Consider the following 57,671-nt stretch of genomic DNA (forward strand, 5'->3'; position numbering starts at 1 on the left):
GTTCGCGCCAGAAGCCGTCCGGGTTGACGACCGACTGCTGGTACATGGCCTTGTAGGTCGCCTCGTCAGTCAGGGTATTGGCCAGAGCCTCGGGACGAACGGGATACAGAGAAGCCGCACTCATCTTGCTTTACCTCGGTGGAATAGTTGTCTCAACGGCAAGGCTCGCGCCTACAGGTACGACGTAATCCTGTAGGGGCAGGGCCTTGCTCGCGATCGCCGTTACTCGGTCTCGTAGCGGATCAGAAGAAGCCCAGCGGGTTGATGTCGTAGCTCACCAGCAGGTTTTTGGTCTGTTGGTAGTGATCGAGCATCATCTTGTGGGTTTCACGGCCGACACCGGACTTCTTGTAGCCACCGAACGCGGCGTGTGCCGGGTACAGGTGGTAGCAGTTGGTCCACACGCGACCGGCCTTGATCGCCCGGCCCATGCGGTAGGCGCGGTTGATGTCGCGGGTCCAGAGACCGGCGCCGAGGCCGAACTCGGTGTCGTTGGCAATGGCCAGGGCTTCGGCTTCGTCCTTGAAGGTGGTGATGCTCACCACTGGGCCGAAGATTTCTTCCTGGAACACGCGCATTTTGTTGGTGCCCTTGAGCAGGGTCGGCTGGATGTAGTAGCCGGTCGCCAGGTTGCCCTCGAGTTTTTCCACCTTGCCACCGGTCAGCAGCTCGGCGCCTTCGCCCTTGGCGATTTCCAGGTAGGAGAGAATCTTGTCGAATTGCTGCTCGGAAGCCTGGGCGCCGACCATGGTGTCGGTGTCGAGCGGGTCGCCGCGCTTGATTTGCAGGACCTTCTTCATCACGACTTTCATGAAATCGTCGTAGATCGACTCTTGCACCAGGGCGCGCGATGGGCAGGTGCAGACTTCGCCCTGGTTGAAGAACGCCAGCACCAGGCCTTCTGCGGCTTTTTCGATGAACGATTCTTCGGCTTGCATGATGTCGGCGAAGAAGATGTTCGGCGACTTGCCGCCCAGTTCCACGGTCGACGGAATGATGTTTTCGGCGGCGCATTTCATGATGTGCGAGCCGACCGGGGTCGAGCCGGTGAATGCGATCTTGGCGATGCGCTTGCTGGTGGCCAGGGCTTCGCCGGCTTCTTTGCCGAACCCTTGCACCACGTTCAACACGCCCGGTGGCAGCAGGTCGCCGATCAGTTCCAGCAGCACGCTGATGCCCAGCGGCGTTTGTTCGGCCGGCTTGAGCACCACGCAGTTACCGGCAGCCAGGGCCGGCGCGAGTTTCCAGGCGGCCATCAGGATCGGGAAGTTCCACGGGATGATCTGGCCGACCACGCCCAGCGGTTCGTGGAAGTGATAGGCGGCGGTGTGTTCGTTGATTTCCGCAGAGCTGCCTTCCTGCGCGCGGATGCAGCCGGCGTAGTAGCGGAAGTGATCAGCCGCCAGCGGGATGTCGGCGTTCAGGGTTTCGCGCACGGCCTTGCCGTTGTCCCAGGATTCGGTGATTGCCAGGACTTCGAGGTTTTGCTCGATGCGATCGGCGATTTTCAACAGCACCAGAGAGCGGTCCTGGACCGAGGTCTTGCCCCAGGCATCGGCCGCGGCGTGGGCAGCGTCCAGGGCTTTTTCGATGTCTTCGGCCGTGGAGCGGGGGAATTCGGCAATCGGTTGGCCGTTGACCGGCGAGGTGTTGGTGAAGTACTGGCCTTTGACAGGCGCGACGAACTCGCCGCCGATGTAGTTACCGTAGCGGGACTTGAAGGAAACGATGGCATCGGGAGTGCCGGGGTGGGCGTATTTCATGGTGGCGTTCTCTTGTTGTTATGGGGTGTGGCCGTCTAGTGGACGGCCACTGTCAATTGCACAAGCCCAACAGGCTCAGGAGCCCTGCGGGGTTTCTCCACGTGCCAGGCGGGCATTGATGTTTTCGATGACCTCTGGCAAATCAACGATGGTGTCGATCAGATAGTGCGGGCGAGAGCCTTCGAACATCTTGATGATGCGCGCGCGTTCCTCGGCCAGCTCCTCGAGGGATAAATCCTTGAACTCTTCATAGGACAGGCCCAATGCGTTGCCGGAGCAGGTCAATGCCACCGTCCACATTCCAGCGCTACGGCCTTCGAGAATCCCCGGCCAGGTGTCGTCGACCTTGACGCAGGCCGCTACATCACTGATGCCCAGCGCAATCACGTTAGCCAACGCTTGTGCGGGGTGTGGACGACCGTTGGGCACTTCGTCGGTCGCCACCACATGGTCGGTGACGTAGCCGTTCTTGCGAGCCAGCTCCACGACTTTTTCCATGACCACGGCCGGGTAGCCTGAGCAAGAACCGATTTTCAGTCCCTTGTCGCGCAAGCCATTGATGGTATTGAGCGCACCGGGAATCAGCGCCGAATGCAGGGCGATCTTTTCGATCTGCAAAGGCATGAAGCGCTCGTAGAGGGCGGTGACATCATCGTCGGTGGGCAATCGGCCGAAGGCGAGACGGTAGCGTTCGGCGATCTGCGGCTCGTTGCACAGCGTGCGGATGTGATCCCACTTGCCCATGCCCATCGGCCCGCGAGCTTCTGCCAGGGAGACTGCAACGCCGAACTCGGCAAAGGCTTCGACGAAGATCTGAGTCGGTGCGAAAGAACCGAAATCAACGACAGTGCCGGCCCAGTCCAGTACCACGCCCTGCAGTTGGGAAGGTTGTTGGTAATGCATGGTGATTGCTCCAATGAATGGTGAGTGATTAATTCGAATTCAGGGGGTGGTGCCAACGATGACCGTTTGCATTGGAGCCGAGGCCAGCGCCGTGTTTTCCACGGTTTTCGGGCGGCTGTTCCAGAATGGAATCAACATCAGGCTGGCCAGTAGCGCCGCGACGGTGAACACCAGGAAGATGGTGGTGGTGTCGAAGTAACCGGGTAACAGGCCGCCGAGGACCGCGCCTATCGAACCGCAACCGTTGACGAAGCCTGCGGCGGAGGCCGCTCCGTCCTTACTGCCGAAATCAATGGCCGCCGAGCCGCTCATCATCGAGTCCGGCCCGTAAAGCGTCAGCCCCATCATGAACAGCAGGCCAACCACCATGTAAAGACTGCCGCTCTGCATGGCAGGGACGAACAGCGCGAGGCAAATGGTAAGCAGAACCAGGCTAAGGACACAGGCCGGCATCCGCCGAGCGCCAAAGTACTTGTCTGAAGCGATACCAATCAGGATCGGACCTGCCAGGCCTGCCAGTTCAAAAGCCGTCGGCACGATGGCGGATGCCACTTTGCCAATCTCTGGCATCCGCTCGTAGATAATCACCGGCCCCCAGAGCAGGATCGCGTAGCGCGCTGGCTTGAGCATGAAATAGGCCAGGCCGAGCACCAGTACGGTTCGATTTTTCATCACCGTGCGCAAACCAGCCCACATGCTTTCGCGCGGCACTGCGACCTTGCTGACGGGTTCGATCTCGATCTCTACAGGCGGTAACCCGACATCTTCTGGCTGGTTGCGTTGCAGGAAAAAGAACAGTACCGCTACCACCAGCACCACCACGGCGCTGCTGATGAACGCGATGCGCCAGTCATGGTAGGCGTTGTAGGCCCACCAACCGGCAAACGGTGTGGCAACCAGGCCGCCAAAGGCGTAGCAGGTGCTCCAGTAACCCAGTACGCGGCCACGTTCGCCAGTGCTGAAGAAGCTCCCAACGTTCTTGCACAGCCCCGACCAACCCGTGGACTGAGCCAGGCCCTGGATCAGCATGCAGGAGGCGAAGATCGGTAGCGTGGCGTAGGTGCCCATCAGTAGCGCCGCCAGCGCCGAGATCACCAGACCGCTGAGGACCACGACCCTGGGACCGAAGCGGTCAGAGAAGTTGCCCCACAGAAACTGGCCGACTGCATACGCGATCAGGTAGAGGGCATCGAGGTTGGCCATCATGCTCTTTTCGAGCATGAAGTCCGGATCTTCGCCAATCCCCAGTTTGGCCACGGAAAAAGCCTTGCGGGTAAAGTAGAAGGCCGCGTAGGCCACCCAGGTGATAAGGAAAATTTGCACGCGCCAGCGCTGGAGCGATTTCCAGCCGGTTGCGAGAGGGTTTGTAGCGTTCTTGTTCATGGTGTTCTGATCCCGTATGTGGTGCCAGACAGCGCAAAGTAATGGGTTTTGTTTTTATTTTCGGTACAGAAAATCTCTCCACGCACACGGCATCGATCAGATGGCAGTGAGGTGGCATCAGGCTTTCGGTATTAAATTGACGCGGTCGCTGACTCCTGCTCGGCTGTGCCTAGCGGTAAGTCACCGAATCCATGGTTAAAAAAGACCCCTGCCCACAGGTGCTGCCCATTGCACCCGTGCGTGAATCGACAAGGACCTTTGAAGGGCCGTCAGGCCGCCGGCTGTTGCATGTCGACGTTCATCGCCACGAGACTGTCGGCGATGGCGCGCAGCAACTGATGGACGATGTATTCGTCGATCTGGCCGATACAGCCGATACGGAAACTCTCGGCTACGGTCAGCTTGCCGGGATAGATGATGAACTGACGGGCTTTGAGCTCATCGTAGAACCGCTTGAACTCAAAGTTGGGATGTTGCGGGCTGAAGAACGTGGTGATGATTGGCGACAGCCAACGGTCTTCAAGCAATGTCCTGAAGCCCAGTTCGCGCATGCCTTTGACCAGCACATCGCGATTGCGCGTGTAGCGCGCCAGACGGCCATGCACACCGCCTTCGGCAGTGTGTTGCTCCAAGGCTTTATGGAACGCTACGACGCTGTGGGTCGGCGGCGTGAAGCGCCATTGGCCCGTGCGCTCCATGTAGACCCACTGCTCATACAGGTCGAGGCTCAGGGAGTTGGCGCGGCCTTTGGCGGCCTCCAGCACGGAGCGGCGGATGATGACGAAACCGAAACCGGGAATACCCTCGATGCATTTGTTGGCAGAGGACACCACCACGTCGAAAGGAATGTCATTGATGGTCAATGGCACGGCTCCGAAGGAGCTCATCGCATCGATGATCAGGCTCTTGCCATGCGCCTTCACCACATCGGCGATTTCGCGCAGCGGATTGAGAATGCCGGAGCTGGTTTCGCAATGGACCAGGAAGACGTTGGTGATGTCGGGATTGTCCCTGAGCAGGGCGTCCACCTCCTCAGGCTGCGGTGGCAGATAATCGCCTTTGTCCAAGCTAATGAACGCGCGGCCGAGGTACTCCAAGGTCTTGGTGGCGCGCTGGCCGTAGGCGCCATTCATCAGCACCAGTGCTTTACCGTCACGCGGGATGGCCGTGGCCAAAGCTGCCTCCACCGAGTAGCTACCGCTGCCTTGCAACGGCACACAGGCGAAGCTGTCGTCCTGGACACCGGCCATGCTGAGCAAGTTCTGGCGAACTTCGGCAGTGACTTGGTTGAAGGTAACATCCCATGAACCCCAGTCGCGCAGCATGGCTTCCTTGGTCGCTTTGGACGTGGTCAAGGGGCCTGGGGTCAGCAGGTAGGGTTCACCCAAGGCTGGGGTAGCCAGCGCCTGTGTGGTCGGAAATTCAGCTTTGGTCATGATCTTCTCCGGCGGTTTTGTTTTTGTGGGGGAGTGATGCATGGCGTGATCAAAACATCTGCGGAAAAATAACTGAAATCGATTTATCACATGTCACAAACAAGCTGAGCTTATAAGTCGAAATCATTCGTCTACCCTCCAGATCAGACCCTGGGTTGCTGTTCAAGTGAGCGGTCGCTGTGTGAGCGCGGCGTTAGCCCTTGTCTGACTTGCCGGCGGCGGCGGCGAATTTCGCCAGGCGCACATCCAGTCGACGAGGGTGCAGGTTGTGGTCCTCGGCGTGCTCCTTGCGCCGAATGGCATTGCGCACCATTAGCGAACCCAGGTAGCGAATCGGCTCCGGTGGGAAATGGCCGAGCGGACCTTGCACCAGCGGCGAGCGTGTCCAGGGGTTGTCCTGCCCCAACACCAGCGATGAGAGGATCTGTCCACCCATGTGACAAGGGCCGACGCCGCTGCCGGAATAGCCGAAGCCATAAAAGATGTTGCCGCCTGCGCCCATCCGGCCGAAGAACGGTAGCCCGGTGACGGAGCGATCGGACGGGCCATTCCAGGTGGCGGCGATGCCGACATCGGCAAAGTCGGGGAAGAACTCGGCAAGGGTGTTGCGCAACAATCCTTTGTAGGGCGATGGCTGGTCGAATACCGGCAACATGCGCCCGCCGTAGGCGAAGGTATTGCCGCCTTTGCCGAGCATGATCCGACCGTCCGGGGTGTTGTGGTAGTAGTGCACGAAGATGCGTGAGTCGAGCACGGTGACCCCGCTGGTCAGGCCGATCCGCTTGAGCAGGTCGGGTCGAGGCTCGGTAATGATCATGTCGCTGGAGACGATGGCAACCGAACGCGAGAACTGAGCAAAGGCACGCGCCATCCAGGCGTTCATCGCCAACACGACCCGGTCGCAGGTGACGTTGCCGTTCGGGGTGTTGACGGTGGCAGGCAGTCCCTCTTGCAAATGGGTCATCGGTGAGCCTTCGTAGATACGCACACCCAATTGCAGTGCGACTCGACGCAGACCGCGCACCAGCTTGCCCGGCTGCACACTGGCTGCCGCAGGCGAGAACCAGCCTTCAATGTGTCGGGTCGATCCCGCCATGCGCTGCACGTCAGCTAGTGCGTACTTGGAGAAAGAGTTAATGCCATTGCGCTCCAGCGCGGCGATCACGCTGTCGGTCGAGCCGACCTGGGCACGGTTGGTTGCCGTGTAAAGCGTGCCATCGAGACGGTAATCGGCATCAACCGCGTACTTCTCGCAAAAGCTGCCGATGGCGTAGATGCTTTGCTCCGATTCCTTGACCAGGCGTATTGCCTCGTTGACGCCAAACAACCGCTCCAGGGTGAAGTACTTGGCCGACCAGGACAGCGCGCAGCCGCCGTTGCGCCCACTGGCGCCGGCACCACAGATGTCGGCTTCGACGATGACCACGTCCAGCTCGGGGTTCTGTTCCTTGAGCATGATCGCAGTCCACAAACCGGTGTAACCGCCACCGACGATGCAGACATCGGCGCGGGTGTTCTGCCGCAGCGGCGGGCAGGGCGAGTCGGGTTGAGTTTTCAGGGCCTGATCGAGCCAGTAGGGGCGCATGACGTCATCTCCGTTGCAGCGGTTTTGGGGGCAGGGCTTGAGCAGGCAATCAGGCGCACGCAGCGACCACGATCATTTCCACGCGCCAACCGGGGTCGATCAGATCTGCCAGGGTGCAGGCTCGCGTTGGGGCATGGCCTTCGGGAAAGAACTGGTCCCAGACCTTGTTGAGCCCTGCGTAGTCGTCGCGATGGGCGAGCAGGATACGTACCGAAAGCACCTGCTTGCGGCTGCTGCCGGCACTGAGCAACAGCTGCTCGATACCGGCGAGCACCTCGTGGGTCTGGGCCTCGATGTCGCCGCTGAGGTCGCTGGCAACCTGGCCACCGATATAGAGGTGGTTGTCATAGCGGACCATGTCCGAGCGGCGTTTTGTCGCGGCGAAACGTTCGATTTGCATAAAGTGCTTCCGGGCTGAGACGAGGGCGGCAGTGTTCGAACACTGGTCCGGGGCTTGCGAAAACCATGCTTGCAGTTCATCGTCTATAAATAAAATCGATTTAGCGTATGCATGAATAAGTTGAACCTATGCCAAGGCTGCCGCGATGACCATTTCCCATACCCAACTCAAGGCGTTCCACGCGGTTGCCGTCAACGGCAGTTTCACCCGCGCGGCCGAGCAGCTCTGCCTGTCTCAACCGGCGGTGTCCGATCAGGTGCGCAAGCTCGAGGACTATTACGGGGTGATGGTGTTCTACCGCGACAAGCGTCAGGTGCGCCTGACTGAAGTGGGCGAGCGGTTGTTCGGCCTGACCAGGCGCTTGTTTGATATCAGTGTCGATGCCCACGACATGCTGATGGACTACCGCACCCTGTCCACGGGATCCCTGAACCTCGCCGTGGATGCGCCGGTGCATGTGCTGCCCTATGTCGCACGCTTTTGCAGGCGTTACCCCGGTATCGATGTGAAGATTGAAACCGCCAACACCGATGAGGTGCTGCAACGCTTATTCGCTCATCAGGCCGACATCGCCCTGCTGGGTCGCACTATCGAGGACGACCGACTGCTGTCGCTGCCCTTGCGCAGCGATCCGATGCTGGCGTTCGTCGCGCTTGATCATCCCTGGGCGCAACGCGAATCCATCAGCCTTGGCGACCTGCACGACACGCCGCTAGTGCTGCGCGAAAAAGGCTCGATGACGCGTCTGTGCCTGGAGGAAGAAATGGCCACCGCGGGCTTGCGCATCCGCAAGGCGATCGAAGTGGATGGGCGCGAAGCCGCACGTGAAGCGGTGGCGATTGGCATGGGTGTCGGTGTTGTCTCGGCGACCGAGCTGGGCTCTGATTCACGGCTTCGCGGGTTGCCCATCGTCGATTGTCAGCGGCGCTTCACCGAGACGTTGGTGTGCCTGCGCGCGCAGAGTTCGCGGCGGATCCTGACGACGTTTTTTAACGTGGTTCGAGAGGGGCTGGCTGAATGAGGTGGGGGATCATGGCCTGGCGTGTGGACGCAGTAATACGTAGAGCGCGATGGGTGCACCCACCAGGCCGATCACGGCATTGAGGTGCAGCACGTGTCGGCTCCACGGCAGATGAGTGACCAGATCGGCAGCCAGCCCAAGCGAGGAACCCAGGAGCACGGCCGCAGGCATCAGCAGTCGGTGATCTGCGCTGGGTATGACCCCTCGGGCGACTTGCGCTGCGACCAGGCCAAGAAAAGCCACCGGTCCGCAATAGGCGGTGACCAGCCCGCAGAGCCATGCCGCGATGAACAGGGCGATCCGGCGAATGCGTTTTACCGGCATGCCCATTGACGCTGCATAACGGTCGCCAAGGAGCAGCGCGTTAAGTGGCTTGGACAGTGCCCATAGGGCGGCAAAGCCAAGCAGGACTCCGGGTATCAGCAAGCGCAGCTGCGCGGCAGTCGCCCCAGCGAAACTTGCGTCATCCCACGCCTTGAAAGCCCGCGCCTGGTTCTCATCGACAAAGTGCATCAACACACTGATTAAACCCACGGCCATGTAACCGAGCATCAGCCCGCTGATCAGCAGGGTGATGGTGTTGACCCGCCCGGAAATAAACGCCAGCAGGCTCAACAGCAAGGTCGATCCTGCAACGGAGGCAAGCGCCAGTCCGACGTCGCCTGCCAAGCCGAACTGGCTCAACCAGGCGTTACCTGCCACCCCGGAGAATGTCACCAGTACGGCGGCGCCCAACCGCGCGCTGTGGACGATGCCGAGGACATACGGGTCTGCCAGGGGGTTGCGAAACAGCGTCTGCAGCAACAATCCTGCTGCCCCCAGCGCTCCTCCGCTGACCAGCGCATTCAAGGCGCGAGGCAGACGAAACTGAAAAAGGATGTTGTGCCAGACAGTCTCGATCGAACCGCCCGCCAGTGCGCCAAGAATCGCGGTGACCGGGATGTCTACAGCGCCGATGGTCAATTCAGCGATCAGCAAGGTCAGGGTCAAGAGCGCCAACAACACGTAGCGGCACCCAACGGGCAGGTAAGTGAATGAAGGGGCGTGTTTGATGATCATGGTCATGGCAACTTGCGAACAAATACGTTGGAGGGGAGGGCGCAGGGCGACAGTTGTGGGTGCAGCACTTGAACCAGTTCGGCCAACAGCACGTGCGGCCGGGTCATGCTCTGGTCCTGATAGGGCGATGCCCAGGCACCTGTGTAGCCTTGGTCGAAGGCATATACCCGGCCCTCACGCGCGGCACGAAACCAGCGACTGTGCGGGCTGGTTGCGAGCATCTGCGGTAGCGAGGCGTACCCAGGCTTGGCACCCAGCCAGAAGGGGGCCGCGGCGCCTTTCTCGTAGAGGTGTTCGAAACTTACCTGCACCAGGCTGCCACGCTCCCGGGACTCCTCAAGCACGTATTGCCCACCCGCATCGGCAATCAACCGGGCCCGCTGATTGAGGCCACCAAACACCTCGAAACTGCCCCGACCAGAGGGGAAGCCCGCCATGACCAGAGGACGCTGCTGCACATCGCTGGTCAATGCGGCCCAACGCAGATAGTCGTGTTCAATCGCAGCGAACTGGCGATTGGCTTGAGCTTCGCGGTTCACCAGTAACGCCAGGAACTTCAACCATTCAGCCCGGCCAAGAGGGTGGCTTTCAAGATGATCGGCCTGAGGCAGGGCCAGCACGCCGACTTGCTGCAACTGCGGATGAATATTGAATTGCGGGTAGGCGGAGAAGAAACTCAGATAGACATCCGGCTGGGCCGCCATGATCGGTTCGATATTTGAGTGGGCATTGCCCCACAGCTCGTGGATGTGGCCGCTTGCAACTCGTTTGCGCACTGATTCCACGGTAGGCGCGCGGACATTCTCGATGCCCACCAGCCGGTCAACGATACCTAGCTCATCCGCCGCCCCCAACATTGCCGAGTTGCCGGTTGCCAGGCGCTGAATCGGTACCTGGACCACCAGTGTTGCAGGCGAATGCGCAGGTGTCGGCGTACCACACTGGACTAAAACAATCTCCAGGGGCTCTCCCGCATTGACGCTGGAGCGAAATCGCAAACGTTTGAAATTCAGTCCGTATTCAACGGACAACTGATCTGACCAGCTAAAAATGGCGCGCTGCGGAAAGTAGTCGACACCGGCATGATAGTCAGCAACGCATGCCTCCAGTTGGTTGTGTTCGGGCTGCATACCGACGTTATGCGCAGGCTGAACGCGAGCCAGCGAAGCTTGGCGCGCATCGCATCCTGGCACACAAATCAACAGTAAAAGCACCGCCCACAGATGCCAACTCATGGCAATGCCTCCAGCGCCACAACCAGTTGCCCGAGACTGCTGAAGCGCTGAGTTCGCTCACCGTCACGCAGACGAAAATCCATCGGCTCTGCGCTGATATGCAGGGCGGCGTGCTCGGCCTCCTGATAGCCGATCCGGTGCAAGGCGCGTTGCGTCCACACGCGTGTGATCCCAGATGCATGCAAGCGCACGGGACGCCCCGGCCTGGCTGCAAGGCCCCACTCGCCACGCTCCAGGTCAAAGTGCAAACCACTGCTGGAGAAGGTTTGCCCAAGTCGTCCATCAAGCACCAGATCCTCCGGGGCGCCACACTGCAATTGGCGCGACTGATCGATCAGCCACAGCAGATCGGCGCAGCGCAGGGCAAGTTCAAGGTCATGGCACGACAAAAGAATGGCCAGATCCCGCTCTCGGGCCAGCTGCTGCAGCAGCCGCAAGGTTTCAATGCGCCGCGGCAGGTCCAGGAAGGCGGTGATCTCATCCAGGATCAGCACCTTGGGCTGTTGTGCCAAGGCGCGTGCCAACAGGACTTTCTGCCGCTCGCCGTCGGACATGTTTGCCACCGCCTTGGCTGCCAGACCCGCAGCACCTGCGTGTTCGAGCGCCTGGGTGACGATGTGCCGATCGTGTTCGTTGAGTCTTCCAGCCCAGCCGACATGCGGGTAGCGTCCGAGCGCGGCCAGTTCAAAGCCGCTAAGTGCGCCCGGATCGACCCGATCGGTCAACACCACGGCCATGCGTTTGGCACGTTCTGCCGGGGCGAGGGAATCAAGCGGCTGCCCATCCAATTCGATGCGCCCTGAGACAGCCCGCTGCATGGCGCTCAATGTGCGGATCAGCGTCGACTTGCCGGCGCCATTCGCGCCCAGCAGACACACCAGGCGCCCTTTGGGTAAATGCAGGTCGAGGGGACCGAGTACGGCTTGTCGGCGGTATCCGACTTCTAGTGCGTAGCTGCGCAGCATGCTTAAAACGCCGCGCCAAGGGTAACCATCGCAGTACGCGGAGCCCCCGGATACATCGGCACGAAACTGCCGCCCGAATCGTAGTAGCGCTTGTCAAACAGGTTCTGCACATTCAGCTGTACGCGGTAGCGCAGTGCCTGGCCGAAGCGATACGTAACGTTGCTATCCCAGCGGGTATAGGAGGGCAGGGTAAAGGTATTGCTGTTGTTCGCCTGCCGTTCACCCACGTAATTGGCACCCATGCCGATGCTCAACCCCGAAACACCAGGCAAATCGTAGGTGCTCCATAGACTGGCGTTGCGTTGCGGTGCGTTGGCCAGGCGATTGCCTTGCAGGCCACCGTCGCTGTCTTTGCTGATGGTGGTATCAAGCTGGGTATAACTGGCAAGCAGGCGCCAGTGCTCGGTGACCACGAACGGCAGGTCAAGCTCCCAGCCTTTGCTGCGTTGCTCGCCCACTTGAATGCTGTAGGTGAACGTAGGGTCGTTCGGGTCGGCGACCAGGCCATCGCGACGGCGAATATCGAAAACCGCCAAGGTCGGCGTGAAGCGCCCATTGAGCAGGCTGAGCTTGGTACCCACTTCGAACTGCTCGCCTTTCACCGGTTTGGCGAGTTGACCGCCTTCAAGGATCCCGTTGTTCAATTCTGTGCGCATTGAACGCGACCAGCTGGCATACAGTGATAAGGCTTCGACCGGCGTCCAGGTGAGACCCACGCGGGGGGAAAAGGCGTTGAAGGTTGCGGTTGATGGCTCGCTTAGCGCGTAGTAGTCGTCGATGGCCGAGGCGTCGATTTGATCGAAGCGGCCCCCCAGCAACAGGCGCCATTGCTCCCTGCTGCCAAAGCTCAGTTCGTCCTGGGTGTAGAGCGCCCATGAGTCGTTGATGAAGCGCCCTTCGCCTGTCGGGCTCAGGGGGGAGGGAGGAGTACCATACACCGGATTATTGAAATCGATCGTGCTGCTGGTACCGGCCGCGGAATCGTAATCCCACCAGTCCCGGCTGTACTCGGCACCGAACAGCAGTCGGTGATTGATCGGGCCAGTGCGAAAGCTGCGACTGATTTCTGCCAGTGCTGTCGCGTCTATCTGGCGATCATGATTGAGCTGCGGCCGCCGGCTGACGGTGGGATTGTCCTCGCTGCCGCCGATTCCGCCATTGACAAAGCCGTAGGCGTACCACGAGGTTTGCAAACGCGAATCCGAGGCTTGAATGGCCGCATGCAGATCCCAGTCATCCGCCAAAACGTGGTCCAGGGTTACCGAGGCTAGCTTGCTGATGGCGCTGTTGCGGGTGTCAGGCTCTGCGAAGTTGCGCTTGATTGGCGCATCCAGATAACGAGGGTTGTTACCGAATCCGCGGTCCATGTCGGCGACCTTGCGCGCGTACTCGAACTCGAAGGTCAGTGAGGTCTGCGGGGCCAGCTGCCACGTCAACACGGGCGAGAAGAATTTGCTCTCATTGTTGACGAAGTCACGGAAGCTGCCGTTGTCCTGCCAGGCAGCGGTCAAGCGATAGTCAAGTGTTTCGCCCAGGGGGCCGGTGCTGTCGAGTGTGGTGCGGTAGAAGTCGTAGCGGCCGGCGCTCACATCGACCTGAGTGCGCTGCTCGTGTTGGGGTTTCTTGGTCACCAGATTGACCACGCCACCAGGCTCAAAACGTCCGTACAGGGCAGACGCCGGGCCCTTCAATACTTCTATCTGTTCGATGTTAACCAGTTCGTCGACGCTGGCGAAGCTGCTACGGCGAATGCCGTTCTTCAGATTGCTTTCCGTGGCAAAACCACGCAGTCGGAATCGATCATTCAGAGCGCCAAAACCCACTTGGTTGGTAACTCCCGGCACGGTCCGAATCGCCTCACCCAAGGTCGTGACTCCCCGATCTTCAATCAGTTCGCGGGTAACCGTCTGAATGGAGAAAGGCGTTTCCTTGGTTGGGGTAGGGCTCTTGTTTGCCGTCGGCGCTATGGTCGAGCGGTACCCTTGTTCACGGGTACCGAAAACTTCCGTCGCGCCCAGCTCGAGAGTCGAATCATCTGCGCTCCCTGGCGGGGAAAACATGCACGCGATCCCAGCCAGAAAGAGGTGTTTAGAGGAGGATTTTTTTGTCATTGAGAGACCGGAGGTGCGTGGGTAGGCTGAAAGTTTACGCGTCGACACATTGTTATAACATAACAATAGATGGGTTTTTCAGCAATCAAGGAATACCCTGGGTGGCGACAGCGCTGTCGGCCCACTGCGCGGATCGGCTGCCACGGACCGGGCCACCGACATCGATCAGTCGCGAATGCTTGAGCTGTATTTGGCGGGTGCTCTGGTGGTCCGCTCAGACACCGTTCGTGAAAATGTGTATGCCTTGGAAAGTGGACAAACTGTAGTCGGTCTCCATGTTGGGCTGGGTAAGTAGAGCTCAATTAATACGCTGTTAGAGGAAACGCTCGTTCGGTTTAACGCATCTACGGTTGATTTAAGAATCGTCTCATGGAATATCTTATTTTCTTAGAGGTATTAAGTGGCGCTGGCTTGATGTTATTTAATAAATAACGACTGCGCAGAATTTTAAGAATCGTCTCAAAGGAAAGTTCCGGGTGATACGTTTTAATGGCTTATCGGTTCGTTGCAACATGTGTTGTCAGGGCACGCAGTGTGTCCGTTCAGACCGGTAGCAGTCGATAAAACTAAAACTTTTGGAGCGTTAACTATGAAACGTAAAGCCCTCGCCCTCGCAGCACTGGTTTCCGCTACTGGCGCTCAATTTGCCAATGCCAGCGACGGTACCATCAACTTCAATGGCCAGTTGACCGACCAGACCTGTACGGTCTCCGTGAATGGCGTGGTCACGCCGACTGTTGCCACCGTCACCCTGCCAACGGTTTCCACCGGCACATTGACCGTCGCAGGGGAAACCGCCGGCAGCACGGCCTTTAACATTCGCCTGAGTAACTGTGTCGGCGCCGCGAATGCCGTGGCGGCCTTCTTTGAATCGGGCAGCGGTGTTGATCCATTTAGTGGCCACCTGAATAACATTGCGGGCGTCGGCTCGGCCACCAACGTTCAGTTGCAACTGGTTGACGCAGCTTCTAACAACATTATCTCGGCGGGTAACAGCAACCAGCTTTTCAGCAACACCTTTGCTGCCCTGGTCAATGGCGAAGCTGACATGCCTTACGCCGTACGCTACTACGCCACTGGCGCAACTACTGCAGGTACTGTAGTGGGCTCCGTGACCTACTCGATCAACTACCAGTAAGTCTGTCTCCCCTTGCACGCTCGGCCCGCCGGGCCGGCGTGCACTACTGGCGAGGTGAATCATGTTTTGTATCAAAACAGTTCGACGCACCGTGGTGCTGACGCTTGCCGCGTTGGTGTGTTCCCAGGCAATGGCCGGAGTGGTGATCACCGGGACTCGACTGGTTTATCCAGCGAATCAGAAAGAAATCACCGTCAAATTGGACAACAACGGCACGCGTCCGGCCCTGGTGCAATCCTGGGTCGATACAGGTGATGTGAAATCGAGCCCCACCAGTTCGAAAGCACCTTTTGTGCTCTCGCCGCCGGTGGCCCGTATCGACCCCAGCAAAGGCCAGAGCCTGCGCCTGATGTTTACCGGTGCACAGTTGCCGGCAGACAAAGAGTCGGTGTTCTGGCTCAACGTTCTGGAGATCCCGCCCAAGGCAGAAGGGCCGGTGGATCTCAACGTCTTGCAGATGGCTTTCCGTTCGCGGATCAAGATTTTCTACCGTCCCGTCGACTTGCCGGGCACACCCTCCGATGCGCCTTCGCAAGTGAAGTGGAAGGTAGTCAAGGAAGGTCAAGGTTATGCCTTGCAGGCATCCAACCCGAGTGCATTTCATGTGTCTCAGGTTGAGCTGGCCCTGGTGGTGGGTAACCAACGTTACGAAAGTGAAAACGGCATGGTAATGCCGGGCGAGACCAGGCTATTTGCCCTGCCCACGCTCAAGTCGATGCCAGGTAACGGTGCCCAGGTCGAGTTCAACGCCATTAACGATTACGGTGCATTGGTGCCGACCAAGTATCCGCTGACTCCCTGACTATTTCGCGAACGCTTTAACGGCCGAGTAACTTCTCATGTCGACTTACTTACACCGCAGGGTTCACTCTGCGGTACGCCCTCGCTTTGCCCTGAATGTGGCATTGGGGATTTGCCAAGTCGCTGTAATTGCCCCGTTACTGTCTGTGGCCCAGCCAACGTTTGCTGAAGATATTCAATTCAACGACGCTTTTTTGCCTGAAGATTCGCGCACCCTCGACCTGAGTCAGTATCAGCAGGGTAACCCGGTGTTGCCGGGTCAATACCGCGCTGACGTTGCGGTAAATGGCAGGTTGGTCAATCGCCAGGACATCCGTATTGATGCCGCTGCCGATGGCAGTCATCCAACCGTCTGTTTCAGCCGCGGCATGCTGGAACTGATCGGGGTCGACATGCACAAGTTGACGCCTGAAGCGACCCTGACTGTCGAGAGCAACCCGCCATGCCTGGATATCGCGAAGCTGATCGAGGCTTCCAGTGCGACGTTTTTACCTTCCAGTCAGCAACTGGACATCAGCATTCCGCAGATCGCCCTGCGGCGTGACGCCCGTGGCACTGTCAGCCCTGAGTTGTGGGACCGCGGCGTGAGCGCCGGGATCCTCAGCTACTCGTTCAACAGCAACCACAACAGAACCGACAGCGGTAACGACGATACGGCGTACCTGGGGTTGAACGCAGGGTTGAACGTGGGTGACTGGCGTTTGCGGCATAACGGTTCGGCGTCCTGGCAGAAAGAAACCGGGCAGCAATACCAGGTGCTGAACACTTACGCTCAGCGGGACGTGACGTCGCTCAAAAGCCAACTGACCGTGGGCGAGGCCAATACCTCTGGCGAGATCTTCGACACATTGGCCTATAAAGGCGTGCAACTGGGTACCGATGACCGCATGTTGCCCCAGTCACAGCGCGGTTATGCCCCGGTGATCCGTGGCATCGCGCGTACCAGTGCGCGGGTGTCGGTGAGTCAGGCGGGGAATTTGTTGTACGAGACGACCGTAGCGCCGGGCGCCTTTGTGATCGACGACCTGTACTCCACCGGTTACGGCGGCGACTTGAGCGTTACCGTTCACGAAGCCGATGGTAGCGAGCAGAGTTTTGTCGTGCCGTACTCATCCACGGCTGAGTTGCTGCGTCCCGGTACGTCTCGTTTCAGCGTGACGTTGGGTGAAACCCGGGACAACTTCGTCGATCAACAATCCAAGCTGCTGCAAGGCACTTATCAGCGTGGCTTGAGTAACCTGTTCACCGGTTACGCCGGTACCCAGGCCAGTGACGATTACTTCTCTGCCCTGGCTGGGATGGCATTCAGTACGCCCGTCGGTGCGGTGGGCGTGGATATCACGCAAGCCCAGACCAACCTGAAAAGCGCTACCGCCAGCGGTCAGAGTGCGCGGATTACCTACAGTAAAAACATTGTCAGCACTGGCAGTAACTTCTCCGTCGCCGCCATGCGCTTTTCCACGGAAAACTACCTGAGCTTCAGCGACGCCATGCAGATTCTCGACGCCGAGCGCAGCGGGCTGGACACCAGTGAGTACGCCCGTGCCCGTAGTCGTCTGACCTTGACTGCCGACCAGAGCCTGGGCGAATGGGGGCAAGTGGCGTTCAGCGGTTACTTGCAAAACTATTGGAATCAGTCGGGCAGTGACCTGCAGTACCAGCTCAGCTACAACAAGCAGGTGCGTTCGGTGACCTATGGTGTGAGTGCCAACCGCAGTCGCATTGGCCAAGGTGATATGGACAGCAGTTTGCTCTTCACCCTCAGCATGCCGATAGAGTTTGGCTCCCCGGTCAACCGTCCCCAACTGTCCGCACGGGTCATACGTGACACCAATAACCAATACAGCGAGCAGGCGACGTTGAGCGGTACTGCCGGTGAAGACCGCCAATACAGCTATGGCGTAACCGCCGGGCACGATGGCGGCAGTCGTTCCAACAGCACTTCGGTCACGGGTCAGTACACCAGTCCCAAGGCTTTGGTTGGCGGGTCTGTGAGTCGTGGCGAGGATTACGACAGTCTGTCGCTCAACGCCAGTGGCAGCGTAGTCGCCCATTCCAATGGCGTGACCCTGACCCCCTATCGTGGAGAAACGATGGCGGTGGTGACTGCTGAAGGCGCCGAAGGCGCGAAAGTGGTGGGTTTTCCCGGGTTGAAATTGGATGGCTCCGGCAACGCGGTGGTGCCGTACCTGCGTCCTTATGAATTGAACGAAGTTGCCATTGATCCCATCGGCACTTCGATGGACATCGAGTTGACCGAGACCAGCCAACAGGTTGCCCCGCGCGCGGGTGCCGTCGTTGCGCTGAAGTACGGCACCAATAATGGCCAGGCGTTGTTGCTCAACGTCTCGCTCGCCGATGGCCAGCCGTTGCCGTTCGGAGCCAGTGTGGTCGATGACCGAGGCGTGTCGGTGGGCATGGTCGGGCAGGGCGGGCAGCTCTACGCCCGGGTCAAGGAAGGCGCACGCCGGTTGTTGATCAGTTGGGGCAACAAGGCCGAGCAGCAATGCGCCTTATCGTTGCCGGTGGGTAAGAGCGACAAGCAACAACTGTTGCAGGTGGATGTGGTGTGTTCGCAGGCCCAATCAGCCAATAGCGTGGCTGCTGTAAGCAGTGCCGAGAGGATTCAGTGATGACGATGATGCGAATATTCAGGTTGGGTGCGGCGCTGATCGGGCTTGCGCTGGTGACTGGCGTGGCGATGGCTGACTGTAACTTCATCAACGGCTATGGGCCGGCGGTGGCAACGATGCCATTGCAGGCAGGCAACATTACCGTAGGGCGTGATGTGCCATTGGGTGCGGAAATCTATCGTCAGACTTTTAGCAACGCCAAAGCCGCCTATAGCGTCACCTGTGGGACTAATACGGGGGCGGTGAACGCCCAGTATGAGTTGGTCAGCAAACCCCTGCCGCTCTCTGCCTGGATGGGGGCGCCGTGGGGCGGCAATGTCTACCAGACGGGGGTCGCCGGCATTGGCGTGGTGGTCTTGACCTCAGGCGTAGGCACCTACCCGATGCCGTACACGGCTCAAGTGTTGAATTGCCCATTGGGTAACAACTGCACATGGAGCCCGGCGGCTTCCGGGGCCTTCATCCTCTCGTTCATCAAGATTGGGCCTGTCTCGGCAGGCACCATACAGGGCTCCCAATTGCCCACCATGAGCATGAACTGGAACTCTTCCAACGCCTTGTTTGTGCAGCGAGTCAACTTCAGCGGTAGCATCAACATTGTCTCGCGCACCTGCACGACCCCAAACGTGGTAGTGGAAATGGGCTCCCACAAAGTCGGTGAGTTCTCTGTCCCCGGCAGCGTAACGGGGTGGAAAGATTTTTCGATCAATTTGTACAACTGTCCGGCATTCCATGGCTTCTACAAAGCCAGCGGTCCCGGTTGGGGCACTGACGGTGTCGTCACCAACCTTAACAAGCGCCAGGCGAACGTCCTGCAGGTGCGTATCGACCCGACGCTGGGTGCATACAATCCGGCCCAGGGCATCCTCAGTCTCAATCCCAGTGCCCCGGGCGACAGTCCGGCGGCGACGGGAGTCGGTCTGCAAATCGGCACCGGCTCGGGTACGCCGTTCCCGCTGTCGGTCTTGCGTCCCAGCGGCATAACCCCTTCCGGGATTGAAGGAGGGTTCTATAGCATCCCGTTGAAGGCGCGGTACTTCCAGTTCGGGGGCAGTGTGACACCGGGGCCGGCCAATGCGACCGCCACGTTCACGCTGGATTATCAATAAGCAGTGGGGGGAGGCGCCGGTGCAGTGGTTGCACCGCGACTGAACCATCCCGGTATACCAACCCCAACAAGCCCCTTTAGCTTATTGATCATTGTGCTCAAATGAATTGGCGAGATAGTCAATTAGCGAGCGTACGGAAGGCAGTAGGCCTCGGCGCGAGGGGAATACGGCGGTGATCACCCCTTCATCGGGCTTCCATTGTGGAATGAGCGTCAACAAACGACCGTCGGCGATTTCTTCCCGGACCACGGTCAACGGCATGCTGGCAATGCCGACCCCCTGAAGCACTGCACTTTTCAGTACTGCCATATCGTCGCTGACCAAGCGCGGAATATGGCTGATGAGTGCGGTGGCCCCGTTGGGGCCGTTCAAGTGCCAGTTGTAATTCGGCAGCGGTGCTCCCCAGTGGATACTTGGAAGATCCACCAGGTCCGTCGGTAGTTCCAACCGTGGATAGCGCTGCATGAAAACCGGGCTGGCAACCAGTACCTGTGGACTCCTGGCCAGGACTTTCATGACCAAGTCACTACTTTCCAGCGGTGGAAAACATAAGCTCAAGGCGATGTCATATCCCTCGCTGATGACATCAACCCGGCGGTTGAAACTCTTTACATAGAGTTCCACCGAAGGGCATTGCGCCATGAACTTGCCCAGTAGTGGGGCTACCCAGAAATTCAGCAGTGGCGTGGTGCAACTCAGGCGAATCACCCCTCGGGGCTCTGACCGGCTCTGTTCGATGACATCTTCCGCCGACTCAGCTTCCGCCATCATGGCCACGCAATGGCGGTAATAGGCCTGACCGATATCGGTAACCTGGAATTGCCTGGTCGAGCGTTGAATAAGGCGTACGCCCAGCCGCATCTCCAACTGACTGACCCGTCGACTCAAGGTGGATTTTGGCATGTTGAGGGCGCGACCTGCGGGAGCGAAGCCGGCATGTTCCACCACTTTTGCGTACAGAAAGAGTTCATTGAGATCAATCACTAGAGGCCTCGATCGTTCCATTTTTGAGACTGTGAAGTCTAATCCAGCCACTACCGGCATCCAACCTCCACGACTAAGGTTCGTTCCCTCAGGTCTTTTGGCAACCGTCCTGCTCTGCACAGGGCGAATCGATGAGCCCCTGGTTGGCCATGGTCCTTTTGTCATGATTAGCGAAGTAGAAATAGTCCAGGCCATCGCCGACTTCAACAACGGCTATGTTGAACAGACCCCCTTGATCATTTTGCAGTGTCATTGCTTGGCATTGCGAAACCTGTCGGCCGCGAGGCCGTCTTTTCTCAAAGGAGCACGTTATGAGTACCCCGGCGAACTTCAATAACCAAAGACCCGTCATTGATCCTTCCAATGCCGTCATGCTGTTGATCGACCACCAGAGTGGTCTGTTCCAGACCGTGGGCGATATGCCGATGCCCGAGCTACGCCTGCGTGCTGCGGCGTTGGCTAAAATGGCGTCCCTGGCCAAGATCCCGGTCATTACCACGGCCTCTGTGCCGCAAGGCCCGAATGGTCCATTGATCCCTGAGATTCATGAAAATGCTCCTCACGCCCAATATGTGGCGCGCAAGGGTGAGATCAATGCTTGGGACAACCCCGAATTTGTGGCTGCAGTGAAAGCCACGGGCAAGAAGCAACTCATCATCGCCGGCACCATCACTAGCGTGTGCATGGCGTTCCCGGCAATCAGCGCCGTGTATGACGGTTATCAGGTCTTCGCTGTGGTGGATGCGTCCGGCACCTACAGCAAAATGGCCCAGGAAATTACGCTCGCCCGAGTGGTCCAGGCCGGTGTGGTGCCGATGGATACCGGTGCTGTTGCATCTGAGATACAAAAATCCTGGAACCGCGACGATGCACAACAATGGGCTGAGGTGTACACCAAGATTTTCCCGGCCTATCAGTTACTGATCGAAAGCTACATGAGGGCTCAAGACGTAGCAAAAAACAATGAAGTGCTGGATTCCCAGCGCAAGTAATCGGGTACGTCACGGGGGGAGTTCCCCTCATCAGATGAAGCCCTCGGGGCTTGCGTTGTTCACCAGGAGAATGAAAATGTCCACTGCCTATAAACGTCTGGATAAAGATCAAGCGGCTGTGTTGTTGGTCGACCATCAGACCGGTCTGTTGTCGCTGGTCCGCGACATCGACCCGGACAAGTTCAAGAACAATGTGTTGGCGCTGGCCGATCTGGCCAAGTACTTCAAACTGCCGACCATTCTCACCACCAGCTTTGAAACGGGGCCGAACGGCCCGTTGGTGCCGGAGTTGAAAGCGTTGTTCCCCGACGCCCCTTACATTGCTCGTCCAGGCCAGATTAATGCTTGGGACAACGAGGATTTCGTCAAGGCCATCAAAGCCACTGGTAAAAAGCAACTGATCATCGCCGGGGTGGTGACCGAAGTCTGCGTAGCATTTCCGGCACTGTCGGCGATTGAGGCCGGTTTTGAAGTATTTGTGGTGACCGACGCCTCCGGCACCTTCAATGCCCTGACCCGCGATTCAGCCTTGAACCGCATGTCGTCTGCCGGCGCACAACTGATGACCTGGTTCGGCTTGGCCTGTGAGCTGCACCGCGACTGGCGCAACGATATCGAAGGGCTGGGAACGTTGTTCTCCAACCACATTCCGGACTATCGCAACTTGATCACCAGCTACACCAAGCTGACTTCTGACAAGTAAGTGCGGAGCAGGGCGGCATCAGCGCCGCTGGCTTTTTGTAAGTGTCGAAACAGGCCCTGCTCTATCGGGGCCTGTTCCTGTCGGGAGTTGAGTTCAAAGCCTGGCCACAGGAGAGATAAAAATGAGCAATCAAGAACCCGAATGCCAACTGTCGAACTCATCGGATTGCCCGATGCAAGCCGGTGGCCGGACGATCCAGCGCATTAGCGCACGCTCTGCGCAAGTCGGTGGGGGGATCACCGTCAATCGCCTGATGCCCTCGCGCCAGCGGCGGATGATCGGTGCCTGGTGTTTTCTCGATCATGCGGGTCCGGCAGTGTTCCAGAGCCATGCCGGCCTGCGCGTCGGCCCCCATCCCCATATCGGCCTACAGACCTTCACCTGGATGATCAAAGGTGAAGTCCTGCACCGCGATAGCCTGGGTAACGTACAGGTGATCAGCCCCGGGCAAGTGAATCTGATGACTGCCGGGCGAGGTATCACGCACACCGAGGTTTCGTTGCCCGAAGAGCATCATCTGCATGCTGCGCAGCTATGGATTGCCTTGCCCGATGCCCACAAGGACTGCGCCCCGGCGTTCGATCACTACGCACAACTGCCGGTCTGGGATGAAGGCGCGATGCGCTTCACCTTGTTGGCGGGACATTTCGCCGGTCATACAGCGCCCAGCCGTATCTACTCCCCGTTGGTTGGGCTGGATGTGTGGAGCCAGGGCGCGAGCAGCGTTCGATTGGCCGTGGAGCCCGAATTCGAATACGGCATCCTGCCTCTCGAAGGAACGTTCTCGATCAATGGGCAGGCCTTTGCCAGCGATGAGTTGGCCTACCTGGGACGTGGCCTCAACGAGATTGAACTGTCATCGACGGCGGGCGCTCGTGCCTTGTTGTTAGGCGGTGAACCCTTTGAGGAAGAAATACAGCTGTGGTGGAACTTCGTCGGCCACAGCAAACAGGAGATTGCCCAGGCCCTTGAAGCCTGGAACAGTCGCGACCTGGACCGCTTCGGGGACGTTGAAGGTTTCGACGGTGAGCGCCTCGTGGCCCCGCCATTGCCATGGCAGCGTGGGTAATGCCAGGGAATAGCGCACGTTCATGCAACCACTGATCAACTACTTCAAGGTCGTGTTCAACCCCGGGCTAGGGGTGCTGCTGTTTGCCTTGCGCACAGTCGCCGCCGGCCTGTTGACGCTGTACCTGGCGTTCATTTTCGATCTGGATCAACCGAAATGGTCGGTGATGGCGGTGATCATCGTCAGCCAGCCGCTGGGGGGCATGGCTCTGCAACGAAGCTTTTCGCAGATCATTGGCACCACGGCAGGGGCGGCGGTGGCGGTGCTGATCATGGCGATCTTTCCTCAGGCGCCACTGCCATTCATCATCACCCTGGCTCTGTGGTTGGCGATATGCACGGCCGGGGGCACCCTGCTGCGCTACACCAGTTCACACGCGTTCGTGCTCAGCGGCTTCACTGCGGTAGTGGTGGCGCTCCTGGCAGTGCCCGAGCAGGACAACACGCTGATGTTGGCCATTACCCGAATTACCGAGACCTTGTTGGCGGTGGCCTGCGTCTGCGTGGTCAGTCTGTTGACCGCACGCCCGGAGGCGGTGGCCCGGGGTTACTTCGCCAAGGTCGATCTAGTGCTCAAGCTGATGGCGCAACACGCGGCGGCAGTGATCCGTACCGAAGAAAGCGAGGCCGACTTTCATAAGCGTCAACTGCAACTGCTGGGGGAGATCAGCGCACTGGAGGGTTTGCGTCGGCACTTGTATTTCGATGCCCCGCGCTTGCGCAGCGCCAACGGCCTGGTGCAGTTACTGGGTAATCAGTTGGTGTTGCTGACCTCGCGCCTGACGGTCCTGCGCCATCAACGCAAATTGATCGCCGAGCGCTGGGAAGGCGAGCTTCCGGAGCATATCCAGCGCTTACGCGAAGACGAATTACTGTTTCTCGACGAGTTGGCCAGTCAGGGTCGTTCGCTGTCCAGCGAAGCCCGGCATCAGTTCAAGGTGCTCCAGCAGCGCTTCGATCATCTGGCGGAAAAAGCCGAGCGTCTGAGCGAAAACCTGCCGGCCACCTTGCGTTCGCTGGCGTGGGCACTGCGCTGGGAGCAGGCTCGGCTGCTGCAACAACTGGAGGAAATCCTCGAGCTCAGTGACGCGATTCAGAACGGTCGCGAGGCCAGCTGCGTCTACCAGCAGCCCCGCAGCAATCCACTGCACCTGGACTTTCGACTGGCCGCGATGAATGCCGTGCGCGCCTTTACCGCGTTGCTGGTATCCGGGCTGATCTGGATCGAAACCGGGTGGGATGGGGCCCGTGCCGGGATGATTCTGGTGGGTATTCTGTGTTCGTTGATGGCGACCTTTCCACGGCCATTGCTGGCCAGCCAGAACTATGTACGCGGCCTCGGCCTGGCGCTGATTGTCTCGGCGATCTACCAGTTCATGCTTGTGCCCGCGATCGGTGATTTCGAAATGCTCGCGCTGATTCTCGCACCGCTGCTGTATGTGATCGCGGTGGGATTGGCCAGTCCGGCGACTGCCGGAATCGGCATGGGCCTGGGCCTGTCGACCTTTCTGATGGTCGGCCCACAAAATATCGGAGCCTGGCAGAACACCGCCATCCAGTGGTTCGAGTTCAGTGGCGCCTATGTCTGTGCCGGTGTGCTGTCTTTGCTGGTGTATTCGTGGGTGTTTCCCTTCAATCCGGCACAGCGTATCAATCGGCTGTTTCGTGAGACTCGCGAACAGGTGTATCTGCTGCTCAAGACCTCGGCCGCCGATGAGCAGCAGTTTGCCTTTGAAAGCCGCATGGTTGATCGCCTGACAATGATGCTGGGGTTGCTGCCGGCGGCCAATGACCCACGCAGCAATCAACTCTATGAAGTCAGCCTGGCGTGCATGGCGCTCGGAGTGGCCCTCAATCAGCTCAAGCAGCAAGGGCAGGGCAATGCGCTGATGAGCCCGCAGCTCAAGGACCGATTGCAATCAGTGCTGCAGCAGTCCGGGCGCCTGGTTGCGGATCGCCCTGGGGTTGACCTGCAGCGCTTGACCGCAGAGTTGCGCCAACTGGGCGACGAACTGGACCAACTGCATTCCGGTGAATTGGCAGCGGGGCATGAGCACCTGTGGTCAGTCTTCCGCATCCGCGTGGCCCTGCTGATCGTGGCCGCGTTCATCGAACGTTATCGCGAATTTCTTCAACCTGTGGACACAGGAGTCCCGGCCCTTGCCCATTGATTTCGAAATAGGCGGGGTCTACTTGCCGCCCATTGCCCAGGCCTTGCTGTTGGCCTTGCCGATTTTCCTGTTGCTGGACTGGGGGTTGCGCCGGGTCGGGTTGCTCAGGTTTGTCTGGCATGAAGCCCTTTTTGAAGGTGCGCTGTATGCCTGCGTGTGCGCGGTGGTGATTTTGCTGATGGGTGCCTCATGAAAATGAATAAGAAAATCGTCGCCCAACTGGTGACCGTGGTCGTTGTCGGACTGGCCGTGGTGCTCGGTTGGTTTGCCTGGGAGCACTACACCCGTTCGCCCTGGACTCGTGATGCGCGGGTTCGCGCCGATGTGGTGACGCTGTCCGCCGATGTCTCGGGGCGCATCGTCAGCCTGCACGTGCAGGATAACCAGCACGTGGAGAAGGGCCAGTTGCTGCTGCAAATCGATCCTGCACGCTACGCGTTGGCGGTCGAACATGCCAAGCGCTCAGTCGAGGTGGCGAAGGCGACGCAGGGTCAATCCCAGGCGGCGATCATCTCCAGTGAAGCACTGCTCAAGCAGCGCCAGAGCGAGGAACGCAGGAGAAGGACCCTTAAACAGGGTTTTGCAATCTCCGGCGAGGAGTGGGAGAAGGCCAGCACTGAAGTCGCGGTTGCCCGTGCGGACCTGCTGAGCAACCAGGCCAACCTGGGTCTGGCGCAAGCCAATGTGCAATTGGCCATTGCGGCATTGACCCAGGCCGAACTGGACCTGCAACGAACTCGCGTGACGGCACCTGTCAGCGGTTACGTGACAAACCTGCTGACCCGCGAAGGCGATTACGCCAGTGCGGGTAGCGCGCTGCTGGCGCTGGTTGACAGTGACTCGTTTTATCTCAGTGGCTACTTCGAGGAAACCAAGCTGCCGCGAATAGCGGTGGGCGACCGGGTACAAATCCACCTGATGAGTGGTGAGGCGTTCGGCGGAATCGTGCAGAGCATCGCCTTTGCCATTACCGATCGGGAGAACTCTCCGGGCAATCGCCTGCTAGCCAACATCAACCCCAGCTACACCTGGGTGAAACTGGCCCAGCGGGTACCCGTCAGGATCCAGATAGACCCGCAATACGCTCGCAAGGGCAGCCTGCGTGCGGGCACCACGGCCACCGTGACGGTGCTCGAAAGGTAGGCGTCGCGGCTACATCGACAACGCGTTGGCAAAAGGTGCTCATCACTGGGGCAGGTCAAACGCCGATGAGTACCGCGTGATTGTGGATTATCCGTTCAGGATTTTTTTACCAGCAACATAAGAAGGCATGGCATGCGCCAACAGGCAGGGTTAATCAAGGTCATCGGCATCGGCTCGTTTTTTGTTTGCCTATCGAGCGAGGCCGATAGCGTCAGCTTGCCGCCCTTGGCATTGGGCAATGCGAGTTTCATGGATGGAGTGGCAGGCCCGGGGATGCTGTTTGAATTGCCCGCGCAAATCTATCGCAGCAACTCGGCGCGTGATGCCCAAGGCCATGCTTTACCGGGAACGCAAAAAGTTCGTAGCAGTACCGTGCTTCCGCATTTTGCCTACTTCAGTTCCAACACCTTCCTGGGGGCCAACTACGGAGCCGAGGTGCTGCTGCCGATGGTTCATCTGGACCTGGATATCGACCAAGGCCCCGACGGCAGTCGTACGCGACAGGGCGACATGGTCATCAGTCCTCTGCTGTTGCAGTGGTCGCCGCGCTCGGTTCTTGGCAGGCCTTACTGGCAACGGTTGAACTTTGTTTTTTCGTTGCCTACGGGATCCTACAGCGCTGACTCGGATATCAATACCGGCAGCAATGTCTGGGTGTTTAACCCCCATTATGTGTTCACCTGGGAACTGACTGATCGCCTGGAAGTCAGCGGTCGCTTTCACTATGCGTGGTCGAGTCGCAACCATGATCCGGCGTCCGCGTTAAAGGCCGACAGCATCCAGCCCGGGGAGGCCATCCACAGTAATCTGGCGGTTTCCTATGCCGTGTCCGACAACTGGCGGTTAGGCGTGGCGGGTTATCAGCTCAAGCAAATCAGTGATGACCGGATCGACGGCCATCGCCAGCAAGATTCACGCGAGCAAGTGCTGGGGATCGGGCCTGGCGTGATGTATCAGCAAGGAAAGCAGACATTGTTTGCCAACCTGTATTTTGAAAGCGGGGCTGAAAATCGCTCGCAGGGAACACAACTGACGTTGCGTTACCTGCACGCATTCTAGTTCTCGATTTCGCGCGGTTTAGCGGGCCGCAGGCAACAATCCCTTGATGAAGATTGAGATGGTCTCCGTGATCAGCTGTTCACGTTCCAATTTCGAAGGGCACTTGCCAAGACCGAGCAAGCAGCGCAATTGCAGGTCGCCTGTCAGGGCGTCGAGGAAAATCTTTGCGCGGATATCGGCGTTGCCTGGCACGATCAGCCCGGTTTCCTGGGCCCAGGTGAAGTACTCGGCCAGGCAGTTGTAAGCAGTCGCCGGAGCTGCGTCAAAGAACGACTGGGCCGCGTCTGGAGCACGCAGCGCTTCAGCGACGATCAGCCGGTGCAAAGCGATGGTGCGGGGCGATAGCACCACATCCAGGAAGATCCCCGCAATGCTCGACAGGGCCTCCTGCAAGGGCCGTTGCTTGAGATCCATGTGGGTGAGGGGGCTGACGTTCTCAGCGCAGAGCTGCTGGATAATCGCGGCGAACAGCCCCTCTTTGCCGCCAAAGTAGCTATAGATCGTGCGCTTTGATCCGCCGGTTTTTGCAATGAGCCCGTCAACGCTGACCCCGGAGTAACCCTCCGTGAGGAACATGTCCGTCGCTACCTTGAGAATGCTTTGACGCTTCGCTGTTTGCCGGGGGGTTTCCATGTGTCTCGGGTATTCCTGAAAGTACATTACGAAGTTCGCCATAGCGTACGCCGCTCGGTGTATGCGTTCCAGCCGGACAGGCGTACACCGGGCGCAAGCTCGGGCCAGAATATTTTATAAAAAGCCATTCTGCACGCTTGACGAGCATTTCGTTTGGGTGCACCTTTCACCCTGACGGTACGGTAACGTACCGTACCATTCCGTAAGAGCATAATAACAACAGAGGTACAGATCATGCGTTTTGTACAATTTTCAGAAGACGGCGCTAAAGGGCTGGCCGTCGACCAAGCGGGCATCCTGCGTGGCCTGAACGAAAATGAAGCAGGCTACCCCGGTTCACTGCACTCCCTGCTCAATGCAGGCGCAGGTGCGCTGAAGGCCGCCCACAATCGCTTGAGCGATGCACGTTTACTTGACCCTTCGCAAATACGCTACCTGCCGCCCCTCGAGCGTCCGGGCAAGATTGTCTGTGTCGGCTTGAATTATGCCGATCACACCAAGGAAAGCCCGTACGAGCAGCCGTCCTATCCAACCTTTTTCCCTCGATTCGCTTCGAGCCTGATCGGTCATGGCGAATCCATTATTCGTCCGCGCGTCTCCGAGCAACTGGATTTCGAGGGTGAATTGGCGGTTGTTATTGGCATCGGTGGTCGGCATATCTCCAAGGATCGTGCGCTGGAGCATGTTGCCGGTTATGCGATCTTCAACGAAGCCTCGATCCGCGATTACCAGTTCAAATCGCCGCAATGGACGATTGGCAAGAACTTCGACGCCACCGGCGCCTTTGGCCCGACCTTCGTCAGTGCTGACGAACTGCCGCCAGGTGCAAGCGGCCTGAGCCTGGTGACCCGTCTCAATGGTGCGATCGTGCAGCAAGGTAATACTGCCGACATGGTTTTCAGCGTCGCTGACCTGATTTCCATCCTCAGCGAAGCGGTCACTTTGGAGCCCGGTGATGTCATCGTCACTGGCACGCCTGCAGGGATCGGCTGGGCGCGCCGCCCACCCCTGTTCATGAAGCCGGGTGACCTGTGCACAGTAGAGATTGAAGGGCTCGGCACGCTGAGCAGTCCAATCGCAGACGAGCAACCACCGGCCTGAATCCAGGCGGGCGTTTTTGCTTTCGAGATAGCGGAACAATTGACCCGGTTTAACCTGTGGTCGATGGCTGACGCACCACCCAAGGCAGTCACATTTCTACCGAACTGCATGGCCGTTCGCGGACTCGGCTGCCCTGAAATCGATCGGCCTGCTGTTCCTCCCCTTGAAGGGTGTACCCGAGTAAATCCGGCCGGGTAACCCTGAGTTTTGTCGCTGGCCCGCTTCTAGAGGCACCACTCTGCAAGCGGCCAAGGAGGCACTATTGTGTTGCAGATAAAAGACATCAACCACGTCGTCTACCGTCACCCCGATCTAGCAGTGATAGAGCACTTCCTGACCGACTTCGGTCTGGTCGTCATGCACCGTACCGAACAGCGGCTTTACCTGCGTGGGGCCTGTTCACTGCCTTATGTGTACATCGCCGAGAAAGCCGAGCACAGCAGCTTTGGAGCCATTGCTTTTGCTGTCGAGACGCTCGATGACCTGCAACAGGCAGCACGACTGCCTGGCGCTTGCTCCATCCAGGCGATTGATGGCCCCGGGGGCGGGCAATGCGTCGTACTGCACGACCCGTCCGGCCGCCGCATCGAACTGGTCCACGGCATTGAACCGGTGGGTGCGTTAACCCTGCGCGCGGCGTTGACCATCAACTCGGCCCAAGACAAACAGCGCTTCGGCGACGTGCAGCGGCCCGGTAAAGGTGCCGCGCAGGTGTTGCGTCTCGGACATGCGGCAATCGGTGTGCAGGACATGGTCGCGCATCTGGACTGGTACACGCAGGTGCTTGGCATGTTGCCCTCCGATCTGGTGGTTGAAGAACCCAATCGAAATTGCCCGACTGCTGCCTTCCTGCGATTGAATCGCGGGAGTGCATGGACCGACCACCACACCATTGCCCTGTTTCAGGCGGAGAAGGATTTCGTCCATCACGTCTCTTACGAGGTGCAGGACTTCGACGCGCAGTGCCTGGGGCATGCCTGGATGACCCAACAAGGTTGGCGGCCGTTCTGGGGCGTTGGTCGGCATGTGTTGGGCAGCCAGATCTTCGACTACTGGAGTGACCCGTCCGGCAACCTCATCGAGCATTTCACCGACGGCGACCTCTTCAATCAGGACTCACCCTCCGGCTTCACCCAAGCCTGCGACGACAGCCTTTATCAGTGGGGGCCTCCGATGTCGGTGGAGTATTTCCTTGGCGGCAAATGTGCGGCCAAACAGACCACTCCCCGATCTGCAACGTTGCGCCAGCGCCGCGGTTGATCAATCGTTAGAGGACAGATGCCATGAACCAAGCAATCACAGGGCAGGGGCTCGACCTGTTGTTTCGTCAGGCCAGAAGCCAGAACGGTTGGCTCGACCAACCGGTGAGTGATGACACCCTCAAAGAACTGTATGACCTGATGCGCTGGGGGCCGACCAGCGCCAATGGGTGCCCGGCACGCATCGTGTTTGTGCGCAGTGCCGAGGCCAAGCAGCGCTTACTGCCGGCATTGAGCGCTGGCAACATGGAAAAGACGTTGAGCGCGCCAGTGACCGCAATCATCGGTTATGACACCCGCTTCCATGAGCAACTGCCCAAGCTGTTTCCCCACAACCCCGGTGTGCGCGATTGGTTCGCCGGGCAGCCTGAACTGATTGAGTCCACGGCCCTGCGCAACAGTTCAATGCAGGGCGGCTACTTCATCCTGGCAGCCCGTGCACTGGGGCTCGACTGCGGTCCAATGTCCGGATTTGACCATCAATGGGTGGACCAGGAGTTCTTCACCGCAGGCGCCGGGCGATCGCATGCATTCGCCGGCATGCAGATCAAATCGAACTTCCTCTGCAACCTCGGTTATGGCGACCCGGGCAAGTTGTTTTCACGCAGCCCCCGTCTCGACTTCGAAGAGGCTTGCTCACTGCTGTAGCTGTTTGCACAACGATCAAACATGCAATTCCTCCAGCCCGACTGATTGAGCGCTGCGGCTCATCGCGCTCAATCAATCGGTCAGGTAAAACAACAACAAAAAGGAAAACACCTCTATGAAGTCCATTTCGAAATGGCATGTACTTGTCGGCGGTTTCCTGGCTTATCTATTCGATGCCATGGAAATCATCCTGCTTACCATCGCCTTGCCAGTTATCCGCCAGGACCTTGGCTTGACCTTTAACGAGGCCGGTATGCTCGCTTCGGCGACTCTGCTCGGTATCGGATTCAGTAGCATCACCACCGGTTGGTATTCCGACAATTATGGTCGACGCAAAGCGCTGCTCATATCGCTGATGGTTTTCGGTGTACTGACCACGCTGGTAGCAACCACCCACAACTGGGGATTGCTCTTGCTGCTGCGATTCCTTTCCGGGTTGGGATTGGGTGGAGTCTGGGGAATTGTCTCAGCCTATGTGACAGAGACCTGGCCTGCACATCAGCGCGCACGGGCGATCGGTTTTGTGCTGAGTTCCTTTCCGATTGGTGCCGCGATCGCGGCATTGGCGGCGGCAACGCTGCTGCCAGACTGGAAAGTACTGTTCATGCTGGCGGGTATCTCGACGCTTATCCCGGTGGCCTACATCTTTTTCTTTGTTCCCGAATCTCGTGAGTGGCAAGAGCAGAGAGCCAAGAGCATTGCCAGCCCCCAGCTACATAAGAATGTATCGGTCGGCGAAATCTTTGCCCCTGAACTTCTCCGGTTGACCTTGCTGGGCACCCTGGCAGCCAGTTGCGCGGTCATCGGATTCTGGGGCGCGAGCACCTGGTTACCCACCTACCTGGTGCAAGAACGTGGCCTGAACATCGCGATGATGGCCAACTTCATGGCGATCCTGAACATCGGCGCTTTCATCGGCATAAATGCCTTCGGTTTCATCGCAGACTCCATCGGCAAGCGTAACGCCACGCTGCTGTCGCTGCTGGGGAGTGCGGTGATGCTGTCGATCTATGCGCTCACGACGAATAACGCCATCTTGTTTTGGCTGGGGCCGATCTATGCCTTCTTCTATGCCTTCGCCAGCCTGTTCGCATCCTACTTCAGTGCCCTTTACCCCACACGAGTGCGCACTATCGGCGCCGGTTTCTGTTTCAACTTCGGCCGGGGGTTGGCGGCGTTTGCCCCATTGCTGTTGAGTGGCATCGCAACCAGCTACAGCTTGGCGCTTGGACTTCTGGTGTGTGCCGGCTTCTTCGCACTGGCAACCTTGACCATGCTGTTCATGCCTCAGGTGGAAATAGCCCAGGCGAGTCCCGCACAGAACGTGTCACTGGAAACTACTCGTCCCTGATCCAGAGGGTTCGCGAGCTATTCGATATCCATGCGCAGGGGTAATACATGTCAGAGCAACACGTAATACAACACTTGGCACAGTTGGAGGTACGCCGTCGCCAGGCGATGATCGATGGCGATATGGCGTTTCTCGAAAACCTATATACCGACGATCTTACCTATAGCCACTCGGATGGCCAAAGCGACAGCAAGGGCAGTTACCTTCAAGGCATGCGTGCAGGTGTCTGGAATTATCGGGGTTTCGAAAGCCGGCAAGAACAGATCCGCAGGGTAGGGGAGTGCGCCGTTGTCACGGGGCTGATCGACATGGACGTGATTATCCGAGGTGAACCCATGTTATTGAACTCGCGTTACATCAGTGTCTGGAGAGAGGCCGAAACCGGCTGGCAAATGATGGCCTGGCAGTCCACCCGGTATTCGAAAGTCTGAGGGCGATGGTCTGCGCGCGATATTGAATCACCCGCGTGGCGTTTTTTTCAGCAACTAACAGCACAGCGGACAACTTTATCCCGACCGTTACGGTTAATCGGGCACGGCGTACTTATGCCTGGAACTTATAGCGGTTGGAGATCTTCGTCGTCTTGCATGTCCCTACCGAACTGCTGACTTATTGGAATCTTGAATATGTACGTACAACAATTACAAAAAACGTATTTCAGGGCACTTCTGGCTGCGGGCGCAATGAGCCTGGCCTCGAATCACGCACATGCCAAAGACTGGAGCGATACCTTTATCGGCTTTCGCTATGGCACCGACTTCACTGAGCCGAGTGTCCAGGGCAAAGTCCAGAAGGAGATTTACCAACTGGGCCATGCCAGCGGCAATGAGACAGGCTCCAACTTCTTCAACCTCGACGTCCTCAAGTCCGACAGCAACGACCCTAAAAAAGACAGCGATTCAGGTGCCACTGAAGCCTACCTGGTCTATCGCCATCAACTGTTCCTGAGCAAGGTCTTTGACCGATCGCTGGCCTTCGGCCCGGTGAAAGAAGTAGCGCTGAGCAGCGGGGTAGAACTCAACTACAAAAACACCGAGTTCGCTACCCGTAAGCGCATGTTGGTCGTTGGACCGACGCTCAAGTTCGACGTGCCGGGTTACCTGGATATCAGTCTGCTTTACGCCATGGAGTGGAACCATTGCGGATTAAATGCGTGCCAGACCGAAAATATACAGTTCGATCCGTACTATGTGCTTCATATGGTTTGGGGGTTTCCTTTCCAGATGGGAAGTGTACCGCTCAAATTCCAGGGGTTTGCCAGCTACAAGACAGCAAAAGGCAAAGACTACTTCAAGGAGGATACGGCTGAAGAAAGTCTGGTTCGTGCGTCGCTGTTGGTCGATGTCGGGCAAATGACTTTTGGCACGAAAAACAAACTTCTGATCGGCCCGGGTTACGAATATTGGAAGCACAAATATGGCGCGATCAACAAGCCCGGGACTGACACCTACGCACCGACAATGCACCTTGAGTGGCATTTCTAAACTGGGTTATCTGATGTGTACGGCTTGAAAACATAAGCATTAGCAGCCCTGGCAAATACCCGCCCCCTTGTTGCTCCCTTGGTTTGGGGGGCGGTTTTAGGCGCCCTAGTGGCTAATACCGATCAGTTAAGCCCTTTTGTAGGAGCGAGCTTGCTCGCGAAGAACTCAACGGCGCCGCGTTTATACTGAATACACGCGTTATCGTTGACGTTTTTCGCGAGCAAGCTCGCTCCTACAATTGACAGCGTCGCTTAACTGATCGGCATTAGCCCTAGTGGCGCCTTTTTTTGCAGTCAATTTGCCGCTTTCACCGGGCGAATCTTGAACCAGATGGAGTACATCGCTGGCAGGAACACCAGCGTCATGACGGTCCCCACGAGGGTGCCGCCAATCAAGGTGTAAGCCAGCGTGCCCCAGAACACTGAGTGCGTGAGCGGGATGAATGCCAGGATCGCCGCCACTGCTGTGAGCAATACCGGGCGAGCGCGCTGTACAGTCGCTTCGACCACCGCATTGAACGGCTCAAGCCCGTCCTTGACGTTGTGATCGATTTGCCCGATCAGGATCAACGTGTTGCGCATCAGGATCCCGGAAAGTGCGATCAGCCCGACAAGGGCGTTGATCCCGAATGGCTGGTTGAACAGCAGCAGGGTCGGCACTACTCCAATCAATCCCAGCGGTGCGGTGAAAAACACCATCACCATCGCCGACATCGAACGTACCTGAAGGATGATGATCAGCAAGGTGATTGCGATCATGATCGGAAACAGTGGTACCAATGCCACACTGGCCTTTGCCGACTCTTCAATAGATCCAGCCTGCTCGATGCGATAGCCATCTGGAAGGCTGGCGATGATCGGCAGCAGTTCTTTCATTATCTTGTTGGAAACATCCGGTGGTTGCAGATCCTCGGCAATGTAACCGCGTACGGTGATGGTCGGTGCCCGGTCTCGACGGCGCAGAATCGGGTCCTCCATACGTACCCTGACCTCACCTATCTGTGAAAGGGGAATGCGCTGGCCGGCGGCGCCCACCAGTGTGAAACCCTCGATCTTCGCAGGATCCAACCGAATATCACCCGCTGCTCGTCCCACCACCTGCACTGAACGAATGTCTTCGCGCACAGAAGTGATCGGGATACCTGAGAGCAGGAACTGTAATTGCTGGGCAACTGCGCTCGACGTCAGCCCGAACGCTTGCAATCGATCCTGATCCACAGAGAAATGCAGCGTGGGCGTTCGTGGCCCCCAATCGCTGTTGACGGTGCGCATCAGCGGACTCGCCTGCATGACGGTTTCAATCCGCCCAGCGATCTCTCGCAACGTATCGGCATTCGGCCCCGTCACCCGGTACGCAACCGGAAACGGTGAGTAAGGACCGAACACAAGTTGCGTAACTCGAACCCGAGCCTCAGGTGCGAGCCCTTGAGCAACAGCCTCACGAATCCGTAGTTTGAGAGACTCGCGTGCCTCCTGGCTTTGCGTCAGTACAACGATCTTGGCGAACGATGGGTCCGGTAGCTCTGGTGCCATTGCCAGATAAAAACGCGGCGAACCCTGGCCGATATAAGACGTGACGATCTTTGCTGCATCCTGCTGTTGCAGCCATGCCTCGATTTTAGCTGTCGTGGCGCTGGTCACCGCAATGGCGGTGCCGTAGGGCATTTGCACTTCGATCAGTACTTCGGGACGATCCGATGTCGGGAAAAATTGTTTCTTAACCAATCCCATCCCGAGAATCGCCACCACAAACGCAGCGATCACCGCACCTGCCACCCACCATTTGCGGGCAATCACCTGAGCCAGCAGTCCTCGAAAACGGTTGTAATGGGTGGTGTCATAAATAGCGGCATGTCCCCCTGCAACGGGCTTGATTGCAGGCAACAGCTTCACCCCCAGATAAGGCGTGAAGACCACTGCAACTACCCAGGAGGCAATCAACGCGATGCCGACAATCCAGAACATGTTGCTGGTGTACTCGCCAGCAGTCGACTGCGCAAAACCGTTGGGCATGAACCCGACAGCGGTCACTAATGTACCGGCAAGCATCGGCGCTGCGGTGTGGCTCCAGGCGTAAGCGGATGCCTTGAACCGGTCGTAACCTTCTTCCATCTTCACCACCATCATTTCGATGGCAATGATCGCGTCATCCACTAACAGGCCCAGCGCGAGGATTAATGACCCCAGGGTAATTCGGTCAAAGTTCTTGCCTGTGGCCGCCATCACCACGAAGACAATCGCCAGTGTCAGCGGCACGGCCGCGGCGACGACCACACCCACTCGCCAGCCCATACTGAGGAAGCAGACCAGCATCACCACCAGCAGCGCGACGAAGAATTTGATCATGAACTCATCAACGGCCGAACTGATGTTCACCGATTGGTCAGTGACCTTCGCAAGCGTCATTCCCAACGGCATGCCTTGATTGATTTTGGCCGTTTCGGCATCCAGCGCTTTACCCAGGTCCAGGCCGTTCCAGCCGTCACGCATCACGACGCCCAACAACAGGGCCGGTTCACCCTGGTTGCGCACCAGAAAAGTCGCGGGGTCTTCGTACCCACGCTCGACTGTCGCGACGTCTGATAGCTTCAGGGTTTTGCCCCGCGCCACAATGGGTGTGTTGCGGATTTTCCCCAGTGTGTCGAGGGCCCCGTCCAGACGGAGAAACACCTGCGCCCCGCTGGTTTCAATCGAACCGGCAGGGGTCAAAACGTTCTGGTTATTGAGTGCCGAAAAAATCTCCTGCACAGAGATACCCAGGGTGGCCAACCGCTCATGGGAGAACGATACAAAGATCCGCTCGGCTTGTTCACCGATGATATTGATCTTTTTCACACCCGGGACATGAAGCAAACGCTGGCGCAGCGATTCAGCATCGCGCACGAGTAAGCGTTGAGGTTCACCTTTAGCCTTTAGCGCAAAAAGGGCGAAGGTCACGTCCGAGAATTCATCATTGACCAGCGGGCCGATGACGCCCGCAGGTAAGCTTTTCGATGCATCATTGAGTTTTTTACGCGCTTGATAAAACTCCTCCTGCACTTGCGAAGGTGGGGTTTTATCCAGGAGTGAGACCATGGTGAAAGCCAGGCCTGGCCGGGTGTAGGTCTCGCTACGGTCATACCATTTCAGTTCCTGCAGGCGCTTCTCAAGTGGTTCAGCGACCTGGTCCTGCATCTCTTGCGCGGTCGCACCTGGCCATACGGAAATCACGGTCATCTGTTTGACGGTGAATGGCGGGTCTTCTGCGCGGCCCAGTTTAAAAAATGAAAGCGTTCCCGCCACGCCGATCAAAAAAATCAGGAACAGCGTGATGGACCGTTCGCGAACGGCCAGTGCAGAAAGGTTGAAACGGCCCCCGCTCATGGTCGTTCCCCTTTGATAACGTGATCCGGTTGCTGGACCAGCACCTCCTCACCCTCGTGGAGCAGATGCGCTCCCAAGGCAACGATCTGTTGACCGGGCTTGAGGTCGCCACTGACCGCCGCCGACTCGTCGCTCAACCCCAGCAGTTGCACCGCGCGCCATGAGACGATTGCTGGCGTGCCCGTTACGATCCATACGCCCGGCCCCTTACCGGCGTCGTAGATGGCGGCCATTGGAACCGCAAGCGCAAGCTGGGCAGGCGTGTCGTCAGCGATGCGCAGCGTGACGGTAGATCCCAGCGGCGGGTTGGCGCTTGAGTCATCGAGCACATAGCGCGCTTCGAACGTACGCGTGAGCGGATCAGCTGCGTCGGACAGCAACCTCAGCTTCGCAGGGAGTGTCGTCGTACCATTGCCGTACAATTTGGCCTGAGCCTGGGCGCCAACAGCGGGGCGCAATGTTTCGGGCAAATGGACGATAGCCTCGCGTGGTCCGGCCTTGGCCAACTTGACGACGGGTTGACCGGCACTGACGACCTGCCCAGGCTCGGCCAACGTGTCAATCACTACACCGTCGGCATCGGCGAGTAAAAGGGCGTACCCAGTGACGTTGCGAGCGACATTGGCCTGGGCTTGCGCCGCGTTGAATTCTGCTTTTGCCGTGTCAGCCATGGATTTGATCCGGTCGTACGCCGAGGCAGAGATTGCACCGGCGGCGACCAGATCGCGGTTACGCGCTTCGTCATCGGCTGTTTGTTTGGCCCGGGCAGCCGCGGCCGCAACGGCTTGCACCTGGGCTTGAGCCTGGAGACCAAGGTCAATGGGATCCAGGCGCATCAGGGGCTGGCCCCGTTTGACTGCCTGCCCGGTATCAACCAAGCGCTCCAGCACCTTCCCCGATACACGAAAGCCCAAATCGCTTTGCACGCGAGCGACCACCACACCGGTAAACGAGCGCGATGCGCCATCAGCGCTCGCGACAGTAGCGGCTCTTACCAGGGGCGGTTGAGTTCGCGGATCACGCGCGCTTGACGATTCGCCGCAGGCAGTCAAAACGAAAGGCAATAAGCAAACGGCAATGGTTGCAGATCTGGACCGAAGCATGGGATCCCTGACTCATATCAAGTGAACAGGGAACCGATTCTCTATTTAGTGACCAATATAGTCAATAGTCACAACCTCAGGGCGCCAGGCTACGCAGTATCAGGGCCGACAGGTGCACCGGGGCCGTCGTGACGATGTCCAGGTTGTACTGCAACTGCACTGGGCTGATGTAGGGGCGCATAACCAGATGAATCGCCTGGACAGCCTCATCCAGGGGAGTCTTGCGCTCGAACTCGCCCAACTGCCGCCCTTCGAGAACAATCTCCTGGACCAGCAGGCGCAGGCGCTCGTCGTGTGCCTTGGCAGAGGGCCACTGGTCGCGACCCGCGACAGCGGCGATGTCATAGAGCTTGCGGTCGTGAAAAAACAGGTCGCTGCCTGCCTCGACGAGCGCGCGGAACAAGCGCCGCAGCTTCTCGGAGGCCGTTGGCGCATCCGCGATCGCCGCCTCCACGATGGCCATGATCATTGCCAGCCGATTGGCGCAAATCACCTCACCGATAGCCTGTTTGGAGTCAAAGAATTTGTAGATATAGGCTTTGGAGAAGCCAATGGCCTTGGCCAGATCGGAGACCGTGGTCTTCTCGTATCCGTAGTGTCCGAAGTGCTGGGTGGCCGCTTCCACGACCTGGTCACGCACGCTATGGTCCGATGGACCGCGTGCCGGGGTCGTCTTCGATTGATTAGTCATATTTGCAGCTTAGCTCCACGAGCCCTGATTGACAACGAGTGACCATATTGTAATATCGTCACAACTTAAATCTGCTCAGGGGAAATTCAATGCGCCCGCTCTCTACGTACGCACTGGTCATAAGTACCGGCCTACTGGCGAGTTGCGCCGTAGGTCCGGATTATCAGCGTCCAGATGCTCCAATCAATGATCGTTTTCTGACGCAACCGGGTAAAGAACCGAATATTACCGTGCGCTCAGCAAGCAATGTCGTTTGGTGGGAAGGTTTCGCAGATCCCTTGCTCAGCGACTTTGTCTCACAGGCCCTGATCAAGAATCTCAACCTGGCCCAGGCCAATGCGCAACTCACCCAGGCACGGGCAGCACTGGGCATTGCAACGGCGGCACTTCTACCCTCGGGCAACACCAGCGCCCAAGCGGCACGTGCCTATCAATCAGTTGAAACGCCACTCGGCCAAGTTCTTGACTCGACGCCCGGCTATGATCGCTACGGCAACGCCTACGAAGCTGACCTCAGCGCAAGCTGGGAATTGGATGTGTTCGGCGGTCTGCGCCGCGGCAGACAGGCTGCATTGGCTGAGTACGAGGCCTCTGAAGCAAGTGTCGTTGCAGCAAGGCTTGCAGTCGCCGCTCTGACGGCTGATACCTACATCACCATCCGGGGCCTGCAAACCCGATTGGCCATTGCCCAGCGACAGGTCAAAACGCAGGAGGATCTGCTGGACAAGGTTCAGCTGCTTTACGGCAAGGGGCTGGCTGCGCAATACCAGCTGCGTCAGACCGAGGGCGAGCTTGCGCAGGCCCAGGCGAGCGTACCGGTCTTGCGCACGGGACTTGATGCGGCCATGAATGCGCTGGACATAATGCTGGGCGTCCCCCCTGGCACCCATCGTCAAACCTTGGCGACAGTCAAAGGTATTCCGCAACCTGCGCAGCTGACGTCGACCGGTACACCTGCGGATCTGCTGCGCCGCAGGCCTGACCTCATCGTGGCTGAGCGTCGCCTCGCCGCCTCAAGCGCGCGCATTGGAATGGCGATGAGCGAGTATTACCCGAAGCTCTCCCTTAGTGCGTTGCTGGGCAGTGCGACAGCCGTTTCAAGCGCTAATCTGTTCAGCAGCGGAGCGAGCCAATCGGCAGCCGTACTAGGGCTGCGATGGAGGCTTTTCGATTTTGGCCGGGTAAACGCTCAGATCGAGCAGGCCAAGGGCAGCGAAGCGCAAGCCCTGGCCGCTTACCGCCAGTCAGTCCTGCAAGCCACTGGAGATGTTGAGAACGCGCTCTCTTCCTTGGCCAATCGCCAAGCTCAGGCTGCCACGCTGGGCAGAGGTGAAACCGCTCTTGCCTTCGCGAGACAATCCTCATTCATGGGATATCAAAAAGGCGCGATCAGCTTGATTGAGGTGCTACGTGCCGATGAAAAGCTCCTGCAGACATCCGACGCCCGGGCCCAGGCACAAACGGAATCGGCGCGCTCGGCGGTTGCTGCATTCAAAGCACTCGGTGGCGGATGGTAACCTCAAAACAACAGTAATCACCGATACTATCGTGGCTCGGTGACAGGCAGTTGCAGTAACTCATGGTTTGTTCCAGCTCATGTTCGTGCCGGCGGCGCGTGCGAAAGGTTTTCCAATCTGTCGAGAAACACTGTGCTCAGAAACGTTACGGACATGGATTTGCGGCTGCTGCGTATTTTTTCCATCGTGGTGAAATGCGGTGGGTTCACGGCTGCCCAGGCCGAATTGAACATGAGCCAGTCGAACATCAGTACGCACATTTCCGGCCTGGAAAAACGCCTGGGCTACCGGATTTGCGAGCGGGGAAAGGGCGGCTTTCGGTTGACCGAAAAAGGCCAGAGGATTCTCAAGGCGTCAGCGGCATTGTTCGGGGCGGTGGATGCGTTTCGCAACGAAGCCCAGGATCTTTCCGGGCGCCTGGTGGGGGACCTTTACCTGGGCCTGGCAGACAATATCGCGACCTTGCCGACAGCGCGGATTGATGCGGCCATCGCCCGGTTTTATCAGCGTGAGCACGACATGCACCTGCACATCTTCGTGAACTCGCCCACCGAACTCGAACGGGCGGTGATAGATGGGCAACTGGACGTCGCCATTTCCTATTTCAGCCGTCCATTGCCGACCTTGAACTACCAGCCGCTGTACACGGAGGAAATCGGCATTTTCTGCGGTCAGGCTCACCCGCTGTTCGGTGTCGAGGCGCCAAGCCTGGAACAGCTCAAGGCCAGCGACTGGATCCGCCATGGCTTCCTGCCCACCGACCAGGTGTTGCCCATTGCACCTGATCGCGCTTCAGCCACGGCGCACCACATGGAAGCGGTCGCCCATGGCGTGTTGGCCGGGACCCACCTGGGTTATCTCCCGGCGCACTACGCCCGGCCCTGGCTGCTAGGCGGGCAAATGCGCGCCCTGCATCCAGCGACGCTGCGCTATGAGGTACAGCACAGTATGATCACGCATGTGGGGCACCCGCAAAGCGAAGCAGTTCGGGCCTTCATCGCCGACCTGTTGGCCGAGCATGGTTTGTGAACCAGGTATCAGCCAAGGCATCTGGTGACATGCTTGACCGATTGATAGGCTGACAGCCCCCATGGACCGAGTTCGCGCCCGATGCCGCTGCCTTTGGTTCCCCCCCAGGACGTCTCCACGAATACCGCCTGGATCGAGTTGATCCAGACGTGGCCGACTTCCAATGCAAGGGCCACGCGTTCAGCGCGAACCAGGTCCGCGCTGATCACCGTGGCCACCAGTCCGAAACGGCTGTCGTTGGCCAGTGCCAGTGCCTGTTGCTCTGAACTGAAGCGATGAGTGCACAGCACCGGCGCAAAAATTTCCTCGGTCCACAGGCGGCTGGTCGTCGGTACATCGGCGTAGAGGGTCGGGCTGACGAACCATCCTGGATCGCGCAACGCCTCGCCACCGGCCACGCATTGCAGACCTTCGGCGCGGGCAATGGTGAAGTACTCGCACGCCTTGTCCCATTGCGCCTGACTGGCTAGGGGGCCCATATCGACTTCACCGTCAAGCGGGTTGCCCACTCGCAGCGTTTCGAAGGCCGTTTTCAAGCGCAGCATCAGGGCATCGGCAATGCTCTCCTGCACCAGCAGGCGCGAGGTGGCCGAGCACATCTGCCCCGCATTCCAACAAATCCCGGCGACGATCCATTCGACCGCCTGGTCGAGGTCGCAATCGTCGAATACCACAATGGCCGATTTGCCACCCAGCTCCAGGGTGACCGGTCGGCAATAGGCCGCGGCGCTGCGCATCACTTGAGTGCCCACGGCGTTGCTACCGGTGAATGACAACTTGTCGATACCGGCATGATTGCTCAACGCCGCACCGGTTTGGGCCTTGCCGCAGACGATGTTCAACACGCCTGCCGGCAAACCTAGAGCATCGGCGATCTCGCCATAGGTTTGTTCAATCAGTGGCGTGATTTCCGAAGGCTTGAGTACCACCGTACAGCCAGCAGCAAGGGCCGGGGCCAGTTTCCAGGCACTGGTGACCAAGGGGAAATTCCACGGCACGATCAGGCCGACAACCCCAAGGGGTTCCAGGTGCGTATGGGCGGTAAAGCCAGGGACAGCCAACGGCACCTCAGTGCTGGGCCGAGCCGCCAGCCCTTCGGCCAGGCCTGCATAATAGGTAAAGGTGGCCACGGCATCGTCGATATCCACGACCGCCTCATGACGGGGTTTGCCGTTGTTCTGCATCTGTAGGGCGATCAATGTTTCACGACGCTGTTCGATTTGCTCAGCGAAGCCTCTCAAGTAGCCCGCACGGATCGATGCGCTGGTGTTTCGCCAGGCTGGCAGGGCCTGGCGTGCCGCGGCGATGGCCTGGTCCACCTGGGCAGAGCTGGCGACCTTGAGTTCGGCGAACGGCTGGCCGAGGGACGGATCGTAGACAGTGATCTGCTCGGCGCCATCGCCCGTCAGCCAGGCTCCGTTGATGTACTGAGCCTTGCTCATGCTGACACTCCCGGCAGGACACCCTGCACGGCGTTGCGAAAAATCTGGCTGTATTCGGCCGCACTGAGGACACAGGCATTAGTGTCCGAAGAGGAGATATCGGCGAGCGCCTGCTCCCCGACCCATGCCGCAGCCTCTGCATCGAGGCCGATTTCACTCAGTGAATGAGCAATCCCCAGGCGTTGACGCAGTTGTAGCACCCAGTCGAGGAAACCGTCGAAATCGGCTTGTTTCAATTCCAGATAGCGCGCCAGCCGCGCGATGTCTTCACTGATCGCGTGCCGATTGGCGACCAGCACGTAGGGCAGGAGGATTGCATTCAACAGCCCGTGATGTTTGTGATAACGCGCGCCTAATGGATGGGCCAGGGCGTGCACGCCGCCCAGGCCTTTCTGAAACGCCACGGCGGCCATGGCGGACGCCACCAGCATGCCTTCGCGCGCAATCATGTCCTGGCCATCGCGATGGGCGTCGCACAGATGCTGCTGGATCAGGCGAATGCCTTCTACCGCGACACCGGAGGACATCGGGTGATACAGAGGAGAGCAAAAGGCTTCAATGTGATGGGTCAGCGCATCCATGCCGGTGGCGGCGGTCAGCGCGGGTGGCAGGCCACGGGTCAGGACCGGATCAAGGATCACGCATGCCGGCAGCAACTGCGGGTGGCTGATCACACGCTTTATGTTCTGTTCGCTGAGGGTCAGCACCGCTTCACGACCCAGCTCCGAACCCGTGCCCGCGGTGGTGGGCAAGGCGATCAGGCGGGGTAGGTCCAGGTGTGGAAAGTCCGCCAGGGTTGGGTAGTTTGCAATGACATTCGACCATTGGTATTGGTCGAGGCCTTGCTCGTCGACGGCGGCCAGGCTGATGCCTTTGGCGGCGTCCATCGCACTACCGCCACCCAGGGCGATCAGCGCATCGTGCTTGCCTGCCTTGAACGCGGCTACGCCCCTGGCGACATCCTCAAGGGTTGGGTTGCTGGCTATGTCGCTGAACACGGCGAACCTAATGTCGGCTTGCAGCAAATGTTCCTGGATCAGCGTCATCGGTTCCAGTGCCAGCATCCCAGGGTCGGTGACCAGCAAGGGGTTGCGCATGCCCAGCAATTTGCAGCGCTCAGCCAATACATCCAGCGCACCGGGCCCACAGAAGATCTCTGTGGGGTAGTTCCAATAGTGAAGTGAGGACATCAGAAACTCCAGATCGGCAAGGCCCATGATTCATGGACCTCACGCGACAATTTGATGGGGGTTAATCGGTACGCAGTTGAGGGTTGGCACGCAGGTAAGGCTTGGCACGCAACATGTAGATCAGGCCCAGCACCGCGAGGGTCGAGAACACCAGGATGACTGCCCAGACCTGGAACCACGGCGCTCCGGGTGGTGCGAGGGACTCCCTTGGCCAAGCGACGTTGATGCTTTCGAACACCAGCCAGAAGAACGCGGCGAGATTGACCGGCATGCCCCAGCGACCGAGACTGAAGGTCCCTGGCTCGGCTTTCCATTTGCCTTTGAGTCGAGCGAGCAGGGCACAAGTGATGACAATCAGAAACACCACGAAGAAGCCGCCGCTGCCAAAGGCGATCAGCGTGCCGACGGCCGTTGCATTCAACCCCAGCGCCAGGCCGAAGCTGGCGAACAGAGTGCAGAAGACCATCGCTGCGAAAGGAACTTTGCGTTTATCCACCCGGCGCAGCACCGCTGAGGCGGGCAGCATCGAATCGCGCGCCATGCCGAACACCGCGCGACCGATGTAGGTCTGTACAGAGACGACGCACGCAATAAACGCAATCAGAACAATGCCGACGAACGGACGCTCAGACCAAGCGCCAAATGCATCGACGACGGCAGGTGTAACCGGGTCGATGATTTGGCCCGAGACCATGCCGGCGGTATTGGTGTAGGACAGGGTCACGGCGAATGCGGTGAGCATTACGGTCAGGCCGACCAGAATCATCGAGCGCAAGATCGCGCGGGGCGTCGACGTCCGTGCATCGGCGGTTTCTTCGGAAACCTGCGAGCAAGCATCGAAACCGAGGAACGCCCAGCCACCGACTGCCATGGCCGTCAGGAACCCGCAAAGATAGGAACCCTCTGTACCTTGGGTGGACGCCAGTCCTTCGAACACCAGTGACAACGAATGGTTACGGAAGAACAGCAGCAGCAACACGCCAATACCGATCGAGGCAATCGCCTCGGCAATGATGCCGGCATTCACGAAGTACTTGAGCGGGTTGATGCCGAACAGGTTCACACCCAGGCCGAGCATCAACAGCACAGCGCCACTGAACACCTGCGCGTTTGCCGTCGGGGGCTCGCCGGTGAAAAACAGCCACAGCCAGAATCCGCCCAGATAGGACACTGTGGTCAGCGAGGCCAGCGCGGAGGCCAGGTACATGAACCCGGTGAACCAGGCCCAGCGGTCGCCTGCCAGGCGTTTGACCCATTGGTAACAGCCGCCGGCGAGCGGGTACTGCGAAGCCAGTTCGGCATATACCAGCGCCACCAGCAGTTGCAGCGCGAGGCACAGCGGTACGATCCAGACCCAGGACGGACCGGCACTCATCGCGCCCAGCGACATCACCGAGTAAATACCCACGACCGGCGAGACGGTGGCGAAACCGACGGAAAACGAAGACCAGAGCGATAGCCCGCGATGCAGTTCCTGGGCATAGCCTTGACTGTGCAACAGCGATTCATCGGCGTTTTGCCGGGAAAGCGGGGAGGTCATTGCCGACCTCCAACACCAGTGCAAGCGCTGATCGGAGCGCAATGGCCGGCACGGCGGCGTGCGAGGGTAGGTGACATAGAAAATCCTTGGTCGGCAGACAGATTATTTTTAGGATCGCCTGGCGCAGGCGTACCGACGAAACGGTCTCCTGCAAGAGGAGTGCACGCAGCTTAAGGCAGCCAAACATCGATAAGAATTCATATGTTTGTAGGCTGACTTCTGGATTTTTATATGTTTGTGAATCGGCGGCTGGCGCTGCGATGGCGAGGATTGGTGTAATCGCCATGCAATAGCTACTTGGCTAGAAAGTATCGGCGAGCGTTGTACAAGGAGGTTTTAATGAAAAGCCTTCGCGAACCGCCTGGCACTGACTGGACACTGGGCATGACCCGATATTTCTGCGAAAGAACACGGTTGACGCTGTCATTAAGCGGCGGCCGTAGATAAAGCCGCCGCTTATTGCCTGCTTAACTAGTTTCCGGCGGGCATCGGCAAGTGAATGCCTTCTTTTTGCAGTTCCTCTCGAACCGACTGGAACTTTTGATATTTCGACAGCTCGATCGGTCCGTCGTAAGTCATGCTTTGCATCTTGCGAGGCGGGTATTGCACGTAGGTCTTCATCAAGTTGCTGATGGCGATGCTGATAGGAACCATCGACCAAGTGCGTTCGGTAAAGTTGTTCATGAAGATGTCATAGCGCTCCTGCGGGTCCTGCAGCAAGTCGAAGACCTGCGGTACGGTTGCCACGTACTTGCTGGCGCCTTTCCAGCCCTGATTGGAGTCGACCGCCAGGCCACCGGTCTGGGCGCCGTCATCGCCGCGCAGGTTGAAAACGGCCTTGAAGTTGCCGACACGGGCGGCACCGGGCGACAGTTCGTTTTCCGTGAAATAGAACCACTCCTTGCGGGGTGAGGGGCCGGTCCCCAGCAATACCGGGGTCATGTCGTAGCTGTCGAACATGATCGGCTGACCTTCGCGGTCTTTCTCCGGCAGTTTAATGCCGGCCACCGACGCGAATGTCGCCATCAGATCCAGGCCTCCGATGATGTCGTGGTTTTTCATCGCAGGTTTGATTTTTTCCGGCCATACCATGATTGCCGGTACTCGGTTGCCACCTTCGCGTACCGTGCCTTTGGTGCCGCGGAAGGGCGTATAGCCGGCATCCGGATAAACGTCCTGCCAAGCGCCGTTGTCGGTGGTGTAAACCACCAGGGTGTTCTTATCCATGCCCAGCGCTTTGAGCTTGTCCATGATGCGGCCAATGCGGGTGTCGAGTTCCACCACCGAGTCGGCGTACTTGGATTTGGAAATCGACTTATGTACGAATTCCGGTGCCGGCAAATTCGGCTGATGCACTTTCATGAAGTTGACGTTGATGAAAAACGGCTTGTCGGACTTGGCGGCGGTATCGAGAAACTCCATGGCGGCTTTCTCGACATATCCGTCAAAGTAGGGAATCCCGACCACACCGGGTTTTCCATCGATAACCGGCGTATCGACATACTCGCCGTTGATCTTGAATTCCTCGACCGGTTTTTCACCTGCCTTGCCGGACAGCGCGCCCTTGGTGACATTGGCGAACATGGCGCGGGTCTCGGGGTCCATGTCCGGGAACCATTCTGGATCGGCATAGGTGTAGGCGTTGAGGTGATAAAGGCCGACGTACTTCATGACGTCGTAGCCCTGGGCATTGGGCATGGCGTAATCGGCTTCGCCCAGGTGCCACTTGCCGGTGAAGTAAGTGTCGTAGCCACCGGTCTTGAGAACGGAGGCAAGGGTCCATTCGGCTGCCGGCAAACCGCCACCCTGGCCCTGAAATGCCACAGTGGTCATGCCGCTGCGGTTGGGAATGCGCCCGGTCTGCATGGCTGCCCGGCCGGGAGTGCAGCTGGGTTGGGCATAGAACGAAAAGAAAGTGGTGCCTTGCGCCGCCAGTTCGTCGATGCTCGGTGTCGGCATGCCGCGACCTACACCGCCGCCATAAGGGCCGAGGTCACCGTAGCCGGTATCGTCGGAGACTATGAACAGGATATTGGGTTTTTCGGTCTGGGCTGCATGGGCAACGTTGAGGGCGATGAGCAATGAGCACGCAAGGTAGAACTTGGTACGATGTGAGAGCCGTTTCATAAGCGGTACCCTATCGAAGGTTGACCCTTTCAGTTGTTACGCACACATCAAGTACGCAACGATCAGGATCTCGGTGAGTAAATCCCCCTACGCCGTGCCAAAAGACAGTTCAAGGGGGCCAACCGACCCATCGAAAGAACTCCCGTTTAATTCAAAGCACCCAAAGAGCCTAGTAGGTTAATGGCATCTTGCGCGAAATCGGATTCACTGTTGAGGTCGTTCACCTTTACCGCCTCAATACGAAGCAGCCTCGAAGAGCATGGTTTGTGTTTTCTTGACTAGTATCTATTCGACTTGAGCGTGCGCGGTCGCACCAACTGTTACGCCCTGGAGTCGGGTGCGTGCGCTACGTTATTCGCACAATGGATAATTGTGAGGTTAATCATGCCAACCAGAAGTAGTGTCATGCCCGCCTGCACACTCCTGGCACTGTGCTGCCAGCAAGCCTGGGCCGGCGGCATTCTGCTCTACGAAGTTGGCACCGATAATGCCGGCCTGGCCAACGCCGGTGCCGCTGCGCGCGCCCAGGGCCCATCGACCATCGCCAGTAACCCCGCGGGCATGAGTTACCTGTCAGGCACACAAATTACCGCTGGCCTGCAAGTGCTGTATGGCGACCTGAGCTTCGATCGCGACGCCGGTAGCAATGTCGCAGGAACCGGCAGCGGTAACGCTCTCGACCCGATTCCCGGTGGCAGTTTTTTTATCAGCCATGAACTCGACGACCACTGGAGCGTCGGCTTCGGCCAGTACGGTGACTTCGGCCTGGCGGTCAACTACGACAATGACTGGTACGGTCGCTACTTCGCGCAGAACTCCAGTCTGCTGGGTCTGTCCCTGGTACCCAGCGTTGCGTACCGATTTAATGAGCAATGGTCGGTGGGTGTTGGCGTCAAGGCCATGTACGGCATGATGCAGGCGCAAACCGCCATCGACCGCGCTCCCTTCGGCTTCACCGATCGTGCTGACGGTCAGTACAAATACAAGGACGGGGCCTGGGGTTATGGCGCCAATGTCGGGGTAATCTACGCCCCGCAATCCGGCACGCGTATTGGCCTGACCTACACCAGTAAAGTCGATCTGGACTTCGAAGACCGGCTGGATGTGAAAGGCGACGGGCGTCTGCTGGAGCGCATCAACGACACCCCCACCAAACTCGACACCAGCGTGCCGCAGACCGTGACCCTCAGCCTGTTCCAGCAATTGGACCGGCAATGGGCTTTGCTGGCTTCGGCTAATTGGCAGGATTGGTCGCAGTTCGGTGAGATCGGTGTACAGGTCGACACCACGGCGTTGGGCGCACAGTCGAAATCAGTCGATGCCGGGTTCAAGGACACTTGGCACCTGTCCCTGGGCGCGCAGTACCAGGCTACCGAGCAATGGCTGTGGAATGTTGGTATGGCCTACGACAGCAGCGCCGTCTCCGACAGCAAACGCAGCGTGATTGTACCCATGGGCGAATCCTGGCGCATCGCCACAGGCGCAACTTATGCGCTTAATCAAGACACCGACATCAACGTCAGTTGGGCCATGGTCTGGCTAGGCGATATGCCTGTGGACCAGACCAAGTCGATCTCGGGTCATCAAGTCTCCGGGGAGTACGGCGACGCCTGGATCCAAGCCCTCAGCGGCAACATGACCTGGCGATTCTGAGGTGTGAGCGTTTTCGCAAGTGGACGGAACCGATTGCGCTAACCATTACACCACCGACCCAAACCTAATGGAGTTTGGGTCGTCGTGACTCCTTTGCCGCCGATCTGCGAATTCCAACTAAAGGTCTATAGTTGTAATCGCCCTGCAATAACTACCTGGCTAGAAAGCATCGGTAAGAGTTGTACAAGGAGGTTTTTAATGAAAAGCCCTCGCGACCCTATTTGTAGCGGATTTACCCTGCATTTCAAACGCAGTGTCTTGTTGGTCGCCATGGCCAATACCCTCACGCTGGCAGATGCCCAGGCCGCTTGCGGGCCGCTGGCTGCCGGGGCCTATAACGTATCGCAGACCTGCACACCCGCGGCAGGCGTCGAGGCATCCCTCTCCACGCAATCAGGCACGACGATAACCACCACTGCCGGCTCTTCAGTGCTTAGTCGCGCCACCAACAACAACTCGGCGATCAGCCTCAGCGGCACCACGATCAACAGTACGCCTCCCACCGCCGCGAATGCGGTGTTCGCCAACGTGCTCGGGGCCGGTGGCCCGGGGAGCGCCAGCCTCACGGTGGATGGCGGTGTCAACACGGTCAACCTCGGTGGTTCGGGCCTTGATGCGCTGGCAATCACCAACGTCAACACCGGCCTATCCAGTCTCACGGTGACCTCCGGCACCACGCTGAACATCCTCAATACCGTCGTCGGTAACGAACACGACGCGATTGATGTGATGGGCACCGGCGGTGGGGCGATCAATGTGACACATCAAGGCAATGGCCAGATTACCCTGCTCGGTGGCAATGGCATTTGGACCAAGGCCACTGGCAGTGGCGACAACCACGTCACTGTCGGCGCTGGGGTGAGCATTCTGGTCAACAACGACGATGCATTGTCGGCCGGCGACCCCATCCTCGACGACACGTTGCCCACTGCTGGCGTCGGTAACCATGCGGGGGTCCACACCCGCGCGATCAATGGCAACACCACGGTCGATAACGCCGCGACTATTACCGGCCGCGGGATGAATGCATTCGGTGTTTTTACCGAGGGAGGCACGGGCAGCACCCAGTTGCACAACAGCGGGTCGATTACCACCGACGGTTTGAACGGCTTCGGCATTCGAGCGATCTCGACCACTGGCAGTATTTCCGTGGTCAACGACGGCGCGATCACCACGACCGGGGGAGGCGGCCACGGCATCTACGTCAACGACAACGCCGGCTCCACCGGGTCGATCAGTGTGCAGAACAACGGGGCCCTCAACGTCGGCAACACCACTGAAACCACTGGGTCGCGGGCGATCTTCATCATCAAGCGTGGCAGCGGTGAGACCACTGTCACGGGCAACGGCAACATCAATGTGCTCGGCGGTCTCACGTCCAGCCGTGCCTTCGGCATCATCATCAGCTCCGAAGGCGGGCCCATCGCGGTGAACTACGGCGGCGACATCGTTGCCAGCGGTCCCGTTGCAGGCGGCATCCGGGCAGACTCGCTGACCGACAGTGTGCGCGTTGATTACACCGGCAATCGCATCGAGACCTTCAACGGCAACGCCAACGGCATCTACGCCACCACCCAGTCGACCACTGCGCCCGTGGACATCACTGCTCGCGGAGCCATCACCACCCACTCCAACACCGGCAGCGGCGATGGCAGCGGCATCGGTTCGTTCGGCTTGCAGGCGTTGAGCCAGGGCGGCAATGTCAGCGTGGCATTCAGCGGTTCGCGTATCGATGTCAACGGTCAAGGCGCCGCCATGCTGGCCGGTAATGCGTTCAATTCGGGCACCGGCTTGGGCACTTTGACCGTGAGCAATACCGGGGAACTGATCGCGCGCGGCAACCAGCAACGGGGCATTCGTACGTTCTCCACCACGGGCGAGCAAACCCTTGTCAACTCAGGCGCAATCCAGACGCTCGGCGCCAGCGACAGTCAGGGTATCCTCGCAGAAGCCTCGGGTGCGGCCAGTATTTCGGTGAACAACACGGGGGCGATTACCAGCCGCGGTACGAATTCATCAGCGATCGACACGCAGGCCCTGGGCGGAACGGTCAGTGTCAGCAACAGCGCCGCGCTGCAGGGGGGGTGGGCCGACAGCAACGGGGTCACGTTGGGTGGTGCCACACAAGTATTGAGCAACAGCGGCGCCATCGGGGCCCTGAGTGATGTCGCCGTGCGCGCCGACGCCAACGGCCCGGGAAACGCTTTTAGCGTAAATAACACAGGGCAAATCACTGGCGCGATTACGGCCGCAGGCGCGACAACCACCCTGGCTAACCAGGGCACCTGGACGCTGCGCAACTTTGCCGACAGCACGGGCAGCGGCGTCCGTGACACCTGGGGCATTGCCACCAGCGACCTGGGCTCGGCAGCCGGCAGCAGCATCGACAACAGCGGCGTAATCCGCCTGGCGGCCCAACCGTCCTCCGGCATCGTCAACTTCAACAGCAGCGGTGCGTACTTACCCTTGGGACAAACGGCCAATCAACCAATATTGGGCGGTGCGACGCAAGGTCAGATACTTGGCGTGAGCAGTTTCACCCACCGTGGCATCCTTGACCTGCCCAATGGCACCAGCACCGTCGGCAATGTGCTGGTGATCAGCGGGGCCAACACCGCGGGAATCGACGGCGGCGGCGTGTTCGTTGCCGATGGAGGCAGCCTGCTGCTCAATTCGACGTTAAACGAAGGCGGCGCGAACAGCCGTTCCGACATGCTGGTGGTGGACTCGACGTCGACGGGCAGCGGTGGCGCGACGGCCATTGCTGTCAGCAACATCGGTGGTCAGGGCGAGCTGACCCAGGGCAACGGCATTGCCGTGGTCGAGTTGACCAACAAAGCCGCGACCGCCAGCGATGCGAATGCGTTCCGCCTGGCCAACCGGGTGGTTGCCGGCCCGTATGAGTATCGCCTGCAGCAAGGCGCCGAGGATGGCAGCGCCAGGGACACCTGGTTCCTGCGTTCGGATCAAGCAGCGCCACCCAACCCTCCAGTTCCGCCAGATGTTCCGATTCCCGATCCACCCGCGCCTGATCCCGCACCTGTGCCGAACTATCGCCCGGAAATTTCACTGTATGGCGCGCTACCGGCCCTGGCCCTGGTGTATGGCCGGACAATGGTCGATACCTTGCATGAGCGGGTCGGTGAAGAACGCCTTAACGACGGCGACCCACTGCCGAAAACCGACCAGACCGCGGATTCGCCATCGATGGGCTGGGGGCGGGTGATTTATCGTAGCGGCAAGCAGGAAAGCGATCGTAAAAACGCCCTGGGCAACTCGCCGGAGTACAACTACGACCTGACCGCGTTCCAGGTCGGTACCGACCTGTATCGCAAGGTGCGCACCGACGGCAGCCATGAGCAGGCCGGTATCTCGCTGTCCGCCGGCACCATCGATGCCGGGGTCAGTCACTACACCGGCAGTGCCGCCGGGGATGACACCCTGCGCGCCTACGGTGTCGGCGCCTATTGGACGCATTTCGGGCCTTCGGGCTGGTATCTGGACGGCGTGCTGCAGGTCAATCATTTCGATGTTGAAGCCAAGCCCAACGAACTGGCGAAACTGGAAACCAAAGGCTGGGGCTATACCGCCTCGCTGGAGAATGGCTACCCCTTCAAGTTTGACAAAAACTGGTACATCGAGCCGCAGGTGCAAGCCATCTACAGTTACGTCGACCTGGACAGCAGCAATGATGTCGGAGCCAACGTGCGCTTCAAGGACGTGGAGTCGCTGATCGGCCGGGCCGGTGTGCGGATCGCCAAGGACTGGGACACCGAAGGTGTCGACAAGACAGCACGCCGCACCAACGCCTGGATTCGCCCGAGTGTCTGGCATGAGTTCAAGGGGCAACCGAAAACCGAGTTCTCCTCCCAGTCTGGCTACATCCCGTTCGAGTCGGACATCCAGGGCACCTGGGGCGAAGTGAACCTGGGCGTCGATTATCAAGCCAATCAACGCACCACATTCACCGTCTCGGCCGGTTATCGCGAGGGATTCGACGGCGACAGCCATGGCTATGACGCCATGCTTGGTTTCAAAATCAACTTCTGATGTCAGTGCGTGCAGTGGGTGATCCAGAAGTATGCACAGCGAGTTGCTCTTTTTCCATGGACTACGCACGGGTCTTGGCACAGCCCAATCAGCAAACAGCCCCTCGTTGAGCTACGCTGCGATACGTACCCCTGACCTGAATTATGTCAAGTAAGGAACTGACGCATGCGGAGCAGGTTTCTCGCGCAATTGATTGCTGTTTTCGGATTGTTTTGCTCAGTTTTCGCGTTCGCGCAGGACTCTCGCGCAACGGTAGAACCTGCTTCCGCTGAACTGAAAATCTACAACCGCAGCGTCATGGTTTTCCGCGCCGCGTTATACGGTGAAATACCGGAAATACGGGTCAAGCGTGCGAAAGCGGCGATCAGTGAGGCAATGGATGAGTCAGACGATCTGAATGTCACCCTCGACTCCATTCAGAACAGTTATATGGTGCTGCTGGGCTCCAGGCGCGCGTTTATTGTTTCTCCCCAGGATGTCGATGCCAGCCAATTTGAATCAGTGCGCCAGGCCGCAGAAAGCGCCGCCGACAAACTGCGCCAGGTGGTTAGCGAAACCCAGGAAGCCCGCAGCCTGCATTTCATTTTCAGGTCACTGGCAGCTGCAGCCCTTGCCACCGGTATTCTGATTGCCGCGCTCTGGGGCATGGCGTATCTGCGCCGCAGATTGCTGAGGAAACTGCCGGACTTGATGGATCGGCATACACAGGCGCTGAAAGTCGGACGTGTACAGGTAATAGATGCCAATTACCTGTATCCGCTGGTCAGTCGTTTACTCGGGTTACTGCGCTGGCTCGTCGTGCTGTTGCTCACGTATGAATGGCTTGGCTTTATTTTGTCGCGGTTTCCCTATACCCGGCCCTGGGGCGAAAGCCTCAACAACTATCTGTTGGACGTCGCGGGATATCTACTCCAAGGGATCGTCGGTGCAATTCCTGGTTTCGGCGTCGCAGTCGCAATCTTTTTCATTGCCCGTGGTATCTCAGCTTTCAGTCGCCGGATCTTGCGCCGCATGGCGGTCCCCGGCACCTTCAGTTGGCTGAATCAAGAAACCCTGCACCCGACCCAGCGCTTGACCTCCCTGGCTATCTGGCTGTTTGCCTTGGCCATGGCTTATCCCTATTTGCCCGGCGCCGGTACAGATGCCTTTAAAGGCTTGTCGGTACTGATTGGTTTGATGATTTCCCTCGGTGCCACCAGTGTGGTCGGGCAGGCGGCGGCCGGATTGATCCTCACGTACACCCGAACCTTGCGTCCCGGGGAGTTCGTGCGCATTGGCGACTATGAAGGCACCGTCACAGAGCTGGGCATGTTCACGACTAGCATCCGAACAGGTCTGGGGGAGGTGTTGACGCTGCCCAATTCGATGATTACCGCCACCGTTACCAAGAACTACTCCCGTACCGTGCAAGGTCCTGGGTATGTGGTCGACACGGTCGTGACCATCGGTTACGACACGCCGTGGCGGCAGGTCGAGGCGATGTTGCTGGAGGCCGCCAGGCGCACCCCCGGCGTTCTCGAAGACCCTCCGGCGCAGGTGTTCCAGACCGCGTTGTCGGACTTCTATCCCGAGTATCGACTGGTGGCCCAGGCAATTCCCAGTCAACCCCGACCGCGGGCGGTATTGCTCAGCCTGTTGCACGCCAATATTCAGGACGTATTCAACGAGTATTCAGTGCAAATTATGTCGCCGCACTATCTCGGTGACCCCAGCGAAGAGAAGCGTGTACCCAAGGACAAGTGGTTTACCGCACCCGCGCAACAATCGAAGGAACTGTGAGCGCTATTGAAGGGCGCCCACAAATTGGCCCGGGTTAGCAGGGCTGGGCCGCCAGGCTATTGGTGATATTACGCCCCAGCACCAGCACCGTGACAAAACCGCAACCTACCAGCGCCGTGGCAAGACTCAGCAGCACCGAGCTGCCCAGGTGGTCGACGATCTGCCCGCCGAAAAACGAACCCAGCGCAATAATCACCTGGAACAAGGCGACAAACAGCGGCATCCCGCGTTCGACATCCTTGGGCGCTACGACAAACATCCAGATACTGGCGCAGGCCGGGAAGGCGCCGAAGGCGAAACCCCAGAGCGCGATCAGCATCGCCGCGCCGGTCATGCCGGTGGCGAAATGGGGGAATAGGGCGGTGCTGGTGCCGATCATCAGCGCGACCAGCAATAGGGTATGGCGTACGCTGCGGTTGGCGGCGAAGCCGGCAAAAATATTACCCATGACCCCGGCCACGCCAAAGAGCAGCAGCAACGAGCCAATAGTCGGCCCATCGAAGCCGGCACTGTGTTTAAAGAAGGGGGCGACGTAGGTGTAGGCGGCAAAGTGCGCCAGGCCAATCAGCAATACCGCAATCAAGCCAACGCGCGCTTGTGGATTGACGAACAGGGCTGGCAGGTCACTGATGCGGATGGCCTTTTCCGGGGTCAGGCGGGGCAGGAGAAAGACCTGCGCCAGGAGCACCGGAATACCCATCAACGCGGTGATCAGGAACGTCATGCGCCAGCCCATCAGGCCGCTGAGCCAGGTGCCTACGGGTACGCCAAGGACGGTGGCCAAGGTCACGCCGACCATGATTATCGAGGTCGCCTGGGCGACGCCAACGCCCTTGGGTGCCAGCCTGCCGCTCAGCGCGATGGCAGTCGCCCAGAAGCCACCGATACTGATGCCCAGTAGCACGCGCCCGAACAGCAGCAGGTTGAAGTCGCTGGCGAAGGCCACGACCGAGTTGGCGATGATCATGATCAACGTCAGGCCGATCAGTAGATAGCGACGGTCCATGGCGCCAATCCCGACAGACAGCAAGGGGGCGGCCAGGGCTGCCATGATGCCGGGCAGGGTAACCATCAGGCCGGCGTGGCCGGCACTGATGCCAAGGTCGCTGGCGACATCGTTGAGTACGCCCACCGGAAGAAACTCACTGGTGACCAGGGCGAATGCACCTACGGCGACGGAGAGAATCGCCAACCACTGCTGTTTGACACTTTGTTGGCTATGTTCGGGGATGTCGCGAGGGGCCTGGCTGGCGCTTGGCATGGTGTTGATTCCAGAGGGACAGGTCGCCTGCAGGCAGGCGGGGGGAAAAGGGAGGCGATTATAGGAATCAGTCCTGGATATTCAACAGGCGTGCCGCTCGATAGTAATCATCAGCGCAATCAATGCGAGGTTCTTGGCGGGGGGGAGGCCATACACGGCGGTGCCGGCGATGGCCTCTGTTGATTGCGCTCGCTGGGAGCGCGTTCAAGCTAGCGCAGGAAACCCAGGTCCAAGGGGTAGTCCAGGATGATCCGGGTTTGATCCAGGTCGTTGGCAATCGCGCCGTAATCGCCACCGGTCCGCATCGAGGCGAGCATCAAGCGCAGCGACAGGTTCTTCGCCGGTCCTGACTGCACCACGTATTTGACCCACAGGTCCCGCTCCCACTGCGAACCATCGCGCACCGCCTGGTAGCGGGAGTAGGCACCGCCGGCATCCCTGCCGTCGATGTCAGTGCCACGAATGTAGCGCGCGGTGAAGGTCAGGCCCGGCACGCCGAGCACGGCGGCATCCAGGTCATAGCGGGCACTCCAGGCCTTTTCGTTGGGGCTGTTGAAGTCACTGCCCTGGGAGGCCGCATCCAGTTCGATATCAAAACTGTTCCAGACATAGTCGAATGGCTGGTCTCCATCGATCTGCGTATAGGCCAGTTCAAACTTGTGCCCACCCAGCGCATACCCCGCACGCGCACTCCAGGCATCGTTGCGGATATCGCCCAGCAATGCCGCGCCGGTATTGCGGGTACGGTAATAGTTGACGCCGGTATTCACCACGCCGCCGACGGTCAAT

47 protein-coding genes (1 of these 47 running past the window's edge) are annotated in these 57,671 nt (G+C 58.8%); 24 read left to right on the forward strand and 23 right to left on the reverse strand.

Annotated elements, in window-relative coordinates:
* The 7 genes from CKW24_RS28405 to CKW24_RS13160 all read right to left on the reverse strand — a co-directional run.
* On the reverse strand, positions 1–124 hold a 124-nt coding region (locus tag CKW24_RS28405; RefSeq protein ID WP_256585430.1), incomplete at its 3' end, for a hypothetical protein.
* A gap of 118 nt (positions 125–242) precedes the next feature.
* The gene (locus CKW24_RS13135) at positions 243–1,763 is read right to left on the reverse strand and encodes an aldehyde dehydrogenase family protein (protein WP_095168548.1); all 1,521 of its coding nucleotides are present in this window, start codon (positions 1,761–1,763) and stop codon (positions 243–245) included.
* Between the two features lie 75 nt (positions 1,764–1,838).
* Positions 1,839–2,666, reverse strand: a complete 828-nt coding sequence (gene phnX / locus CKW24_RS13140; protein ID WP_095168550.1) for a phosphonoacetaldehyde hydrolase — start codon at positions 2,664–2,666, stop codon at positions 1,839–1,841.
* 39 nt (positions 2,667–2,705) lie between these two features.
* The gene (locus CKW24_RS13145) at positions 2,706–4,049 is read right to left on the reverse strand and encodes an MFS transporter (RefSeq protein ID WP_095168551.1); all 1,344 of its coding nucleotides are present in this window, start codon (positions 4,047–4,049) and stop codon (positions 2,706–2,708) included.
* A gap of 269 nt (positions 4,050–4,318) precedes the next feature.
* Complete coding sequence (locus CKW24_RS13150) at positions 4,319–5,485, reverse strand: 2-aminoethylphosphonate--pyruvate transaminase (protein ID WP_095168553.1); 1,167 nt, start codon at positions 5,483–5,485, stop codon at positions 4,319–4,321.
* A 193-nt stretch (positions 5,486–5,678) separates the two neighbouring features.
* On the reverse strand, positions 5,679–7,070 hold the full coding sequence (locus CKW24_RS13155) for an FAD-dependent oxidoreductase (protein WP_095168555.1): 1,392 nt from the start codon (positions 7,068–7,070) through the stop codon (positions 5,679–5,681).
* A 49-nt stretch (positions 7,071–7,119) separates the two neighbouring features.
* Positions 7,120–7,470, reverse strand: coding sequence for a RidA family protein (locus tag CKW24_RS13160; RefSeq protein ID WP_095168556.1), 351 nt, complete (start codon positions 7,468–7,470; stop codon positions 7,120–7,122).
* Positions 7,471–7,615: 145 nt separating this feature from the next.
* On the opposite strand from CKW24_RS13160, the gene CKW24_RS13165 reads away from it, so the two are divergent.
* On the forward strand, positions 7,616–8,491 hold the full coding sequence (locus CKW24_RS13165) for a LysR substrate-binding domain-containing protein (RefSeq protein ID WP_095168558.1): 876 nt from the start codon (positions 7,616–7,618) through the stop codon (positions 8,489–8,491).
* Between the two features lie 9 nt (positions 8,492–8,500).
* Here CKW24_RS13165 and CKW24_RS13170 read toward each other — a convergent pair whose 3' ends face one another.
* The 4 genes from CKW24_RS13170 to CKW24_RS13185 form a co-directional block, all read right to left on the reverse strand.
* Positions 8,501–9,556 (reverse strand): iron ABC transporter permease, encoded by a 1,056-nt coding sequence (locus CKW24_RS13170; RefSeq protein WP_218274101.1) that lies wholly within the window; start codon positions 9,554–9,556, stop codon positions 8,501–8,503.
* Positions 9,553–10,581 (reverse strand): ABC transporter substrate-binding protein, encoded by a 1,029-nt coding sequence (locus CKW24_RS13175; RefSeq protein ID WP_159987294.1) that lies wholly within the window; start codon positions 10,579–10,581, stop codon positions 9,553–9,555. The genes CKW24_RS13170 and CKW24_RS13175 overlap by 4 nt, the downstream gene beginning before the upstream one ends.
* Before the next feature lie 200 nt (positions 10,582–10,781).
* Positions 10,782–11,750 carry an ABC transporter ATP-binding protein gene (locus tag CKW24_RS13180; RefSeq protein WP_095168564.1) on the reverse strand — a complete coding sequence of 323 codons (969 nt, stop codon included), beginning with the start codon at positions 11,748–11,750 and terminating at the stop codon, positions 10,782–10,784.
* 2 nt (positions 11,751–11,752) lie between these two features.
* Positions 11,753–13,861: a TonB-dependent siderophore receptor gene (locus CKW24_RS13185; RefSeq protein ID WP_143501194.1), complete on the reverse strand. Its 2,109-nt coding sequence runs from the start codon at positions 13,859–13,861 to the stop codon at positions 11,753–11,755.
* A gap of 589 nt (positions 13,862–14,450) precedes the next feature.
* Between CKW24_RS13185 and CKW24_RS13190 the strand changes: the two genes are divergently transcribed.
* From CKW24_RS13190 to CKW24_RS13205, 4 genes are all read left to right on the forward strand, one after another.
* The gene (locus CKW24_RS13190; RefSeq protein ID WP_095168568.1) at positions 14,451–14,999 is read left to right on the forward strand and encodes a fimbrial protein; all 549 of its coding nucleotides are present in this window, start codon (positions 14,451–14,453) and stop codon (positions 14,997–14,999) included.
* A 61-nt stretch (positions 15,000–15,060) separates the two neighbouring features.
* Entirely contained in the window at positions 15,061–15,801 is a 741-nt protein-coding gene (locus CKW24_RS13195) for a fimbria/pilus periplasmic chaperone (protein ID WP_095168570.1), read from the forward strand.
* 37 nt (positions 15,802–15,838) lie between these two features.
* Complete coding sequence (locus CKW24_RS13200; protein WP_095168572.1) at positions 15,839–18,433, forward strand: fimbria/pilus outer membrane usher protein; 2,595 nt, start codon at positions 15,839–15,841, stop codon at positions 18,431–18,433.
* Complete coding sequence (locus tag CKW24_RS13205) at positions 18,433–19,542, forward strand: fimbrial protein (RefSeq protein WP_095168574.1); 1,110 nt, start codon at positions 18,433–18,435, stop codon at positions 19,540–19,542. Before CKW24_RS13200 ends, CKW24_RS13205 begins: the two co-directional genes overlap by 1 nt.
* An 81-nt stretch (positions 19,543–19,623) precedes the next feature.
* Here CKW24_RS13205 and CKW24_RS13210 read toward each other — a convergent pair whose 3' ends face one another.
* Positions 19,624–20,547 carry a LysR substrate-binding domain-containing protein gene (locus tag CKW24_RS13210; RefSeq protein WP_256585464.1) on the reverse strand — a complete coding sequence of 308 codons (924 nt, stop codon included), beginning with the start codon at positions 20,545–20,547 and terminating at the stop codon, positions 19,624–19,626.
* Between CKW24_RS13210 and CKW24_RS28655 the strand changes: the two genes are divergently transcribed.
* From CKW24_RS28655 to CKW24_RS13250, 8 genes are all read left to right on the forward strand, one after another.
* Positions 20,444–20,863: a pirin-like C-terminal cupin domain-containing protein gene (locus tag CKW24_RS28655; protein ID WP_095168759.1), complete on the forward strand. Its 420-nt coding sequence runs from the start codon at positions 20,444–20,446 to the stop codon at positions 20,861–20,863. The genes CKW24_RS13210 and CKW24_RS28655 overlap by 104 nt on opposite strands.
* Complete coding sequence (locus tag CKW24_RS13220) at positions 20,838–21,518, forward strand: hydrolase (RefSeq protein WP_095168578.1); 681 nt, start codon at positions 20,838–20,840, stop codon at positions 21,516–21,518. The genes CKW24_RS28655 and CKW24_RS13220 overlap by 26 nt, the downstream gene beginning before the upstream one ends.
* Positions 21,519–21,594: 76 nt before the next feature.
* On the forward strand, positions 21,595–22,221 hold the full coding sequence (gene ycaC, locus CKW24_RS13225; RefSeq protein ID WP_095168580.1) for an isochorismate family cysteine hydrolase YcaC: 627 nt from the start codon (positions 21,595–21,597) through the stop codon (positions 22,219–22,221).
* A gap of 121 nt (positions 22,222–22,342) precedes the next feature.
* Positions 22,343–23,290 carry a pirin family protein gene (locus CKW24_RS13230; protein WP_095168582.1) on the forward strand — a complete coding sequence of 316 codons (948 nt, stop codon included), beginning with the start codon at positions 22,343–22,345 and terminating at the stop codon, positions 23,288–23,290.
* A gap of 22 nt (positions 23,291–23,312) precedes the next feature.
* A complete protein-coding gene (locus CKW24_RS13235) occupies positions 23,313–25,460 on the forward strand; it encodes an FUSC family protein (RefSeq protein WP_095168584.1) in 2,148 nt (715 codons plus the stop codon).
* Entirely contained in the window at positions 25,450–25,653 is a 204-nt protein-coding gene (locus tag CKW24_RS13240; RefSeq protein ID WP_095168586.1) for a DUF1656 domain-containing protein, read from the forward strand. Before CKW24_RS13235 ends, CKW24_RS13240 begins: the two co-directional genes overlap by 11 nt.
* Before the next feature lie 2 nt (positions 25,654–25,655).
* Positions 25,656–26,603, forward strand: a complete 948-nt coding sequence (locus CKW24_RS13245; protein WP_371917591.1) for a biotin/lipoyl-binding protein — start codon at positions 25,656–25,658, stop codon at positions 26,601–26,603.
* Positions 26,604–26,735: 132 nt separating this feature from the next.
* Positions 26,736–27,662: a transporter gene (locus CKW24_RS13250; RefSeq protein WP_095168589.1), complete on the forward strand. Its 927-nt coding sequence runs from the start codon at positions 26,736–26,738 to the stop codon at positions 27,660–27,662.
* Positions 27,663–27,680: 18 nt separating this feature from the next.
* Here CKW24_RS13250 and CKW24_RS13255 read toward each other — a convergent pair whose 3' ends face one another.
* Positions 27,681–28,295, reverse strand: a complete 615-nt coding sequence (locus CKW24_RS13255) for a TetR/AcrR family transcriptional regulator (RefSeq protein ID WP_095168760.1) — start codon at positions 28,293–28,295, stop codon at positions 27,681–27,683.
* 234 nt (positions 28,296–28,529) lie between these two features.
* Between CKW24_RS13255 and CKW24_RS13260 the strand changes: the two genes are divergently transcribed.
* From CKW24_RS13260 to CKW24_RS13285, 6 genes are all read left to right on the forward strand, one after another.
* A complete protein-coding gene (locus CKW24_RS13260) occupies positions 28,530–29,396 on the forward strand; it encodes a fumarylacetoacetate hydrolase family protein (protein ID WP_095168591.1) in 867 nt (288 codons plus the stop codon).
* Between the two features lie 264 nt (positions 29,397–29,660).
* Positions 29,661–30,656: a 2,4,5-trihydroxytoluene oxygenase gene (locus CKW24_RS13265; protein ID WP_095168592.1), complete on the forward strand. Its 996-nt coding sequence runs from the start codon at positions 29,661–29,663 to the stop codon at positions 30,654–30,656.
* A 23-nt stretch (positions 30,657–30,679) separates the two neighbouring features.
* Positions 30,680–31,303, forward strand: coding sequence for a malonic semialdehyde reductase (locus CKW24_RS13270; RefSeq protein WP_095168594.1), 624 nt, complete (start codon positions 30,680–30,682; stop codon positions 31,301–31,303).
* A 115-nt stretch (positions 31,304–31,418) separates the two neighbouring features.
* A complete protein-coding gene (locus CKW24_RS13275; protein ID WP_095168595.1) occupies positions 31,419–32,654 on the forward strand; it encodes an MFS transporter in 1,236 nt (411 codons plus the stop codon).
* A gap of 47 nt (positions 32,655–32,701) precedes the next feature.
* Positions 32,702–33,085 (forward strand): nuclear transport factor 2 family protein, encoded by a 384-nt coding sequence (locus CKW24_RS13280; protein ID WP_095168597.1) that lies wholly within the window; start codon positions 32,702–32,704, stop codon positions 33,083–33,085.
* 195 nt (positions 33,086–33,280) lie between these two features.
* Positions 33,281–34,138, forward strand: a complete 858-nt coding sequence (locus CKW24_RS13285) for a hypothetical protein (protein ID WP_095168599.1) — start codon at positions 33,281–33,283, stop codon at positions 34,136–34,138.
* Positions 34,139–34,431: 293 nt separating this feature from the next.
* Here the strand turns inward: CKW24_RS13285 and CKW24_RS13290 are convergent, their stop codons facing one another.
* The 3 genes from CKW24_RS13290 to CKW24_RS13300 form a co-directional block, all read right to left on the reverse strand.
* Positions 34,432–37,500, reverse strand: coding sequence for an efflux RND transporter permease subunit (locus CKW24_RS13290; RefSeq protein WP_095168601.1), 3,069 nt, complete (start codon positions 37,498–37,500; stop codon positions 34,432–34,434).
* Positions 37,497–38,603: an efflux RND transporter periplasmic adaptor subunit gene (locus CKW24_RS13295; RefSeq protein ID WP_095168603.1), complete on the reverse strand. Its 1,107-nt coding sequence runs from the start codon at positions 38,601–38,603 to the stop codon at positions 37,497–37,499. Before CKW24_RS13295 ends, CKW24_RS13290 begins: the two co-directional genes overlap by 4 nt.
* Before the next feature lie 76 nt (positions 38,604–38,679).
* Positions 38,680–39,294 (reverse strand): TetR/AcrR family transcriptional regulator, encoded by a 615-nt coding sequence (locus tag CKW24_RS13300; protein WP_095168605.1) that lies wholly within the window; start codon positions 39,292–39,294, stop codon positions 38,680–38,682.
* Between the two features lie 89 nt (positions 39,295–39,383).
* Between CKW24_RS13300 and CKW24_RS13305 the strand changes: the two genes are divergently transcribed.
* Positions 39,384–40,811, forward strand: a complete 1,428-nt coding sequence (locus CKW24_RS13305; RefSeq protein ID WP_095168607.1) for an efflux transporter outer membrane subunit — start codon at positions 39,384–39,386, stop codon at positions 40,809–40,811.
* Positions 40,812–40,943: 132 nt separating this feature from the next.
* Positions 40,944–41,840 carry a LysR family transcriptional regulator gene (locus CKW24_RS13310; protein ID WP_095168608.1) on the forward strand — a complete coding sequence of 299 codons (897 nt, stop codon included), beginning with the start codon at positions 40,944–40,946 and terminating at the stop codon, positions 41,838–41,840.
* 8 nt (positions 41,841–41,848) lie between these two features.
* Here CKW24_RS13310 and CKW24_RS13315 read toward each other — a convergent pair whose 3' ends face one another.
* The 5 genes from CKW24_RS13315 to CKW24_RS13330 all read right to left on the reverse strand — a co-directional run bounded on the left by CKW24_RS13315 (position 41,849) and on the right by CKW24_RS13330 (position 48,139).
* Positions 41,849–43,282 carry an aldehyde dehydrogenase family protein gene (locus tag CKW24_RS13315; RefSeq protein WP_095168610.1) on the reverse strand — a complete coding sequence of 478 codons (1,434 nt, stop codon included), beginning with the start codon at positions 43,280–43,282 and terminating at the stop codon, positions 41,849–41,851.
* Positions 43,279–44,472 (reverse strand): iron-containing alcohol dehydrogenase, encoded by a 1,194-nt coding sequence (locus CKW24_RS13320; RefSeq protein WP_177440638.1) that lies wholly within the window; start codon positions 44,470–44,472, stop codon positions 43,279–43,281. The genes CKW24_RS13315 and CKW24_RS13320 overlap by 4 nt, the downstream gene beginning before the upstream one ends.
* A 61-nt stretch (positions 44,473–44,533) precedes the next feature.
* Complete coding sequence (locus tag CKW24_RS13325) at positions 44,534–46,012, reverse strand: APC family permease (protein WP_095168612.1); 1,479 nt, start codon at positions 46,010–46,012, stop codon at positions 44,534–44,536.
* Positions 45,978–46,298 carry a hypothetical protein gene (locus CKW24_RS27860; RefSeq protein ID WP_143501196.1) on the reverse strand — a complete coding sequence of 107 codons (321 nt, stop codon included), beginning with the start codon at positions 46,296–46,298 and terminating at the stop codon, positions 45,978–45,980. Before CKW24_RS27860 ends, CKW24_RS13325 begins: the two co-directional genes overlap by 35 nt.
* A 185-nt stretch (positions 46,299–46,483) precedes the next feature.
* Entirely contained in the window at positions 46,484–48,139 is a 1,656-nt protein-coding gene (locus CKW24_RS13330) for an arylsulfatase (RefSeq protein WP_095168613.1), read from the reverse strand.
* Between the two features lie 405 nt (positions 48,140–48,544).
* On the opposite strand from CKW24_RS13330, the gene CKW24_RS13335 reads away from it, so the two are divergent.
* The 3 genes from CKW24_RS13335 to CKW24_RS13345 all read left to right on the forward strand — a co-directional run bounded on the left by CKW24_RS13335 (position 48,545) and on the right by CKW24_RS13345 (position 55,621).
* Positions 48,545–49,792 carry an OmpP1/FadL family transporter gene (locus CKW24_RS13335; RefSeq protein ID WP_371917589.1) on the forward strand — a complete coding sequence of 416 codons (1,248 nt, stop codon included), beginning with the start codon at positions 48,545–48,547 and terminating at the stop codon, positions 49,790–49,792.
* Between the two features lie 198 nt (positions 49,793–49,990).
* A complete protein-coding gene (locus CKW24_RS13340) occupies positions 49,991–53,842 on the forward strand; it encodes an autotransporter outer membrane beta-barrel domain-containing protein (protein ID WP_095168617.1) in 3,852 nt (1,283 codons plus the stop codon).
* Positions 53,843–54,007: 165 nt separating this feature from the next.
* Positions 54,008–55,621: a mechanosensitive ion channel family protein gene (locus tag CKW24_RS13345; RefSeq protein ID WP_095168618.1), complete on the forward strand. Its 1,614-nt coding sequence runs from the start codon at positions 54,008–54,010 to the stop codon at positions 55,619–55,621.
* A gap of 34 nt (positions 55,622–55,655) precedes the next feature.
* Here the strand turns inward: CKW24_RS13345 and CKW24_RS13350 are convergent, their stop codons facing one another.
* Together CKW24_RS13350 and CKW24_RS13355 are read right to left on the reverse strand one after the other, a co-directional pair.
* Positions 55,656–56,882: an MFS transporter gene (locus tag CKW24_RS13350; RefSeq protein WP_095168620.1), complete on the reverse strand. Its 1,227-nt coding sequence runs from the start codon at positions 56,880–56,882 to the stop codon at positions 55,656–55,658.
* A 209-nt stretch (positions 56,883–57,091) separates the two neighbouring features.
* Positions 57,092–57,671, reverse strand: the end of a protein-coding gene (locus CKW24_RS13355; protein ID WP_095168622.1) for an OprD family porin. The gene runs 767 nt beyond the window's last position; the window shows 580 of its 1,347 coding nt (coding positions 768–1,347); its start codon lies beyond the right edge, outside the window — the gene reads right to left on this strand; it ends in the stop codon at positions 57,092–57,094.

The sequence above is a fragment of the Pseudomonas sp. Irchel 3H3 genome, assembly GCF_900187635.1.
In the GTDB taxonomy this organism is placed as follows: Bacteria; Pseudomonadota; Gammaproteobacteria; order Pseudomonadales; family Pseudomonadaceae; genus Aquipseudomonas.

Coding starts and splice junctions, on each gene's coding strand:
- CKW24_RS13320 (WP_177440638.1), bottom strand. CDS start 44,472: ATGTCCTCACTTCACTATTGGAACTACCCCACAGAGATCTTCTGTGGG.
- CKW24_RS13340 (WP_095168617.1), top strand. CDS start 49,991: ATGAAAAGCCCTCGCGACCCTATTTGTAGCGGATTTACCCTGCATTTC.
- CKW24_RS13255 (WP_095168760.1), bottom strand. CDS start 28,295: ATGGAAACCCCCCGGCAAACAGCGAAGCGTCAAAGCATTCTCAAGGTA.
- CKW24_RS13170 (WP_218274101.1), bottom strand. CDS start 9,556: ATGACCATGATCATCAAACACGCCCCTTCATTCACTTACCTGCCCGTT.
- CKW24_RS13245 (WP_371917591.1), top strand. CDS start 25,656: ATGAATAAGAAAATCGTCGCCCAACTGGTGACCGTGGTCGTTGTCGGA.
- CKW24_RS28655 (WP_095168759.1), top strand. CDS start 20,444: ATGTTGAGGGCGCGACCTGCGGGAGCGAAGCCGGCATGTTCCACCACT.
- CKW24_RS13185 (WP_143501194.1), bottom strand. CDS start 13,861: ATGACAAAAAAATCCTCCTCTAAACACCTCTTTCTGGCTGGGATCGCG.
- CKW24_RS13230 (WP_095168582.1), top strand. CDS start 22,343: ATGAGCAATCAAGAACCCGAATGCCAACTGTCGAACTCATCGGATTGC.
- CKW24_RS13205 (WP_095168574.1), top strand. CDS start 18,433: ATGACGATGATGCGAATATTCAGGTTGGGTGCGGCGCTGATCGGGCTT.
- CKW24_RS13290 (WP_095168601.1), bottom strand. CDS start 37,500: ATGAGCGGGGGCCGTTTCAACCTTTCTGCACTGGCCGTTCGCGAACGG.
- CKW24_RS13235 (WP_095168584.1), top strand. CDS start 23,313: ATGCAACCACTGATCAACTACTTCAAGGTCGTGTTCAACCCCGGGCTA.
- CKW24_RS13335 (WP_371917589.1), top strand. CDS start 48,545: ATGCCCGCCTGCACACTCCTGGCACTGTGCTGCCAGCAAGCCTGGGCC.
- ycaC (WP_095168580.1), top strand. CDS start 21,595: ATGTCCACTGCCTATAAACGTCTGGATAAAGATCAAGCGGCTGTGTTG.
- CKW24_RS13155 (WP_095168555.1), bottom strand. CDS start 7,070: ATGCGCCCCTACTGGCTCGATCAGGCCCTGAAAACTCAACCCGACTCG.
- CKW24_RS13295 (WP_095168603.1), bottom strand. CDS start 38,603: ATGCTTCGGTCCAGATCTGCAACCATTGCCGTTTGCTTATTGCCTTTC.
- CKW24_RS13165 (WP_095168558.1), top strand. CDS start 7,616: ATGACCATTTCCCATACCCAACTCAAGGCGTTCCACGCGGTTGCCGTC.
- CKW24_RS13300 (WP_095168605.1), bottom strand. CDS start 39,294: ATGACTAATCAATCGAAGACGACCCCGGCACGCGGTCCATCGGACCAT.
- CKW24_RS13305 (WP_095168607.1), top strand. CDS start 39,384: ATGCGCCCGCTCTCTACGTACGCACTGGTCATAAGTACCGGCCTACTG.
- CKW24_RS13135 (WP_095168548.1), bottom strand. CDS start 1,763: ATGAAATACGCCCACCCCGGCACTCCCGATGCCATCGTTTCCTTCAAG.
- CKW24_RS13260 (WP_095168591.1), top strand. CDS start 28,530: ATGCGTTTTGTACAATTTTCAGAAGACGGCGCTAAAGGGCTGGCCGTC.
- CKW24_RS13195 (WP_095168570.1), top strand. CDS start 15,061: ATGTTTTGTATCAAAACAGTTCGACGCACCGTGGTGCTGACGCTTGCC.
- CKW24_RS13330 (WP_095168613.1), bottom strand. CDS start 48,139: ATGAAACGGCTCTCACATCGTACCAAGTTCTACCTTGCGTGCTCATTG.
- CKW24_RS13270 (WP_095168594.1), top strand. CDS start 30,680: ATGAACCAAGCAATCACAGGGCAGGGGCTCGACCTGTTGTTTCGTCAG.
- CKW24_RS13345 (WP_095168618.1), top strand. CDS start 54,008: ATGCGGAGCAGGTTTCTCGCGCAATTGATTGCTGTTTTCGGATTGTTT.
- phnX (WP_095168550.1), bottom strand. CDS start 2,666: ATGCATTACCAACAACCTTCCCAACTGCAGGGCGTGGTACTGGACTGG.
- CKW24_RS13210 (WP_256585464.1), bottom strand. CDS start 20,547: ATGGAACGATCGAGGCCTCTAGTGATTGATCTCAATGAACTCTTTCTG.
- CKW24_RS13180 (WP_095168564.1), bottom strand. CDS start 11,750: ATGCTGCGCAGCTACGCACTAGAAGTCGGATACCGCCGACAAGCCGTA.
- CKW24_RS13220 (WP_095168578.1), top strand. CDS start 20,838: ATGAGTACCCCGGCGAACTTCAATAACCAAAGACCCGTCATTGATCCT.
- CKW24_RS13160 (WP_095168556.1), bottom strand. CDS start 7,470: ATGCAAATCGAACGTTTCGCCGCGACAAAACGCCGCTCGGACATGGTC.
- CKW24_RS13315 (WP_095168610.1), bottom strand. CDS start 43,282: ATGAGCAAGGCTCAGTACATCAACGGAGCCTGGCTGACGGGCGATGGC.
- CKW24_RS13280 (WP_095168597.1), top strand. CDS start 32,702: ATGTCAGAGCAACACGTAATACAACACTTGGCACAGTTGGAGGTACGC.
- CKW24_RS13285 (WP_095168599.1), top strand. CDS start 33,281: ATGTACGTACAACAATTACAAAAAACGTATTTCAGGGCACTTCTGGCT.
- CKW24_RS13250 (WP_095168589.1), top strand. CDS start 26,736: ATGCGCCAACAGGCAGGGTTAATCAAGGTCATCGGCATCGGCTCGTTT.
- CKW24_RS13150 (WP_095168553.1), bottom strand. CDS start 5,485: ATGACCAAAGCTGAATTTCCGACCACACAGGCGCTGGCTACCCCAGCC.
- CKW24_RS13275 (WP_095168595.1), top strand. CDS start 31,419: ATGAAGTCCATTTCGAAATGGCATGTACTTGTCGGCGGTTTCCTGGCT.
- CKW24_RS13325 (WP_095168612.1), bottom strand. CDS start 46,012: ATGACCTCCCCGCTTTCCCGGCAAAACGCCGATGAATCGCTGTTGCAC.
- CKW24_RS13200 (WP_095168572.1), top strand. CDS start 15,839: ATGTCGACTTACTTACACCGCAGGGTTCACTCTGCGGTACGCCCTCGC.
- CKW24_RS13190 (WP_095168568.1), top strand. CDS start 14,451: ATGAAACGTAAAGCCCTCGCCCTCGCAGCACTGGTTTCCGCTACTGGC.
- CKW24_RS13145 (WP_095168551.1), bottom strand. CDS start 4,049: ATGAACAAGAACGCTACAAACCCTCTCGCAACCGGCTGGAAATCGCTC.
- CKW24_RS13350 (WP_095168620.1), bottom strand. CDS start 56,882: ATGCCAAGCGCCAGCCAGGCCCCTCGCGACATCCCCGAACATAGCCAA.
- CKW24_RS27860 (WP_143501196.1), bottom strand. CDS start 46,298: ATGGCGATTACACCAATCCTCGCCATCGCAGCGCCAGCCGCCGATTCA.